Consider the following 57,671-nt stretch of genomic DNA (forward strand, 5'->3'; position numbering starts at 1 on the left):
TAAAAAACATCCCGCTGAGGTTAAGTTTGTTCTTGTTGATCCTAAAAAAGTAGAATTAACGCTTTTTAATAAAATTGAACGACATTATTTAGCAAAACTTCCTGATACAGAAGAAGCTATTATTACAGATAATACTAAAGTAATTAATACTTTAAACTCGTTGTGTATTGAAATGGATAACCGTTACTCTCTATTAAAAGATGCAATGGTTCGTAACATTAAAGAATACAACGAAAAGTTCAAACAACGTAAATTAAATCCTGAAAACGGACACCGATTTTTACCTTATATCGTATTGGTAGTAGACGAGTTCGCCGATTTAATTATGACAGCAGGAAAAGAAGTAGAAACGCCAATTGCTCGTTTAGCTCAGTTAGCGCGTGCTATTGGTATTCACTTAATTATTGCTACGCAACGTCCGTCTGTAAACGTAATTACAGGTATGATTAAAGCCAATTTCCCAGCACGTATTGCCTTTAGAGTAATGTCTAAAATTGATTCAAGAACAATATTAGATGCAGGTGGAGCAGATCAGCTAATTGGACGTGGAGATTTACTTTATACTAATGGTAATGATATGGTAAGGGTACAATGTGCCTTTGTAGATACGCCAGAGGTTGAGAAAATTTGTGAATTCATTGGTTCTCAAAAAGCCTATCCAGATGCTTACTTACTTCCTGAGTATGTAGGGGAGGAAAGTGGCACGACTCTTGATATCGATATAAACGACCGAGATTCTTTATTTAGGGAAGCTGCAGAAGTGATTGTCACAGCACAACAAGGAAGTGCTTCTTTAATTCAAAGAAAATTGAAGTTGGGTTACAATAGAGCTGGAAGAATTATAGATCAATTAGAAGCTGCTGGTATTGTAGGACCTTTTGAAGGAAGTAAAGCACGTTCTGTTTTAATTCCTGATTTAGTAGCATTAGAACATTTTTTAAACAACGAACAAAACAATAAATAAAATGAACAAGTTTTTAAAAGTAGCAGTACTTTTTATTTTCGGAATTTCAACTTTCCAAGCCCAAAATGCTCAAAAAGCAAAAGCACTATTAGATGAAGTTTCTGCAAAGGTGAAAACATATGAGAATATTGTAATCGATTTTAAATATTCATTAAACAATCCAAAGGAAAACATAAATCAAGAAAGTAAAGGAAATGTTACCCTTAAAGGAAATTTATACAATTTAAATTTCATGGGCATTACTAAAATATTTGATGGTAAAAAGATTTATACGATTGTTCCTGAAGATGAAGAAATTACGATTTCTAAATATGATGAAAGCGATAAAGATGCTGTAACGCCGAACAAAATGTTGACATTTTTCGATTCTGGATATAAATACAGTTGGGATATTTTGCAAAATATTAAAGGGAGAAAAATTCAATATGTAAAATTGGTTCCAATTAGTTCAAAAGATCAAAGAAAAGAAATCTTAGTGGGTGTAGATGTGCAAACAAAACATATCTATAATTTAATTGAAACGGGTAAAAATGGTACAAGAACAACTTTAACTGTTAATTCTTTTAAAACAAATCAGCCATTATCAAAAAATCATTTTACCTTTACCGAATCAAAATATCCTAATTATTACATCAATAGGTTAGATTAATTTTCGGAGTGAAAATATTAGATAAATACATTATTAAATCATTCATGATTACATTTGCTTCGGTATTTGTAATCTTGTTTTTATATTCGTTTTACAAGGAATTTGGCTTTTCATTTCAGAACTTGCAGGTAAAGATTTAAACGCATTTACCATTTTTAAGTTCTTATCTTTTTATGCGCCAACAATAGTTCCTTTGGTTTTACCCTTATCAGTATTATTGGCGGCGATTATGACTTTTGGTAGTTTTGCCGAAAATTATGAGTTCGCAGCTATGAAATCTTCAGGTATTTCTTTAAATAGAGCCATGAAGATGTTGAACATTACTATTGTTTTACTGAGTTTGGTGTCTTTCGTTTTTGCCAATAATGTTATCCCAGAATCCCAATATCGTTTTTTAAACCTTAGAAAAGACATTGTTCAGTCAAAGCCTGCTATGGCAATAGCTGAAGGTCAATTTAATAACATTGGTACAATGTCTATTAAAGTTGATAAGAAGTTAGGTGAAAATGGAAATGAACTAGAAGGAGTAATTATTCACTTGAAGAATAATCAAACCGGAATGGGAGCAAATACTGTTATTAAAGCCAAAAAAGGATTATTAAAAAGTGAAGACTCGTCTAATTTGTTACAGCTAGAACTTTTTGATGGGAATTACTATGAAAATGTTGTGCCTAAAGAATATAACGAAAGAAAAAAAGAACCTTTTGCAAAAAGTAGCTTTAAAAAATACATCATTAATGTTGACTTGTCGAAATTAAATAAAATGGGGCAAGACGAAGGCGATATTACTTCGGAAAAAATGCTGAACATTAATGAAATTAAATACGCTGTAGATTCTTTACAAGCAAATTATAATAAAGATGTTGTTTCGTTTTCTGATAACATAGTTCAAAGAGTAGACTATGTAATGCAAAAGAAAGTGAAACAAAACGAAAAGCCTGAGAAAAATGTTGATGATTTATTGTCGCTTTTTACAAAAGAAGATAAAGTTAAAATTTTAGATCAGGCAAAAAATAATACTTCAAGTACCGAGTTTAGTATTCAAAATAGTAAATCTGATTTAGAATCTAAAAAGAAAAACATTAACGCACACTGGATTGTTTTTCATGAAAAGTTCATGATTGCTTATTCATGTTTATTAATGTTTTTTATTGGTGCGCCACTTGGTGCAATTATTAGAAAAGGAGGAATAGGTTTACCTATAGTTTTTGCAGTAATCATTTTTATTGCATATCACTTTTTAAATTTATTTGGTAGAAAATTGGCACAAGAAGATGTTATATCACCGTTCTTAGGAACTTGGATGTCTTCTATATTTTTAACGCCACTAGCTATATTGCTTACTTATAGAGCTACGAATGATATTGGGCTAATGATTAGTTTCGACTGGTTGTTAGATCCATTCAAAAGAATATTTTCAAAATTTGGAACTACAAACAAACAAAATGACACAACACAACATACAGCTTAATACAATTGAAGAGGCGATTGAAGATATTCGCCAAGGGAAAGTAATCATTGTGGTAGATGATGAAGATCGTGAAAATGAAGGAGATTTTTTAGCCGCTGCTGAAAAAGTAACACCAGAGATGATCAACTTTATGGCAACTCACGGAAGAGGACTTATATGTACGCCATTAACTGAATCTAGATGTAAGGAATTAGATTTACATACAATGGTTCGTAATAATACAGATCATATGGAAACTGCATTTACTGTTTCTGTAGATTTAAAAGGGCATGGTGTAACAACTGGAATTTCTGCAGGCGATAGATCTAGAACAATTGAAGCGTTAATAGATGCTGATACAAAACCATACGATTTAGCGCGTCCTGGACATATTTTTCCATTAATTGCGAAGCAAGGTGGTGTTTTAAGAAGAACAGGTCATACAGAAGCTGCAATTGATTTTGCACGTTTAGCAGGTTTTAAACCAGCCGGCGTAATTTGCGAAATTATGAACGAAGATGGAACTATGGCTCGTCTTCCGCAATTAGTTGAAGTAGCAAAGCGTTTCGATTTGAAATTAGTTTCTATTGAAGATTTAGTGGCTTACAGAATGCAGCACGACAGTTTAATTCAAAAGAAAGAAGATTTTGAAGTTTTAACACGTTTTGGCTCATTTAGATTACGCGCCTACCTTCAAACTACAAATAAACAAGTTCATATTGCTTTAACAAAAGGAACTTGGAGTTCAGGTGAAGAAGTTTTAACTAGAATTAATTCAACCCAAATTAGTAATGATATTTTAGGAACGTTAACAAATAACAACGATAAAAAGTTAGATGATATGTTCCGTAAAATTAATGAAGAAGGAAAAGGAGCCATCATTTTTATTAATCAAGAAGTTCAGTCATTAGAATTATTAGACAGATTGAAAGAGCTTAAAGATTTACAAGATAAAGGAGAAGTTAAAGCGCCATCTATTAAAATGGATGCTAAAGATTTTGGAATTGGTGCCCAAATTCTTCATGATTTAGATATAAATAAATTACAATTACTTTCTAATAGTGAAGGTCAAACCAAAAGAGTTGGAATGATTGGTTACGGATTAGAAATCGTAGAATATGTAAACTATTAAAAAAAGGCTCTCAATTTGAGAGCCTTTTTTTATGTTAATTAAAGAACCAAAGTTTTATAGCTAGAATACTTACGGTAACTATTAAAAATCCTTTAATAACAGTATCATCCTTTTTTACGCTCCATCTACTTGCAACCCAAGCTCCAGATGTGTTTCCAATTGTTAATATAAAAGCAACTGGATAATTAATTTTATTTTCCAAAGCAAATACGATTACTGCACCCACTGTATAAAATGCAACTACGAATACTTTTGTAACATTTGATTTAAGTAAAGACAAACCGTTAACGTAAGGAAGAATTACCAGCATTAAAAATCCAATTCCAGCATTAATAAATCCACCGTATATTCCTAGAAAGAAAAATATTACGGTGGTTATATAAAGATGTTTACCTGTTAATCGTTCTTCATTTAATTTAATTCTTTTTGCAGGATTAAGGATTAAAGTAACCAATACCATTAGCATTATTACGGCAAGAACTTTGTTGAAAGTTTCATTAGATATATTAACAGCTAATTTAGCGCCAATAAAAGCTCCTAATAAAGCAGAAATTCCTAAATACAGACTAAATGGGTAAGTGGAAACTCCTTTGCTTTTAAAACCTTTTACAGCAGCTAAAGTTTGAAATAATATGGCAATTCTGTTGGTTCCATTTGCAATTGGTGCTGGTAATCCCATGAATAAAAGTGTGGGTAAAGTAATTAAAGTTCCGCCACCAGCAATAGTATTTAGAAAACCTGCTAGGAATCCAATTGGAATTAACCAAAGCATTTCAAAAGAAATATCCATTTTTGTGTAAAAAATTGGTTGCAAAAGTATTGAAATAAATGAATACTAAAAAAACAATATTTTATTTAAAATGAATCTGCTTGAAATTCAGTTAATTGAAATTTAATTGAAATTTTTTTTGAAAAAACTTTTTGTAGCTTAAAAAAGGTTTATATATTTGCACTCGCAATCAGGAAATGATAGCAACTTATTGGAGAAATGGCAGAGTGGTCGATTGCGGCAGTCTTGAAAACTGTTGACTGTAACAGGTCCGGGGGTTCGAATCCCTCTTTCTCCGCGAGCTGAAAAGCAAACGGTACTAAAACCCGCTAAATTCAATGATTTAGCGGGTTTTTTCTTTTAAGTCTATACCAAATTATTCATTAAATCTCAAAGTTTAGGTGTCTTTCAAGGTGTCACTAAAAAATTAGAATTTCAAGTGACTCCTCGCAACGAAAACACCACTACTACAAGGTGTTCAATAACATATTCAAAAAATGTACATCTTGTGTGTAGTTATTAAATCGAATAAATTTAATACTAACTTTAAGGTCACCAACAATGAACACAGCAGTAGCAATTCTCTTCTACATCAAGAGAGCAAAAGTTAACAATTTAGGAGTTTGTCCAATCTACACCAGAGTAACGGTCAATGCTAAACGATTTGAGTTTAGTACCAACAAATACATTAATCCCGATAAATGGTCCTCAGAAGGTAGCAAAGTAAAAGGCACTAATGAAGAAGCTAGAACAATCAATAGTCATCTTGATTATCTAAAAAATCAAGTTTTAGAAGCAGAGAAGAAACTATTCAAAAAAGACATTAGTATAACTTCAGAGAATTTAAAAAATGAATTATTTGGTTTTTCCGAAACCAAGCGTATGCTCGTTCCCATCTTCCAAGACCATAACAACAAAATAAAAGAATTGGTTGGAAAAGAATACGCTCCAGGAACACTGGAACGCTACACTACTTCATTGAAACATACTATCGAGTTCATGCAATGGAAATACAACGTTTCTGATATCGATATTACAAAGATAGATCATGCCTTTATAACCGATTATGAATTTTGGTTACGAAGCGTAAGAAACTGCGCTAATAATACAGCGGTGAAATACATCAAAAACTTCAATAAAATTATCAAGATATGTTTGGCCAATGATTGGTTGGATAAAAATCCATTTGCAAACTACAAATCCAAAGTCAAAGAAGTAGAACGTGTGTACCTCAACGAAGACGAGATTCAAACTATAATAGAAAAAGACTTTAAAACAGAGCGATTATCTTTAGTTCGCGATATTTTCCTTTTCAGCTGCTTTACAGGTTTAGCCTATATAGATGTCAAAAACTTAACGAAGTCGCATATAAGCTACGGTATTGATGGCGAGCAATGGATTTTTACTCACAGACAAAAAACAGAATCAGCTTCAAAAATCCCAATACTTCCGGTGACACAAATTATTATCGATAAATATGAAAATCATCCACAATGTTTAAATGAAGATAAACTACTCCCTATCCTGTCCAACCAAAAAATGAATGCCTATCTAAAAGAAATAGCCGGTGTTTGTGAAATCGAAAAAGAACTAACCTTTCACATTGCCCGACATACATTTGCAACTACAGTAACGCTTACAAATGGTGTTCCTATTGAAAGCGTAAGTAAAATGCTGGGGCATAAAAATTTGAGAACTACTCAACATTACGCTAAAGTATTGGATAGAAAAGTAAGTGAGGATATGAAAATTTTGAAAGATAAATTTAGTTCTAGTTTTAAGTTGAATAGTAAAGAAGCATAAAAAAAAGTAAAAATTAAAAATTAATTTTACTACTTTTACAGCTGTGAAATTTTTAAACTACATATTATCTCTGTATTTAGTAGTACTTTCATGTTTGCCATGTGCAGATGTGGAAGCAACTAGTTTTACGCACACTTCTAGTAAAATAGACACAAACCACGAAAATCATTCACACGATAAGGAAAATGACGCTTGTTCTCCTTTTTGTGTTTGTAATTGTTGCAGACAAAGTGTTTTATCTTATGTTCCTACAATAGTTTTTAATTTTCATACTCCAACAGTAGAAATTCAAACGCTAAACTCCATTTACAAATCTAATTTGTATTCCAATTTCTTTGGGAGTATTTGGCAACCACCTCAAATAGTATAATGAAGCCCGAGTAATTTCGGGTTAGAAACTTGTGTTTTTACCACAAATTATGGCAAATTTTTAATTTGCTAATTTCTAATTCATTATAATATTTTCAATGTTAGACAAAATCATACAATTCAGTATAAAGAACAAATTCGTTATACTACTTTTTACACTTGTGTTAGTAGCTTGGGGAAGCTATTCAATAAAACAATTACCACTTGACGCATTACCAGATGTTACTAATAATCAAGTGCAAATTATTACAAATGCACCTACTTTAGCCAGTCAAGAAATTGAGCAACTCATTACATATCCATTAGAGCAATCTTTAAAAACAATTCCAAAAGTTATAGAACTGCGAAGTATTTCTCGTTTTGGACTTTCTGTTGTTACTGTTGTTTTTAAAGATGATGTAGATATTTATTGGGCAAGGAATCAAATTTTTCAACGAATAAGTCAAGCCAAAGAAAATATCCCAGCTTATGCAGGTTCTCCAGAAATGGCTCCCATTTCAACTGGTTTAGGAGAAATATTTCAATACGATGTATATGCTAAAAAAGGATATGAAGATAAATACGATGCAATCAAATTAAGAACTATCCAAGATTGGATTATCATTCCACAATTACAAGGGATTGAAGGTGTTGCAGAAGTTGCTACTTGGGGTGGTAAATTAAAACAGTTTGAAATAGCTGTTAAACCAAATACTTTAAAGAGTTTAGATGTAACCATAACTGAAATTTTTGAAGCTTTAGAAAAAAACAACCAGAATACTGGGGGTGCATATATAGAAAAAGATCAAATGACCTACTTTATTCGTGGTGTAGGTATGGCAACCGGAAGTAAGGATTTAGAAAATGTTGTTGTAAAAAACAGAAACGGTGCACCTGTTTTAATTCGTGATGTAGCTTCAGTTAATGAAGGATATGCTATGCGATATGGAGCAGCTACAAAAGATGGTAAAGGTGAAATTGTTTGTGGAATGGCATTAATGCTAAAAGGAGAAAATTCTAAAGCAGTTGTAGAACGAGTGAAAGAAAAAATGGCTCAAATCAACAAAACACTTCCTGAAGGAGTCGTTGCAGAAGCTTTTATCGACCGTGGGAAATTAGTAGATAGTGCCATTGGAACAGTTACTAAAAATTTATTAGAAGGTGCATTAATCGTAATTTTTGTATTGATTTTATTTTTAGGAAATCTTCGTGCAGGACTAATCGTAGCTTCGGTAATTCCTTTGTCAATGCTATTTGCAGTTATTTTGATGAATCATTTTGGTGTTAGTGGAAACTTAATGAGTTTAGGTGCTATCGATTTTGGAATTATTGTCGATGGTGCAGTAATTATTGTGGAAGCCACAATGCATCATTTACAAAAACTCAAGAGACAAAAGAACTTAACCCAATTAGAAATGGATAGTGAAGTATATAAATCTGCTTCCAAAATTCGTAATAGTGCAGCATTTGGAGAAATAATAATTTTAATTGTGTATTTACCAATATTAGCATTAGTTGGAACCGAAGGTAAAATGTTCAAGCCAATGGCAATGACGGTAGGATTTGCAGTAATTGGAGCTTTCGTACTTTCTTTAACTTATGTACCTATGATGAGTGCAATGTTCTTATCTAAAAACACCGAGCATAAAGAAAACTTTAGCGATAAAATGATGGCATGGTTTGAAAAAATATACACTCCATTTTTAGACAAAGCATTACAAATCAAAAAAGTAGTTTTAGGAATTGCTGTCGGATTATTTGTAATGGCATTAGTAGTTTTCCAAAATATGGGAGGTGAATTTATACCTACAATCGAAGAAGGAGATTTAGCTATTAATGCAACGATAATGACAGGAAGTTCATTAACGCAGATGATTGAAACAACTACTAAATACGAAAAAATTCTAAAAGCAAAATTTCCAGAAATTAAAACTATTGTTACAAAAATTGGTAGTGGTGAAATACCAACAGACCCAATGCCTATTGAAAGTGGTGATTTAATTATTGTTTTAAAAGATAAATCAGAATGGACTTCTGCTGATAATTGGGAAGATTTAGCCAATCTAATGAAAGAAGAAATGGAAGTTATTCCTGGTGCTAATATTGAAGTTTCCCAACCCATACAAATGCGTTTTAACGAATTAATGACGGGTAGTAGAAGTGATATTGCTATAAAGATTTTTGGGGATGATTTGGAAATATTAGATGTAAAAGCTAAACAATTAATTTCAAAAGTCAATAAAATTGAAGGTGTGGGTGATTTAAAAGCCGATAAAGTAACAGGTTTACCACAAATTACAATAAAATATGATTATGATAAAATAGCTTTATATGGACTAAATATAACAGACGTAAATAAGATAGTCAGAGCTTCTTTTGCAGGTGAAAGTGCAGGTAAAATTTATGAAGAAAGCAAACGTTTTGATGTTGTAGTTAGAATGAATGCTGAAAATCGTAGTGATATTTCAGATGTATCTAATCTTTTTATACCATTACCAAGCGGCCAACAAGTTCCACTGTATCAAGTAGCTTCTGTAGAATACGAGCAAGGACCAGTTCAGGTTTCTCGTGAAAATGGAAAGCGAAGAATAACCATAGGATTAAATGTACGTGGTCGTGATGTAAAAAGTGTTGTTGAAGAAATTCAACAAAAATTAGAAACAAATTTTGAACTTCCAGCAGGATATTATATAACTTATGGAGGTCAATTTGAAAATTTAGTAGAAGCTAACAAACGACTTTCTGTAGCCTTACCAATTGCATTGGCATTAATCATGGTATTGTTATTCTTCACATTCCATAGTATGAAACTAGCGTTATTAATTTTTACAGCTATTCCATTATCAGCTATAGGTGGTGTTTTTGCTTTATGGATGAGAGGAATGCCATTTAGTATTTCAGCTGGTATTGGTTTTATTGCTTTATTCGGTATTGCAGTACTAAATGGAATTGTACTAATCTCCTTTTTCAACCAATTAAAATTAGAAGGAATTACAGACCCACTTCAAAGAGTTTTAATCGGAACAAAAACCAGACTTAGACCAGTATTAATGACAGCAACAGTTGCTTCATTAGGTTTTTTACCAATGGCCTTATCAACCAGCGGTGGTGCGGAAGTTCAAAAACCATTAGCAACGGTTGTTATTGGTGGCTTATTTTCGGCAACCTTACTAACCTTAATCGTTCTACCTATTCTTTATTTATTAGTTGAGAAAGGTTTTAAAAAAAGAAAAAAAATGTCAAATTCAATCATGACCCTAATCGTATTATTTATTAGTACGTTTTCATTTGCTCAAAACAGCAAACCCATAACTTTAGAACAAGCTATTACAATGGCTAAAACCAATAATATGGATTTAAAAATTGCCGATAAGGAAATTGAAAAACAAACAGTTCTTAAGAAAACAGCTTTTCAAGCAGATCCTTTGCAAATTGAATACATGGGTGGACAATACAATAGTGTAGATTATGATAATAATGTAAGTATTCAGCAATATTTTCCAATTGGTGGAAATACAAAAGCAAACAGACAGCTTCAGGAAGAATTAGCAAAATTGGCTGAAAAACGAAAGGCTTTATCTGAATATGAAATTGAAAAAGCGGTAACTATTGCTTACTATCAATATTTATATGGTATTTCAATCCAAAAGCTAAATGACGAATTGTATGATGTGTATTCAAAATTTCTAAAAAATGCAGAACTTCGTTTTAAAACAGGTGAAAGCGGAAACATAGAAGTAATTAGTGCAAAAGCTAAAGTAAAGGAAATAGAAACCTTAAAAGAACAAATGCTTCTTGATTTAGTAATCTACCAAAAACAGTTACAGTATTTTATACAGACAAATGAAGATATACTTCCAGAGAGTACAACTCCTTTAAAATATATACATGCAGCTGCTTTAAATGAAAATAAGGTAGAAACATTAGTAAGTGATTATTATACCCAACAAGCAACGGTTTTTGAAAAAGAATCAAATGCTTTTAAGAAATCTAGAGCACCAAAATTAGGCTTGGGTTACTTTGGTCAAACATTAAACAAAGAATCTTATTTTCAAGGATTTACTGTTGGTTTGCAAATTCCTTTGTTTAGCGGTGCAAATACAGCTCGTGCTAAAGCTTCTGAAATAAGTATATCGCAATCGCAATTAGAATTTGATAAAACAAAATTAACTTTAAAACTGCAAAAAGAACAATTAGTAAACCAATTTTCTAAACAAGAAAAAGCAATTCAATATTTTGAAAAAGAAGGGTTAAAATATGCAGAACAGATAATCACTACTGCTCAAAAAAGTTATGCCAATGGCGATATGAGTTACTGGTCTTACATCAGTTTCTTAAATCAAGCCATTGATATTAAAAAGCAAAATATCGAAGCAGTAAACGCTTACAATCAAAGTGCTATTCAAATGCAATTTCCATCTTTCAATAACAATTAATACTCACGACAATGATCAATATATCTTTAAAACCAAATTATAAAATAGGTTCAATTTTTAAAATATTTCTTCTTTCTTCTTTCCTTTTGATTCTAAACTCATGTGGAGAAAAGAAAACAGAAGAAGAACATGAAGAAGAAAAATCGGAAACAGAAGTTGCATTAACAACAGCTCAATTCGAAACCGTGGGCATTGAAATGGGTAGTATTGAAATGAAAAACCTCAATACAATCATCAAAGCCAATGGTTACACAACTGTTCCACCTCAAAACCGAGCAGATGTTTCAACCTTAATTGGTGGAGTGGTAAAAGACATCTTTGTATTAGAAGGTACTTATGTAGCAAAAGGAAAAACTTTGGCTACACTTCAAAACCTTCAAGTGGCAGAAATGCAAGAAGATTACAATGCTGCTGTAGCAAATATTGAATATTTACAATTAGAATACAATCGTCAAAAAACTTTGAGTGAAGAAGATGTAAATCCTCGCAAAGTATTTCAAGAAGTAAAAGCTAAATTGGCAACTGAAAGAGCAAGAGCACAAGCAGCCAAAAACAAATTACAAGCATTAAATGTAAGTCTATCAGGGAACTCTTCTATCATTCCTATCATTGCTCCTATAAGTGGTTATGTGGGTAAAATAGGCATTACAAAAGGAGCTTTTGCAGACACAGGAATTACTCTTTTTGAAGTAATTGACAACAAACGAATGCACCTCGATTTGAACGTTTTTGAAAAAGACATGAGTAAAATTTCTATTGGTCAAGAAGTTGATTTCGTACTAACCAATCAATCGAATAAAGTCATTAAAGGAAAAATATTTGGTATTAACAAATCCTTTTCAAACGAAAGTAAATCGGTTGCAGTACATGCCAAGATTAATGAAAATGACACAAAAGATTTAATTTCTGGAATGTATGTGGCAGCTAATATTAACATTACAAATCAAACGGTTCAAGCATTACCTAAAGACGCAATTGTAAGAAACGGAGATAAATATTATATTTATATGCAAGAAGAACATACAGAAGAAACTCCAAAAGCAAAAAAAGAAGCACACGTTCATAAAGAAGGAGAAGCACATAATCATGACGAAGAAGCTACCGAAAAAGAACACGACGAAGTACACTTTAAAGCAATTGAAGTAGTTCCTGGAACAACCGATTTAGGATATACTGAAGTTAAATTAGTAGATGAAATTCAAACAAATGCAAAAATAGTTGTAAAAGGAGCATTCTATTTATTAGCAGCTTCAAAAGGTGGTGGAGAACACGTTCATTAATAATTTATAACAAAAAATAGAGATGAAAGTAAATACCAATATGCCTACAAAATTGAAACCTTTTTATAATGCTGAACTAGAATTAGCAAAAAATAATTTTAAGGAAAATAATTTACAAAAGTCTTGGTTTCATTTAGAAAGAGCACACATAATCGGACAAAAATATCCGTATGAACATACATTTGTCCATTGGAAAATGTTACAGTTTGGATTTAAAATTAAAAATGCCAAAGAAATTTTTGGTCAAATACCAAGATTACTAGTAGGTGGTGTAAAATCATTTGTGGGTCACATTCCTGTCGGAAATACAGGTGGTGCAAATGTTCCACCATTAAGAGCAATGGAAATTCCTGAAGACATTCAAAAAATATTAAACGTAAACACTTAGATTACTATGACAGATAAAAAATCACACCAAATAGAAGACGTTGCAGAATGCTGTAGAATTGAAGAAAAAATCAATAAAGCAGAAGAGGAACATGCAGAAGATGATGGACATGATCATGACCATACTTCTAAAGAAAAATCTACCTTCCAATTATTTTTACCAGCAATAATAAGTTTCGGGTTATTATTGTTGGCTATTGGTTTTGATAATTATTTTACCCAATCTTGGTTTGTGGGTTGGGTTAGAATAGTTTGGTATGTTGCAGCCTATATACCAGTCGGACTCCCAGTTATAAAAGAAGCCATACAAAGTATTCGTAAAAGTGATGTATTCTCTGAATTTTTACTAATGTCTATTGCTACTATAGGGGCTTTTGCTATTGGTGAATATCCTGAAGGTGTAGCGGTAATGCTATTTTATGCCATTGGAGAAATTTTTCAATCATTGGCAGTACAAAGAGCCAAAAGAAATATAAAATCATTATTAGATCAAAGACCTGATGAAGTTACTATTATAAAAAATAATATAGCCAAAACAATAAAAGCCGAAAGTGCTAAAATTGGAGATATAATCCAACTTAAAGCTGGAGAAAAATTAGGACTAGATGGTGAATTAATATCAGATAAAGCTTCCTTCAATACAGCAGCTCTTACGGGAGAAAGTAAACCAGATTCAAAACTAAAAGGAGAAACAGTTTTAGCAGGAATGATTAATTTGAATTCGGTTTCTCAAGTTAAAGTAACAACAGCTTATACAGATAGTAAATTATCAAAAATTCTTGAAATGGTGCAAGAAGCAACATCTAAAAAAGCTCCAACCGAATTATTCATTAGAAAATTTGCTAAAATCTACACACCTATTGTGGTGTTTTTAGCAATTGGAATATGTTTAGTGCCAATGCTTTTTGTAGAAAATTATGTTTTTAACGATTGGTTGTATAGAGCTTTAATTTTCTTGGTAATTTCATGTCCTTGTGCATTAGTTATTAGTATTCCATTAGGATATTTTGGTGGAATTGGAGCAGCTTCTAAAAACGGAATCCTTTTCAAAGGAAGTAATTTTTTAGACGTAATGGCTTCTATTCAAAACGTAGTGATGGACAAAACAGGAACCATGACAGAAGGTGTTTTTAAAGTACAAGAAGTAGTTTTTAAATCGGAATTTGACCAAAAAGAAATACTTCAATTAGTAAACGCTATTGAAAGCCAAAGTACACATCCAGTAGCTACAGCTATTCATGATTTTGTTGGAGAAATAGATAGTAAAATCAGTCTTAAGGAAGTTAAAGAAATAGCTGGACACGGTTTAAAAGCTAGTGCAAATGGTAAAGAACTTTTAGTGGGAAACTTTAAATTAATGGATAAGTTTTCTATTAAATATGATATTGATCCATCAAGTATTGTGTATACACTGATTGCAGTGGCGTATGATAATAAATTTGTCGGTTACTTAACCATTGCAGATAGTATAAAAGAAGATGCACAGCGAACTATCGATAAACTAAAAGTATTAGGAATCAAAACTACTATGTTAAGTGGAGATAAAAATAACGTGGTACAATTTGTGGCTCAAAAATTAGGAATTACAAATGCGTTTGGTGATTTATTACCAGAAGATAAAGTAAATAAAGTCAAAGAAATTATAGCTAAAAACCAAACAGTAGCTTTTGTAGGTGATGGTGTTAATGATGCACCAGTAGTCGCTTTAAGCAATGTGGGTATAGCAATGGGAAGTTTAGGTAGTGATGCAACAATTGAAACGGCTGATGTAGTAATTCAAGACGATAAACCTTCAAAAATTCCAATAGCAATAAACATTGGAAAACAAACCAAGAAAATTGTTTGGCAAAATATCACTTTAGCTTTTACAGTAAAAGCGATAGTTCTAATTCTAGGTGCTGGTGGTTTAGCTACGATGTGGGAAGCGGTTTTTGCCGATGTAGGAGTCGCTTTATTAGCAATATTAAACGCTGTTAGAATACAAAGAATGAAGTTTTGATTGTATTATTAACATTTTCTTTATAAAAATTAATTTATTTTGATTAACTTTGATACGTTTTTTAACAAAAAATGAAAAAGTCATACATCATAATAATATTGCTTTTAGGTATATTTTTTATTCCTAACAGCTCTTTTGCATGTGGTAGTGACAATCAACAATCTTGTGAAAAAGAAGTTTCTACTTCTAATACAAAAGAAAAAAGCTGTTGTGACAACAGCATGGATGATGAAGGATGTAATGGAAGTTGCGGACACTCAAATTGCACAACAACTTCTTCTGTTAGTTTCATTGCTTTTTTCTTTAATGAAATAGAATTTACAAATAATAATTTTGATTTTTCTACAAGTAAAACAAAATTTTACCATACTGTAAACTTACCGTCAGATGGTTATTCTTCTATATGGCTTATACCTAAAATAAGCTAAATTTAAAATTTGACAGCCATACTTATGTCAAATTTATAGCATTTGCTATTTTTTATAACAGACTTTTGAATCTTAAATTATCATGTTTAACATGCTTATTTAATTTATCATAGCTGCTATTCAATTTAAATTTATTTCAAAAAATCATTCAAGAAAAATTCTTTTTGAATACTAAAATCATATAAAATGAAAAAATCATTAGTAAAAATAATGATAGCAATCACAGTATTGTTATCTACCACTATAAATGCACAAACAAAAAACACAAAAACGGAGGAAATTAAAGTTTCAGGGAATTGTGGAATGTGTAAAAAAACGATAGAAAAAGCAGGAAACATCAATGATATTGCTACAGTAGTATGGAACAAAGAAACTAAAATAGCAACAGTAACATACGATGAATCTAAAACAAATAAAGAAGAAATAGCAAAGCGTATAGCTATAGCTGGATATGATTCAGAACTTGCCAAAGCAAAAGATGAGGATTACGACAACCTTCCGGGTTGTTGTCAGTATGACCGCGAGTAATTGTGCTTTAATCAGTTGTAATTAACCTATTCCTCTAGAGCAAAAAAACTTTAGAGGAATATTGAAAACTTGATTGCCAAAATATTTGGTAAATAATATTTCTATGGTTATAAATTTTATATTCAGATGTTAAATAAAATAATTAAATATTTCCTTGAAAATAGATTAGTAACTGTTCTTATTCTGATGGTTCTAATTTTATGGGGTATTTCCACAGCTCCGTTTAACTGGAAAATACCTTTCCTTCCTTCTGATTCAGTTGCGGTTGATGCTATTCCAGATATTGGTGAAAATCAACAAATTGTTTTTACACAATGGCAAGGTAGATCACCACAGGATATTGAAGACCAAATCTCTTATCCTTTGACTACTTATTTATTAGGTATTCCAGGTGTAAAATCCATTAGAAGTAATTCTATTTTTGGTTTTTCAAGTATTTATATAATCTTCGATGATGATATTGAATTCTACTGGTCTAGATCCAGAATACTTGAAAAATTAAATTCATTACCTAATAGTTTATTACCTGAAAATGTAAAACCATCACTTGGACCAGATGCAACAGCATTAGGGCAAGTGTATTGGTACACAGTTGAAGGAAGAGATAAAGATGGAAATCCAACAGGTGGATGGGATTTACAAGAAATTAGAACAGCACAAGATTTCTATATTAAATATGGATTAAATGCTGTGCAAGGAGTTTCAGAAGTAGCATCTATCGGAGGTTTTGTAAAAGAGTACCAAATAGACGTTAATCCTGATGCATTAAAAGCTTACAATATTAGTTTGATGCAAGTAATGACTGCGGTACAAAAATCAAATAAAGATGTTGGTGCAAAAACTATTGAAATTAACCAGGCCGAATATTTAGTTAGAGGTCTTGGATATGTAAAAAAAGTAGAAGACATTGAATTGGCTGTTGTTGCAGTTAAAGATAATGTTCCAATAAGAATAAAAGATATAGGTGTAGTTGCATTAGGACCCTCAACTAGAAGAGGAATTTTAGATAAAGGTGGTGCTGAAGTGGTTGGTGGTGTTGTCATTGCACGATATGGCTCTAATCCATTAGAAGTAATTAATGGTGTAAAATCTAAAATTAGTGAAATTGCATCTGGTTTACCTAAAAAAACATTAGCTAATGGTGTTGTAAGTCAATTAACAATTGTTCCTTTTTATGATCGAACAGATTTAATTCATGAAACAATAGGAACGTTAGAAACAGCACTTTCTCATGAAGTTCTAATCAGTATTATTGTTGTTTTGCTTTTAGTTTTTAATTTAAGAGCCTCTTTAATAATTTCCAGTTTATTACCCGTTGGTGTTTTAATGACTTTTATTGTCATGCGTTATGCTGGTGTAGATGCAAATGTTGTTGCATTATCCGGTATTGCTATTGCTATTGGAGTAATGGTAGATGTTGGAGTCGTCTTTGTCGAAAATATTATTCGACATCTCGAAATGCCACATAATGAAGGGGCAAAAGGGGCAAAACTTATGCAAGTAATTTATGAAGCAACTACTGAAGTTGTTTCTGCTATTACAACTGCTTTAGCAACTACGGTAGTTAGTTTTATTCCTGTTTTTGCAATGGAATCTGCCGAGGGTAAATTGTTTAGACCATTAGCATTTACTAAAACCTTTGCTCTTTTAGGAGCTTTTGTACTTGGAATTGTAGTGCTTCCCTCTTTAGCTAATTATTTATTTGGGATTGATTATGATAAAAAAGAATAAAACGTTTCTGGTCATATGTATTTATTTCAGGAGGTATTTTATTAAGTATTTATTTCAAAATTTGGATTCCATTGGGATTAACTTTTATGGGTATGTATGACTTGTTCAATCACAGAATTCCTCAAAAATTCCAAACCTATACAAAACATTTTAATTTAGCAATAGTATTATTTATTGTTTCTTTTTTCCTTACGGAAGAATGGATGCCATTAGGCCCGCAAATAAGTATTATAGGTAATTATCTATTTGTAATTGTTTTGTTAGGAATAATAATAGGTGCACTCCTATATATTGTAAGTTCCTACGAAAAAGTACTTCGTTGGTGTTTAGAAAATAAGGGCAAATTCATGTTATTACCAATGATAACATTACTATTCGGTTTGTTGGTATGGATAGGTTTTGAAAGTACGTTTGGTTTTGTAGCTAAAGGATTTGATAAATTAGGTTGGAATATTAGAGAAACTAAAGCATGGTCAGTTCCATCTCATACTTTTCCAGGCATTGGTTCCGAGTTTATGCCAACGCTTAACGAAGGTAGTTATTTATTAATGCCTACATCAATGCCTCATGCAGGTGTAGAACAAAACAGAAAAGTGGTTGGTCAATTAGATATGATTTTGAATCATATTCCCGAAGTCGATATGGCTGTTGGTAAATTAGGACGTGTAGAAAGTGCTTTAGACCCTGCTCCTATTTCTATGTATGAAAATATTATCAATTATAAACCAGAATTCATTTTAGATCCTGATGGGCATCGAATGCGATTTAAGACAGACAATAAAGGACGTTTCATTACAAAATCTGGTGATAGTCTTTCACATGATGAGGCTTTAAAACAGGCTATTTCGATTAAAAACCTTATTCCAGATGATGATGGTACTTTCTATAGAAATTGGCGAGATATAATTCAATCACCAGATGATATTTGGAATGAAATTGTAAAAGCATCAAAGATACCTGGTGTTACATCAGCTCCTAAATTACAACCTATCGAAACTCGTTTGGTTATGCTTCAAACAGGAATGAGAGCACCTATGGGAATAAAAGTTTTTGGTCCCGATTTAAAAACTATTGAAGAATTTGGATTAGAATTAGAAGCCATTATTAAAGAAGTTCCTTCTGTAAAAAGCGAAGCTGTTTTTGCTGATAGAATCGTAGGAAAACCTTATTTACATTTAAATATTGATAGAGAAAAAATTGCTCGATTTGGCTTAAATATAGAAGATGTTCAACAAGCTATTGAAACAGCAATTGGAGGAATGAAAATTTCTTCAACTGTTGAAGGAAGAGAACGCTATCCTATAAGAGTTCGCTATCCTAGAGAATTAAGAGATAGCCCTGAAGCATTAGGAAAAATATTAATAGCTACTCCTACTGGCGCACAGATTCCGTTAGGTCAATTAGTTCAGTTTGAATATAAAAAAGGACCTCAAGCCATTAAAAGTGAAGATACTTTTCTGGTTGGTTTTGTCTTATTCGATAAAAATGATGGCTATGCCGAAGTTGATGTAGTAAATGATGCTCAAAAAGCAATTCAAACTAAAATTGATTCAGGCGAATTGGTAGTGCCTCAAGGTGTAAATTATAAATTTTCAGGAAGTTATGAAAATCAAATAAGAGCAATGAAAAGACTTTCAATTGTAATTCCTATTTGTTTAATCGTTATCTTTTTATTACTTTATTTTCAATTCAAGACTGTTATTGCATCGTCAATCCATTTCTCTGGAGTATTTGTTGCATTTGCAGGTGGATTTATAATGCTATGGTTATACGGACAAGATTGGTTCATGAATTTTGCTGTTGCAGATGTAAACATGCGCGATTTATTTCAAATGCATCCCATCAATTTAAGCGTTGCCGTTTGGGTAGGTTTTATTGCATTATTTGGTATCGCTACCGATGATGGAGTAATCATGGGCTCTTATATTCATCAAGTTTTTGAAGAGAAAAATCCTCAAACCATTACTGAAGTTCGAAATGCAGTAGTAGAAGCCGGTAAAATGAGAGTTAGACCTGCTGTTATGACAGCAGCGACAACAATTATTGCTTTGCTTCCTGTTTTAACCTCAACAGGGAAAGGTTCAGATATTATGATCCCAATGGCTATTCCAACTTTTGGAGGAATGACCATTCAAATTATGACCATGTTTGTAGTGCCAGTATTACAAGCGTATTGGAGAGAAACAGTAATTAAAAATAAAGAAAAGAGAAATGCGTAAAATACTAATAATATCAATTCTATTTATGGCATATAATGTTGTAGGGCAATCTATAAACGACTATTATACTATTGCGGCAGAAAATAATCCTGAATTAAAAGCAAAGTATAAAGAGTTTGAAGCAGCCATGCAAAAAATACCACAAGTGAGTTCTTTGCCCGATCCTAATCTTTCAATGGGGTATTTTATTTCACCCGTAGAAACAAGACTTGGCCCTCAAAACATGAGGTTTTCACTAACTCAAATGTTTCCTTGGTTTGGTACTTTAAAAGCTCAAAAAAATGCAGCAACTTTAATGGCAGAAAGTAAATACCAAGCCTTTTTAAATGCTAAAAATCAATTGTATTCTCAAGTTGCTACTGCTTATTATCCTTTGTATGAGCTATTAAAACTAAAAGATATTGAACAAGAAAACATCAAAATTCTAGAATCATACAAAAACATTGCCAATGCGAAATTTGAAAATGGTAAAGGAAGTTTAGTAGATGTCTTGCGTGTGGATATTATGATAAAAGATGCTCAAACTAATTTAGAAATTTTAAATAAAAAAGAACCCGCATTAACATCTTGGTTCAACAGTATTCTAAATAGAAAGTATGATGAAAAAATTGTTGTTTCTAAAAAAATAGAAACAATAGAATTACCCATAGAATATCGTAAAGATTCAATAGCTACTAACCCTATACTACAAGAACTAGAATTAAAAAAGCAAGCTTCGGAAGCTACAATTGAAGTAGCCAGAAAGCAAGGTTTGCCAAAATTAGGTGTTGGTTTAGATTATGTTTTTGTAGGTAACGGAATGAATAATTTTCCAGATTCGGGTAAAGATGTTATTATGCCTATGGTTACAGTTAGTTTGCCCATTTTTAGAAAAAAATACGACGCAGCAGTTACCGAAGCAAAATTAATGCAGGAAAATTATTCTTTTCAAAAAGAAGCTTATGAAAACAAATTGAACGGAACCTATTACAAACTTGTTTTTGAATTGCAAAAAGAAAGAGATTTGTTAAAATTATATGAAGGACAAGTAATAACACTATCCAAAAGTTTAAGTCTATTATTTGCCTACTACAGTAACGCCAATAAAGATTTTGAAGAAGTATTACGTATGCAACAAGAGCTTTTAAAATATCAAAAATTGCAATTGTCAAGTATAAGTACTTTTCATGTAAAATTAGCAGAATTAGATTATTTAACCGCAAAACAATTTTAATCATGAACATAGATAAAAAAACAAAAATACTATTAGCAGTAACTTTATTAGTTGGGCTATTATTAGGAGCTTTGTTATTTGGTGGAAGCTCTGAAGAAAAAGATGAAAATAAAACAGATGCTTCATCAAAAACAGAAACATGGACCTGTTCTATGCATCCACAAATTAGACAGCCAGAACCAGGTGATTGTCCTATATGTGGAATGGATTTAATCCCGTTAGAAGCTGGTAATGAAGATATTGACCCAGACGCAATTAGTATGTCGGAATCAGCCATGATTATTGCAGGAATTTCTACTTATAAAGTAGGAAATACCGATGGTGTTAAAGAAATTTCACTTAATGGAAAAGTTGAAGTTAATGAAAGAACCGTTTATAGCCAATCATCACATATACCTGGTCGAATCGAAAAAATTCAAGTTTCGTTTGTAGGTGAATATGTAAAAAAAGGTCAAGTAGTAGCTTATGTGTATTCTCCAGAGCTAGCTAGTGCACAACAAGAACTTATTGAAGCCTATAGTGTAAAAGAAATTCAGCCACAATTATTTGAATCGGTAAAAATGAAATTGAAAAACTGGAAAGTTTCAGACGCTACCATAAACAGTATTATTTCTTCAGGAAAAACACAAGATAGATTTCCTATTTATGCTGATGTTTCAGGATATATTATTAAGAAAAATGTAGAGCTTGGCGATTATCTTCAAAAAGGGCAAACCTTATATGATGTTGCTGATTTGTCAACCGTTTGGGTACTTTTTGAAATTTACGAATCGGATATGAGTTGGGTTAAAAAAGGAAATAAAATTAACTATACAGTAGCATCTTTTCCAGGAGAAACATTTTCAGGAACAATTGCATTTATTGACCCATTTATAAACCCAATGACACGAATCGCGAAGGCAAGAGTTGAGGTAGCTAATTCTGGATTAAAATTCAAACCAGAAATGTTTGCAACGGGTACTTTAAAAACTAAAGTAGTTGGCAATAAAGCGACATTAAGTGTTCCTAAATCAGCTGTAATGTGGACAGGAAAACGCTCTATTGTTTATATTAAAAATGAAACCGATAAGGGAATAACATTCAAACTACGTGAAGTGACATTAGGACCATTATTAGGAAATGACTACATAATTGAAGAAGGTTTAAAAGTTGGTGAAGAAATAGTAGCAAATGGTACTTTTAATGTAGATGCAGCTGCACAATTAGCAGGAAAACCTAGCATGATGAATCTTGAGGGCGGAAAAGTAAATACAGGCCACAATCATGGGGATTCTTCTATGCCAATGAATGAAGATAAAAAAGCAGCATTAAAAGCAGACAAAACAACGATTAGTGCAGAAGCCAAAAAGAGCTTACAACCATTATATAAAGATTATTTTGAATTTAAAGATGCCTTAACAAAAGACGATTTTAATTCAGCTAAAAAAGCTTTGTTAGCATTTGAAAAATCTTTTAATAAAATAAACATGAGCGTATTTAAAGGAGAATCTCATAAAGTATGGATGAATTATCAAACAGAGTTGAAAAAACAGACACTTCATGCTACACATATTAAAAACATTAAAGAATTAAGAATGACTTTTGAACCTATATCAAATGTTATGATAGCAATGACAAAAGCTTTTAATCCTTTAACTGAGAGTGCATACGTTCAGTTTTGTCCTATGGCTAATAGTGATAAAGGTGCAAATTGGTTAAGTAAAGAGAATAAAGTAGTTAATCCATATTTTGGAGCTTCAATGATAAAATGTGGAGAAGTAAAAGAAACAATTAAATAAATTAATAAATTTTTAAATCATGAAAAAAGTAATCGGAATTTTAGCAGTAGCGTTATTAAGCGTAACAATCTCTTGTAAAGACAACAAACAAGAAGATCAAAAAGAGGAAATGCATAATGAAATGAGTGATAATCATACAAAATATGCATGTCCAATGAAATGTGAAGGAGATAAAATGTATGATAAAGCAGGTTCATGTCCAAAATGTGGAATGGATTTAGAAGCTGTTGAAGCACATGATCATTCAGAGATGAATCATGAAGAAGGACATGACCATGGTAATAGCGAAAGTACAGAAAGTGAAATCACTCAAAACAATTCAAAAAACACTGCTACTTCAGCGATACTTGATGCTTATTTTGAAATCAAAAATGGTTTAGTAGCAGACAGTAAAGAGAAAACAGCAAATGGAGGAAATTCTCTTTTAACAGCTATTTCTAAATTTGATATGTCAAAATTATCAGGTGAAACACATAAAGAGTATATGGAAATTGCAGAAAGTGCAAAAGAACATGCAGAGCATATTGTAAAAAGTCCTATCGATCATCAAAGAGAGCACTTCGAAGCTTTAAGTATAGATATTACAGATATAGTAGCACTTCTTGGAACAGATAAAGTTGTGTATCAAGATTTTTGCCCAATGGCAAATAATAATAAAGGAGCATCTTGGTTAAGTGAAGTGAAAGAAATTAAAAACCCATATTTTGGTTCAAAAATGCTAAAATGTGGAACTATAAAAAAGCAAATTAACTAAATGAAAATTTCTAAAATCATCTTACTGATTTTACTGATTGTGTTTGTGGGAATTCAATTTATTCCCACAAAACGCAATCAAAGTGAAAGTGTACCCAATACTGATTTTATGATAGTTAATAATGTGCCTAATAATATTAAAGCTACATTACAAACTTCTTGTTACGATTGCCACAGTAATAACACGTCCTATCCGTGGTACAATACAGTACAGCCTGTAGCTTGGTTTTTAGAAAATCATATCGAAGAAGGTAAAGCAGAATTAAACTTTAGTGAATGGGATAACTACTCAAACAGAAGAAAAAAAAGTAAATTAAAATCCATTGTTAGTCAAATTAAAGATAACAAGATGCCTTTAAGTTCGTATACATTTATTCATAAAAATACCATTATTTCAAATAATCAAAAAAAAGAAATTATAGCTTGGATTAATGAAATAGACACTAATTGAATGAAATTATAATTATAAAACAAAAACTATGACTAAAATTAAATATATTATTATCTTATTATTATTTACTTTAAATTCAATTTTTGGTCAATCAGAGGAAGGAAATATAGACAATTTACCAGTGCATGAATATACCATTACTTTAAAAGAAGAATTGGTTAGTAAAGCTGGAAAACAGGTAAAAGGAATGACAGTTAACGGTACAATACCTGGGCCAACTTTAGAGTTTACAGAAGGTGAATATGCTGTGATTTACGTTAAAAATGAAATGAGTGTAGAAACTTCTGTACATTGGCACGGGTTGCTATTACCTAATTTTTACGATGGAGTTCCTTATTTAAATACTCCTCCCATAGAAGCAGGTCAGACACAAAAATATGAGTTTCCAATTAAACAATCTGGTACATATTGGTATCATTCGCATACCATGTTACAAGAACAAAGTGGTGTTTATGGATCCATTGTCATTAAACCTAAAACCAAAATTTTAAACTATGATAAAGATTTGGTTTTAGTTTTATCTGATTGGACAAATGAAAAGCCAATGAATGTTTTGAGAAACTTAAAACGAGGTAACGAATGGTATAACATCAAAAAAGGGACTGCTACTCCATTAAATCAAGTAATTGCACGTGGAGGTTTTAGTGCTCAATTAAATTTTTGGAGACAAAGAATGGAAAGTGCTGATATTGCAGATGTTTATTATCCAGCATTTTTAATTAATGGTAAGCAAAGTATTGAATATCCAGAATTTAAACCAGGTGAAAAAGTACGATTGAGAATTATTGACGGTTCAGCCTCAACATCTTTTTGGATGACTTTTGGAGGTGAAACACCACTTTTAGTTGCTGCTGATGGTAATGATGTTGTGCCAGTTAAAAAGAATAAAACATTTATTGCAGTTGCAGAAACCTATGATTTTATTGTAATTATTCCAGAAAGTGGGAAAATTGAATATAAAATCACTGCACAAGATGGTTCTGGAACTGCAACAGCATATTTAGGTAAGGGAACTGTTTTACCAGCAACGGAAATTCCAAAACCAGATAAAATTGGCATGATGAAAAAAATGTCTAAAATGAAAATGAAAATGGGTGCGCATGCCTTAAAATTCCAACCCAACAAGGACGAGCGTTTTGAAATGAAAGACGAGTACGGAATGCACATGGAAGGAATGTCTGGAATGAATATGGATAAAATGGAAGGAATGAAAATGGACAACATGAAATCCAAAGATTCTATGAATATGAATCATTCTAAAATGGACGGAATGAAAATGGAAAATGACGATAAAATGCAAGGAATGGATATGTATGCAGAATATAATTACGATTACTTAAAATCTCCAGAAAAAACAAATTACGATAAAAATGTTCCTGTAAAAGAAGTATTGTTGAATCTTACCGGAAATATGAATAGATACATTTGGAGTTTAAATGGTGTACCTTTATCTGAAGCAGATAAAATCAAAATAAGTAGTAAAGAAGTCACGCGTATCACTTTTAATAATCTTACGATGATGCACCATCCTATGCATTTACATGGTCATTTTTTTAGAGTTATTAATGAAAATGGTGATTATTCTCCCTTAAAACATACCGTTAATGTTCCACCAATGCAAAAGGTGGTCATTGAATTTTATGGAAATAATGGTGATGAGTATGGCGATTGGTTTTTTCATTGTCATATACTTTATCACATGATGGGTGGAATGGCACGAATAGTTTCTTATGATACACCTAGAAATCCAAAAATGAAGGAATACCCAGAACAAAAATTAATTAACGAAACAAATAAATGGTATTCCTGGGGAATGATTAATGCAGCATCCCATACAACTGGATTTAATTTAATGACATCAAATTTAAGAAATCAATTTAATGCTTCACTTGAATATGGTTGGAATAAAAATTTAGAAACTGAATTTACTTATGAACGTTACCTACACGATTATTTAAGAGTTTTTGGAGGTGTTAACATCGAAAATGAAAATGAAAAAAGTTTAGACCAATTTAAAACAACTGCTGTTGCTGGTATAAGGTTTTTAACTCCTTACTTATTTAGTTTGGACGCTAGGATTGACAATGAATTGAGACCTAGATTTTCTTTAGGAAGAAGTATAATGATTTTTCCTAAATTGTCTATTTTCGGATATTATGAATACCAATTAGATTTAGGAATTGTAAATAATCTTCCATCAAATAGAAACTATAGTTCTGAAACAGTATGGAGTGCAGGTGCATCATACATACTATCAAGAAATTTTTCAGCATTTAGTAGTTATGATAATCGATTCGGTGTAGGTGTTGGGCTAATGACTAGGTTTTAAATCTAAGCAATAGTATTAAATAGTAAATTGATTTTTTCATAATAACGTAACTATAAAAACAAAATCAATTTAAAATATAAAAAAAGCAAAATGTTATAATTTACTTCACTTCTAATGCACTAATTTTAAATAATATAAAATAAATAAATCATGGAACACACTACACAACATTCAAAGAAAAATCCCTATCCGAAATTTGCTATTATAATAGCAGTATCTTTTGTAATTATGTATTTAGTAATGTTTTTAAACGTTGCCGAATTCGATCATATTTTCAACAGTATTACTAGAGTTTACATGACAACATTAATGGTGTCTTCAATGGCAATTAGTATGCTATTATTCATGTGGAAAATGTATCCCAATAAAAAACTAAACTACAGTATTATAGTCTTTTCTACAATCACTTTTTTAGGAACTTTATTACTATTAAGAACTCAAACTCCAATAAGTGATATTCAATGGATGAAAGCGATGATTCCACATCATTCCTCAGCCATTATGACTAGTAGTAATGCAAGTTTTAAAGATCCTGAGGTACAAAAATTGGCAAATGACATAATTGAAGCACAAGAAAAAGAAATCAAACAAATGAAAGAAATGATTAACCGTCTAGAAAATAAATAATTCTTCATGAAATTACACATCAAAAATATGGTATGTAAGCGATGTATTTTAGTAGTTAAGTCTGAGTTAGAAAAACTTGGGCTTAACTATCTATCCGTTGAGTTAGGTGAAGTAACCTTTCAAAACGAAATATCTCAAAAAGATAAAATAGGTATATCTAAACATCTTGAAGAACTTGGGTTCGAAATTTTGAACGATACAAATAGCAAAACAATAGAAAAAATTAAAAGTAGTCTCATTGATTTAATTCAAAATAAAAACAACAACACAAAGGATAATTTTTCCAATTATCTGAAAGAAAAACTACATCAAGATTATAGTAAGTTAAGCAACTTATTTTCTCAAATTGAAGGAATTAGTATTGAAAAATATTTTATCAATTTAAAAATCGAAAAAGTAAAAGAATTAATATTTTATGATGAATTATCATTATCTGAAATAGCCTATTCATTAAATTACAGTAGTGTTTCGCATTTAAGTCATCAATTTAAAAAAGTTACAGGTTTTAGCCCCACCTATTTCAAAAAATTAAAAGAAAATAAACGTAAAGAAATAGATCTATTATAAAATTGTACAAATCATATCCATAATTATACAAACAGAAGTAGCTTGAGTTTTCGAAATTTGTACTATTGAAATAACGAAATTATGAAATCGTTAGTAACAAGTAGTGTGTGTAAGCAAATACTATTAATTTAAAAAGCGATTTTATAGGTTACCGGTATAAAATAAAAATCAAACATATGAAACATACATACCACATTGAAGGAATGACTTGCTCTGGTTGTGAAGCCAAAGTTAAAAAAGATTTATCTAATGCTGAAAATGTTACTGAAGTAGAAGTTTTTAAAGAAGATAAAAAAGTATCAATCATCATGTCAAAACATGTTGAAATAGAAGTTTTACAAAATGCTTTAGGAGGAAAAGAGAGTAAATATCAAATTTCTTTACCTATTAATAATTCAAAAGAAGTTGTTCAAAAAAGTTGTTGTTCTACTGGAGAAAAGAACATAAACATCATGAAATAAAACACACCCATCAAGCTGGTAAATATTATTGTCCTATGCATTGTGAGGGTGATAAAATTTATGATAAAGCTGGTGATTGCCCAGTTTGTGGAATGGATTTAGTAAAAGAGCCAGAGGTTATTCAAAGCACAAAATATACTTGTCCCATGCATCCTGAAATCGTTCAAGATAAGCCAGGAAGTTGTCCTATTTGTGGAATGGATTTAGTACCACTGGAACCAACCGAATCGGAAGAAGATAAAACCTATCAAAAGTTATGGTACAAAATGAAAATTGCAACAATCTTTACCTTGCCTATTTTTATCATTACCATGTCTGATATGATTCCTAACAACCCATTGTACCAACTAATGGATTTACAATATTGGAATTGGATTCAATTGGTATTTACAATTCCTGTCGTTTTTTATGCTTGTTGGATGTTTTTTGAAAGAGCGTGGAAATCAATTGTAAATTGGAATTTAAACATGTTCACTTTAATAGGTATTGGAACAGGAGTTGCTTTTGTTTTCAGTAGTATTGGATTATTATTTCCAGCTATTTTTCCAGACCAATTCAAAACTTCCGAAGGCACCGTTCATTTGTATTTTGAAGCTACTGCAGTAGTTTTAACCTTAGTTTTATTAGGTCAACTTTTAGAGGCTAAAGCGCACAGTAGAACTAGTGGAGCTATTAAAGAACTACTAAAATTAGCACCAACAGAAGCAACTTTAGTCCTGGATGGCGAAGAAAAAGTAATTTCAATTCACGACATTAAAAAAGGAGATATACTTAGAGTAAAACCAGGTGAAAAAATTCCAGTTGATGGAATCATTACTGAAGGAAATAGTACCATTGATGAATCAATGATTACGGGAGAACCTATACCCGTTGATAAAAAAATTGAGGATAAAGTAAGTTCTGGAACAATCAACGGTACAAAATCATTTTTGATGATTGCCGAAAAAGTAGGTTCAGAAACTTTATTATCTCAAATTGTGCAAATGGTTTCAGATGCAAGTCGTTCGAGAGCTCCAATTCAAAATTTAGTAGATAAAATTTCAAAATATTTTGTACCAATTGTGGTACTCATAGCTGTTATTACATTTTTTGTTTGGTGGATTATCGGTCCAGAACCCAAGTTAGTGTATGGTTTTATAAATGCTATTGCAGTATTAATAATTGCATGTCCATGTGCTTTAGGTTTAGCAACACCAATGTCAGTAATGGTTGGTGTTGGTAAAGGTGCTAAATCAGGAGTATTAATTAAAAATGCTGAAGCCATTGAGAAAATGGATAAAATTGATGTTTTAATCACAGATAAAACAGGAACTTTAACCGAAGGAAAACCGTCTGTTGAAAAAATCGTAGTAAAAGATGTAGATGAAAACATAGTTTTAGGAAAAATTGCATCACTAAATCAAAATAGTGAACATCCATTAGCAACAGCAGTTGTAAATTTTGCTAGAGCTAAAAACACTCAGTTTTTTAAAGTAGAAAACTTTGATGCTGTAACAGGTAAAGGAGTTGTTGGGTTTATTGACAATATAAAAGTCAGCTTAGGGAATAAAAAACTAATAGAGCTAGAAGGAATTAAAGATTTTTCAAATATTGAACAAGAAGTTATTACAGAACAAAAGTTAGGAAAAACAGTTTCTTATATTGCTATTGATAAAAAAGTAGTAGGTTATATCACAATTACCGATGCAATTAAAAAATCGAGTTTAGAGGCTATTAACGAACTAAAGCGTCAGGGAGTTCAAGTCATAATGTTAACAGGAGATAATGAAAATACGGCAAAAGCAGTAGCTTCTGAACTAAACTTAACCGATTTTAAAGCAAGCTGTTTGCCACAAGATAAATTAGAATACATCAAAGAGCTACAAGCCAAAGGTAAAATAGTAGCAATGGCAGGTGATGGTATAAACGATGCACCAGCATTAGCACAATCCGACATTGGAATAGCAATGGGAACAGGAACAGATGTGGCCATTGAAAGTGCTAAAATTACTTTAGTAAAAGGGGATTTAAAAGGAATAGTGAAAGCTAAAAATTTAAGTCACGCAGTAATGAAAAACATCAAGCAAAATCTGTTTTTTGCTTTTATCTATAATGTTTTAGGAGTTCCAATAGCAGCAGGTGTTTTATTTCCTGTTTTTGGGATATTACTTTCTCCAATGATTGCAGCTTTAGCTATGAGTTTTAGCTCTGTATCAGTAATTGCTAATGCATTACGATTAAGAACTATGAAAATTTAAAAGCACATGTTATCTATATAAATAACTAAAAAAACAACCATCTTTAACAATATTTTTAACACAATGAAGTTTTATACAAACTAACCCATATTGTATTAAAATGAATGAGTATTGTCTGAATTTTTTAGTGAATTTGAAAAGGAATATCAAAACATTAAAACTACAAATTCAGACAGTATTGTCATTGCACATAAAGTCACTGAATTAATCGAAAGGAGAAGTAAGGAACTATTCAAATGGCTAAAAAAACATAAATTTAGTTCTCCAGAAGAAGAAATATATTTTTTTAAAGATTTGAAACCTATATTTATATCCAAGCTTATCTATTACAAAACAGTTTTAAGTATAGAAACAAACTTACCAACATCAAAAAAGAATAAGATTAAATTTTATGAAGAAGCTTTAAATTTAATACAAGAAAACACCAATAAGAATAGAAAGTTCTATGAATACTATAGAGCAAGAGCTTCACATAAAGACAATATATATTTCTTGAGAAATTGTGATGCTAATATTTTAAAAAGAGATTGTTCTTTGATCAATTACGATGTAAAATTATGTACTACGCATGATTACAACATGGCTGTAATGATTGCCAACGATATATTAACCACTTATCTAGAAAATAAAATAGAACAATTAGAAAATAATTGCTCAACTGTTCACCCATCCGTACAACAAACAGTTAATTGGACTGGTACTAAAATTGATTTAGTCGAACTCATTTATGCCTTACACCATTCCAAAAAAATTAACAACGGCAGCACTGATATAAAGGAATTAGCTTTATTCTTTGGTAAAATTTTCAATCAAGATATTGAAGAAAATATTTATCGTTTTTACATTGACATCAAAAACAGAAAAACAGGTCGTCCCAAGTTCATCAATCAACTTGCAGAAGTTTTAGAAAAGCATATATTAGAAGATGAAAATGAAAATAAGTAACTTCTTTCTTAAATAAATTTATTTCAAAAACACACAACTTGTGTTGAGGTTGTGAATCAGCTTACAAATCCATGATTTTGACTTACTATACTAAATTGAATTTTATGCTTTAGATTTATTCAATTCAATAAAGTTAGAAAACAAAGCACTTTGTAGTCTTTTAATAAAAAAATCGTACACAACTTGTGTTTAGGTTGTGAAATAAAATCAATCAAACTTCACAAATTTGTACCATAACAATTTAAAACATCAGTTATGGCAGTACAAGTTATCACAATCGAAGACTTAAACGAATTTCGTAATCTTCTTCTAAATGATTTAAAAGAAATCATTCAATCCAAACCGCAACAAACAAAACAGTGGCTCAAATCCAAAGAAGTCAGAAAGCTGTTAAACATTTCTCCAGGTACTTTACAAAACCTTCGCATCAACGGAACACTAACGTATACTAAAGTTGGTGGCATCATGTATTACGACAATTCAGACATCGAAAAACTCCTAAACGGAAATAAAGTAAATGCAGCTCCAACCCTATTCAAGTAAACCGTCATTGCGAGGCACGAAGCAATCTTTTCTACTCACTCTTCACTAATTACTAATCACTAGTAAAATGAACTACATAAAACACCTAACCGGCTTTTTCGAAAAAGTAGCAATAGACAAATCACTCAATCCAACGCACGTGAGTTTATATATAGCTTTATTCCAATTTTGGAATTGCAATCGCTTTAAAAATCCAATCAGTATTTCTCGTGATGAGGTAATGCGAATAAGTAAAATAAGTTCTAAAGCAACGTATCATAAATGCCTTAAAAATTTACACAGTTTAGGATATATCAATTACGAACCATCCTATAATCCATTCAAAGGAAGTCATGTGTATTTATTCAATTTTTCAGACGACTTAAAACCCATTCAAAAAACGAAAGAAAACCAAAAAATGAACCACTTAATAAACCTGTTTCTGAACAAGCTCTAAACAAGTCTTGTACTCGTGATGAAACAAGTAGTGAACAAGCACTAGTACCTTCTATAAACTATATAAACAATACAAACAATTTAAACATTGAAAACGTTTCAAACTTGAACGAGCAAGCAAAAAATTTTCAAGAAAGTAATAATGATTTTGTCATTTCGACGATAGGAGAAATCACATCCCAAGAAAAAAAGTTGCGCGAAAAAAAGAAAGGTTTCATTCAACCAAACTTGCAAGAAGTCAAATCCTACTTCCAGGAACACAACTTTCCAGAAATAGAAGCACAAAAGTTTTTCAATTACTTCTCAAGCAACGGATGGTTAGTGGGTGGAAAAACACCAATGGTCGATTGGCAAGCAGCAGCACAAAATTGGATGATTAACGCACCAAAATTCATTTCAAATGCAGAACAACCTAACAGAGCAAAACAACTCAACACAACAACCGACAAAGACTATTCAGAACCTTTGTAATATAAAATGACATAGGATTTGGAAGCGAGTGTCAAATATTCGAAGAGTTCGTAAAAAGAAAAGCTGTCTGAACGAAGTGAGTTCTTTTCTTTTAGAATTCAAGAATTAATTTGACCGCTGAAAATCCAAGTCTTGTCCTATTGTATCTTTTGTGTCAAGACAAAAGAAAATGATAAAATGTAAAATAGTTATGAATACGACATTAAGTTATCCAGAAATCATTGCTTGGCTAGAAAAAAAAGGAGTAGAGTTATATGGTAAGAAGTTCAAAATCTTAGAAACAGACCATGAAATAATATACAAATTAATCGCATATTTCTTAAAAGATGAACAAGCTTGTTATCAATTCAATATCGATTTAGAAAAAGGCATCCTATTAACCGGACCAATCGGCTGCGGAAAAACATCATTGATGAACTTAATGAAATTCTTAACAGCAACAGAACACAAGTTTTTTGTAAAACCTTGCCGAGATATAAGCTTCGAATTTATCCAGGACGGCTACCAAATAATCCACAAATATAGTAATGGAAAACTCTACCAATCAGAACCAAGAAGCTATTGTTTCGACGATTTAGGAACGGAAAACAATCTAAAATATTTCGGAAACGAATGCAATGTAATGGCAGAAATTCTATTAAGCAGATACGATCTATTCATTTCAAAAAAACTATTCACTCACATCACCACAAACTTATCAGCCACAGAAATTGAAAAACATTACGGCAATCGAGTTCGTTCACGATTGAGAGAATTATGCAATTTAATAGCATTCGACAATGTCGCTAAAGACAAACGTAAATAAATTGCATAATCACGAACACCAAAAAAACAATAACAAAGCGTGAGTAAATGGTAAACTTAATAGCTTATGATAAATCAATACTAGATAAACGCTAACGTCAGTTCGAGTGATTTTGTTTACAAAATTGTATCGAGAACCTTTCAAATAACTGAATAACCAAATGAACCATATAACCAACTTCTGGAACCACTTCCAACAAAACAACTTCGTTTTCCTATTTCTAAACGAAATCTCAAAAGACGAACTAAAAACCCATTTCGACAAACTAATCAAAATACTTCATCAATACAACAAAGACCTAGACCTCATCATTAAGAACAAGACTAATGCAGCAGAGTTAATCATCACAGCAAATGGAAATCCATACCTATTCAAAGAAGTAGAATTACTCGTTCATCATGCACCAGTTATAGAGCGTTGGAAAATAACCGCATTCCTCCAACCAGAAACCAATCTAATCAAATACGAAAACGGCACCGACAAACCACTAGAATATTACGGCATCACTTTACGAATAAGTGAAATGTATTTCATCCCACTTGAAAACCCAAACAAACCAACCGATTTAGGAATAAAAGTGCTACTCAAAAACTACATCGTCCACAAAGATAACCTTAGACTTCGTGAAGCCGTTTACGTTCATATTGAGCATCTAATCGGAGAAAAAGCTTTCGCTAATGATATTGCGTTTATTGAAATTGGACAATTAGAAGGATATTATGAAAATCAAATTGAGTTATACAATTTAAAATCCTATATCGACATTGAAATAAACAATTAACTTTTGACAATACATTTTATTTACTGCCAAAGCTTAACAAATATTCTATTTGCAAGGATTTCGAATTTTCCTAGTAACCATAAATGAAATAAAATGTATTTTACTCATAAACAAACTGATAACTTGGTTAATAAATCAAATTGTATCAATTCAAACCATTAGGAATTATTTTATAATTTGCTAATTCTTAAATTTATTAAACAATGATTAAAGTCTATTTAGATTGGAATATTATGTCAGGAATGAAAAACAATCATTTTCCTGAGCTAAATAGCATAATAACAAATAAAGAAAAATTTCTGTTACTATACTCTACTTCCCACATTGGTGATATTTTTGCAAGTATAAAAAATCATAGTGAAGAAGAGCAAAGAATAATTAGAGAGGATTTAGATTATATTACTTTTTTAACTGATGATTTGTGTTTAGTAAATAATTCTAAAGAAGTTACATTAAGCAAATATGAACCAGGTGAATTACTTGATGACAGAATTAGAGAAGCACCAATGTTTCAAAATTTCAGCATTGATAGTTTGTTTAGTTCCGTTGAAGAAAATGATCCAATGTTTGGATTAGTAAATTCTATGAAAAATATGATTTCTTAAATACCATTAAACCTTGCATTTAAAGAAGCTTTTGAAAACCCTGAAAGTGCAGCAATGCTGAACAAAATGTTTCCAGGATTAAAAGAAGACCAAACAATGAATGGTTTCTTTAAAAGTTTTGGTCAAATGTTTCACAATATGAATGAAACAGAAGACTACAAAGATTTAAGAAATATGGTTCAACAAATTGGAGTAAACAGCGGTCACTTCAACGAAAATAAAAATCCTTTTGATATTATTGAAAATGCTTACAAGAAATTTGGAATAGAACATTTTGATGTTAATCAATATTTTGATAAAACTAAAAATGCTCCAGAATGGTTTAACGACATTACCAATGAATATGTTATGTTAGATATGCATGGTTTCAAAGCTGACAAAGTAAAGGTAACTGACAAGGAAAAAAATACTTTTAAGAATACAACCGAAGATGCTTCTCATTCAGCATTTGCATCAAGATGCGAATTTTACATTACTAATGATGATAAAAATTATCACAAAGCAAAAGCAGTATTTCAAAAATTAGGTATTTATACTATTGTTTTAAAACCGAGTGAATTCATTCAATACTATAACTTATTTCTTAATGTAAAAAGTTTTGATGACCACTTTATAAGTATAAATGAAGAATTGAAAAGAATAGAAAATTTTCAAGAACAAAAATATGAAAGTGGAGAAAGTTTTGGCTGGGTAAATTATACTGATCAGTATTTTTTTAATTTCTTCAATAAAATTCTAATCCCAAATTCAGAAGTCAATTATGCTTTATTTATATTAGGTAAAGAAAATCCGTCAAGGAGTTATATTATTAGTCACCGGGAAATTGAAGCAATGTTAAAATTGTTTGCCGATAAATTAGGTTCCGATATAAATGGGAAATCATATTTTGAACTAGGTGAAATAAATAGTAATGAAAATTGGCCAGGGAGAACTTGGGAAACCAATATTGGTCAGATTACAATTAAAAGATTAAATGGATGGTTTCAAATGTATTTTTACCCAATTGAGAAAAATTAAATCGAAATTTCAAAATGGAGCACACAATAAAACTATTCTTAAAATTAGGTAGCGAGAAAAACATTTTTGATTTATTCGAAAATGGAACAATCTATATGAATACAATTGAATATTTTCGCAAAGTTGAAGATGAAGAGTTGAGAGGCGATAGATACGAAGGAGTTTCAAGAGTAATTAATTCTTTGCCGGGCACTTTCAAAATACCAGGAATTGACAGAGAATTTAATTATGTTAAAGTTCATTTAAGAGAAAGTCATAAAGAAGTATTAGGTAATATTTATTCGTTATATGCAATATCTTCAAAAGGATTTCCAAATCCATTAGATTTTGAGTTTGATAAAAGAAATTTGCGTTTTGGGACACATGGAGTAATGATTAAAGATTTACCTCTTTTTTTTAATAAAATAGAAAATGAACTCAAAAAGAACAATTTAAAATTCAGTCATGGTTTTGTAGATTACTATGATAAAGAAGAAGTTTCTAGAGAAATAACATTATTTGAAAAACCTCTTGAATTTGAATACCAAAAAGAATTCCGTTTTTACATAGAAAATGACGAAATTAAACCAATAAAAATTCAAATAGGTAGCATGAAAAATTATGCTGAAATATTCAAAATTGAAGACATCTTAGAATTGAAGTTAGAAATAAAAAAATAGTTTTTAGGTAACAAATAGTATTCTTACATTTGAAAAAATAAACTAAATAGTATATTAAATAATCATAAAATACACTTAAAAGTGTATTTTTGTTTGCAAACTAATAATAAAGTGAATATATTTGCTCTAGAAATATGGGATGATGAAGCTGCCAAATGCACTTTTTACACCGTAAAATATGATGAAGCCGAGACAAATGAAACGGATTTATTCTTTGAAAAATATGATGCAATAGCAGAATATAAAGAAGCAAATCAAGAATTGTTGTCTTTTGTATTGCTATCAATTGGTAATGATCACGGAGCAATAGATGAATTATTCAATAGAGATGAAAACGAAGTTAAGGGATTACCTGTCCAAGGTAAAAGAACAATCGAAAATATTACTTACCACTTTCCGGAATTTCCATTAAGATTATACGCCTTAAAAATCACAAACAACATAGTTATACTTTTCAATGGAGGTATCAAAGATGGTCCAACAAATCAAAAAAGTTCATTGCATTTAGAATGGAGAGCAGCATGTGAATTCGCAAAACGAATTAATGAAGCTTTACAAGATGGAACAATTATTGTTAATGAAAAAATAGAAAACTTACTAATTATGATGGTTCAGATGAAATCATCCTCTAAAAATCCAAAACAATGAGAAGCAAAGTAGCACAAAGAATTTTAGCAGAAACACCGGAAGAAACAAAAATCTTCGCAAGATTGTATGCTGATATCGTGGTTCGAGTAAATCAATTGTTAAAAGCAAAAGGATTTAGCCAAAAAGATTTAGCAGATAAACTTGAAAAAAGACCTTCTGAAGTTAATAAATGGTTGGTAGGAGAACATAATTTTACATTACGTTCTTTAGCTAAACTTGAAGCAGAACTTGGGGAGTCAATTATTAATGTTCCACAAAGAAAACCAATGGGAACATCTGGATATGTAACCGTTTACAGAAATAATGCTATAAATACTGATGTAGCATATACTAATTCGTGGAAAAAATCTAAATCTAACAATAAAACAGCATTAGCCAATGTCAGCTAATTTATTACAACCTGAAAAAATTGAAATTGTTGATTTTAAAATCATTAAAGGGCAAATTCATAGCCCATTTGATTTTGAAGAAGAAAAAGTTCAAGGACACAATTTCAATGTAAATTTTGAATTAGGTTTTAATATTCCTGATAAATTAATAAAAGCTGATTTTTCAGTAAATGTTGAAACTAAAAGTGAAAAAGAAAATGAAGGTGATGAAGAAGCTATAGGCTCATTTAGTTTTGTTTATGTTTATTATATAGATAATATTGAAGAATTAACAAAGCTAGAAGAAGACAATACAGTAACAATAAGTCCTGCATTAGGAAATGCTTTAGCTGCAATTACATATTCAACTTCAAGAGGAATATTAATGACTCGTTTTCAAGGTACAGCTTTAAGTAATTTTATATTACCTATTATTAATCCAAATAAGTTAATAGAATAATATTTTGTTTTTCAAAGAGTATATTTTGTCCCATTTATAGTAAATATTTGGGGCATTTTTTTTAACCAAATAATTCGAAAATGTAAAATTTCGAAAAGTGGGTAGAAAAGTGGGTAGAAATCCTAACGGAAAGTAGAGTTGATATTCTAAAAATTATTCATAAAAACAGTAAAATCACCATTCGTGAGCTATCAGAGAACATTGGCTTAAGCCTTTCTGCTATTGACAAAAACTTACTTTTCTTAAAAGATTTAGGCATACTAAAAAGAATGAAAGGTGCTAATGGTGGATACTGGGTTATTCATTTTAAATTACCATAAGTGGGTAGAAAAGGTTAAAATAAATAAATTAAAATCTCTTTCCAATTGCCACTCCTTCCCAACGCTCCTAAAAAAATTACTGTCATGGTTTTTGTCCCAACGCACATCAAGCACTTTGTCTGTTGGCTAAAACGTTTTGTTTAAAAAGAAAAATCCAATAAGCCATCAGTCAAAGAGCTTGCCCAACGCTCAAAACAAAAACACGTTCGCTACGCAACTCATGCCAGTAATTTTTTCTCCCAAGCTTAGTTACATAATGTGGCATTATAATCCCTTCGGGCAAGGGACAAGCCATTATAATAACATTATGTAAAAAAGCCGCTCGTCCAACGCTCTTGCCAGTGGCTCCAGGACAACATTTTTTGCAGCTTCCATCGCATCACCCAGCTACAAAAAACACAGTCCTTCGCCACTGCCTTTAACAACGTTCTCTATTTCATAGGAATATTTTCTGTTATTATCGATTTTAAGAACGTTCACCGTAACTGTTTTTATTAGCTTTATGGTTAAATAGGAAGTATTTGCATTGCTTTTGTAAGTAATAAAATGGCTTTGAAATTCAGTTAATTTGCCTATGGTAAAAGCCTTTTTATTACCCACAAAACCAAAATTTCCAGTAAGAGTATCATTTTTTATTTGCCAGTAAATAAACAGTTATTGCTCCAACGGAAAAGCTGATGCTATAACATTTTTTTTAAGATAATCTTATGCAAACTGAATACTGCGACTGCCAACTGTATCTCAGGTATCAGCTTTTCCACTAAAGCAATCAGAAACATCACAGTAAGCAAATAAAAAATAATACCCTTACTTGCGCTACTGCCACATCGCACTCGGTATTTTAATGCATTGTTTTTTGAAGATGCTTCCCGTTTTCATAAGACACTTTTCTTTTAACTGAACACTGCGACTATCAACTGATTTCTAGGCATCCTCAAAAATCAAATCCAAGAAAGAGTATCAAATTCTTTGACCGAATAAATAGCTTTATTATTTTCTGATTAGGTTAATTAATCCATCCAAAGAATTTGATACCCTTTCCAAAGACGTCTATCTTTCAAATCAACACTCATTTCATTAGCTACAATCCGATTAAACAAGAACATTCCGATTGGATATTTCAAAAAAATAAAGTAAAAAAGGAAGCAAAAATAAGTTTTAGGTATTCAAAAAAGCAAGTTCAAGCCCTTCGGGTTTCCGAAAAAATCTCCACCCAAAAAGTTTCAAAACACATTTCTATTCTGCTTAACCATTTCCGATTTCAATCACGTATCGGGTAGTATTTTTTCTGAAAAACTTGCTTTTTTGAAACCTTTCACTTGGACGAATGGCTTTCTTTTTTTCTTTTTTTCTTTTGAAAAATTTTAATGGGCGAAGCGTAGCGAGGCACATATGCATTTCAATAGGAAATCTGCGAAAAACTGAAAATCTAATCAATTTTAAAGTCTAATGTTATGCAGAATTTTATCATTAAAACCCACCAAAAAGACACGATTTACTCGAAACCTCATTTATTCATACTTAACAAAGGAATGAACAGCGGAAAGCCGAAAAAAGAGTCATTTACGAACTGTTTTGTAATCATATTTGATTTAGAACAGGATTGTGAAAATCTTTATTTTGTTGCTTATAGTTTATGGAAAACTAACTTTTGGCATCAACATTTGGTTGGTTCCGTAATTCCATTTTTACGTCTTAACGATTTTAAAAAGGAGTTTTTTATAAAGTCTAAAGTTATGATGGATGAACACGAAACTCACATTAAACACGTTGCAGCTCTCAAACTTTTGGAGCAAAAAGAAAATCAATTTCACGATAACATCAACCTTATCAATGATATGCGAAGAGTTATTTTATATCGTTATTGTAATACTAAATAACCCAGCAGTGCTGGGTTATTTTCTTGTGGACAGTCAGGGATCGAACCTGAGAAGTTAAGTGCAATATGTTCGTTCTTAGCTTTAAATCGATTAGACTTTTTTACTTTTGGTCTGTCCGCGTTAACTCCAATCCACCTTTTCAAAAAAATTCCAATGTCATTCATATCTTCTAGATTTTTAATATAGTTATAAACTGTTATTCCACCCAGTGTAAACTGGAAAAATGTTGCTGGAGGACATCTAAAAAGAGTAACCGATAAAAAACTAAGGATTACTAGTATTCATAAATTAGTTAATTCAAATATAATTAATAAATAAAAAAAGTCAAGTCTTTTTAGACCTGACTTTCGTTTTGTTTAACCCAAAGGTCACCACAACAAGGGCTAAACTTATTTTTTGTGCTTCTTATTCAGGCTTTTAAGTACTAACGAAATAGTAAAACTGACTACAGCTCCAATAGTGGCTAAGATAACCGTTTTTGCAATATCTTCAGATTGAATATTGGGTGCAATACTTAAAAATGTACCTCCTGCAGTACCTATTAGCGTGTGATTATTCGCTGTCATTTGGAATTGTCAACTGACTTGCAGCTGTCAAAACACTTCCAGCAACCGCAACATAACCGCCAATGGTTGTAACAACAACTGGCAAAGCTACTGGAGCTGCTAAAATAGTTCCACCAACTGCCGCTAATACCAAACCAATAGTACGAAGCACTTTAAAAAACTTAGGTGTGGGAGCCGAAACTCTATTAACTATATTTTTCATAATTATAATTTAAGATTGAACAATTAACGTAACACTTTCATGATTATCCAAAGCTTTGTAAACAATGCTTTTAAGCTTCTCAAAAGCTTTTCTAGACAACAACCCTAATCCTGGTCCAGAAAGTTTAGTAACCGGAGCAATACAGCCTTGTAATTCCTTTTGCGCATTATTAGCAGGATGAAAAAGAATAAACTTTCTATTCGGAACATCCACTAATTCCAAATGCCATTTGTATTTTGAGCTATATCGCTTTCTAATAAAATATTTCCCTTCCGGAATACAGGAAACTCTTGTTTCGTTCATCTTCCAAGGCAATTCTATGGTATTGCATATCAATTTGCCTTCACATTCGAGTTTTCCATTAGTTCCTTCAGGGAAATAAGTTCTAGTTAACCAAATAACCATTACACGCCACCATCAACTTTAACAATCGATAACGGGTTGAAAGCACCATTTTTCAAAGGGTACATTTGTCCATTAATCTCTTGGTAAAACTCAATACCTAAAGCCAAAACTAAAGGGTGAGTAGAGTTAGCCGTAACGGCATTACTCAAGTTGATTACAGCTGTAGCTGTTCCATCCCAAGGCAAAATTGCCGTTTCGGTAGTTTCTACCACATAGGTTTCGTTCGTAAAATCGATTTCAGCTCCTCCAGAAATCACTTTAAAGTGAGTTGTTCCACTTGGAGCAGCAATCATATTCGCAGGTACAAACGATGGAATAGAAACATCCAATGTTCCCGCAGCTCTATCAATTGCTGAGGTAAATGGAGCAAATAAAGAAGTACCTAATTTTCCACGAATATTAAATTCGAAACCTAGTACCAATTCAATTTCTCCATCAATTACATTTCGTAATCCTCTTTCACTCACAGCATCAGCTTGAATTACTTTTACCATTGTTTGAGTCAAACGACTCACCATTCTACCATCAGCAGAATTCAAAAGCAATGGTCTTAAAGCGGTGCGCAAAATCTTTCCGGCTTTTCCAGCTCTACCAAATTCAGAACCGTTTTCACGTGTTCTCTGAAACGCAGGATCACTCGCAATTCTGCTTGCGTCAATTCCACCTTTCTCACGAGCTAAATGACCATCTTGCGTTTTGTAAAAGGTAATATCCCCGATAGTACCTTTCAATTTAATTATGCCTTTCTGTCTAGCCATAACTTCAAAATTTCGTTAAACATTCTTTTAAAATCTCCTTCATTCTTTCAATCAGTTGCAACCACATTTCGAATGATTAATACAAAGTTTACAAAGCATTTCTGCAAAGAAAAAGTCATAAGTGTACCATATGTCCAAAATCGACACAAGTGTCTTAAATGAGCATAAAGGCACAATTAATGAGTATGAAAAATTATAATTAAATTGCAGAAGATTTTCTGCTCGTCAGAAGTATAGCATCGCTATATCAAAGCTATAGATAAAGTATGAAATTGAAAAATCAGAGGGTGTGCATCTATCCAAAGGACATACAACGTATAACAGGCAAGAGTTATCGTCAAAGTACTAGATTGTTGCAAAAGATAAAAAAAGACCTCAATAAGCTCGAAAATGAGTTTCTAACGATTGATGAGTTCTGTACATATAGTGGCATAAAATATGAACAAGTAACTCACTTGATTTTTGGTTAAAATTGAAAAATACTTCTGACAAATTTTAATCAAAAAAGCACTACTAAGCTTTAAAATAACTAGTTCAATTTTTAGTCTTGATACTTTAATATTCAAATAATTATGCTTATATTTGAGTACTTTGAATTTAGAATAATAGTAGCCTTATAAAAGAGGAGTCAGTCGAGGAGTCACTTAAACAACATACTTTGTAAAGTGTTGATTTTATTGGTGAATTTTGTAGTAGACAAATCCCTCTTTCTCCGCTGAATAGCTTATCAAAAGTTATCAAAACCTCGAAAATCTTAGGAATTTCGAGGTTTTTTGTTTTTACTACCTTTCAAAATATTCATTCTTTTTCAAAAATCAAGAGACCCCATCGAGACCCTAATAAAAACCTGATTTTTGGGTCTCGCTAAATTGAAAAATTAATTGCAGCGATTTTCAACCAATCCACTATTGGTAAGCTGTTCAATAACCTTTTCAATTTTCAAACATCTTGATTTGTGGCAAACTTTAAAGTAAATTAATTAATAACTTAAAGGTTACCAAAAATGAATTCAAAAGTCACACTGCATTTCTATGCGAAATCAACCAAAGCCAATGGTAATGGATTATTACCAATTTATGTGCGATTAACAATCGATGGAAAGCGATTTGAGTACAGTACTAAAAAATTTATTGAGCCATCGAAATGGTCAACTGAATTAAGCAAAATGAAGGGTAATTCAGAAGAAGCTCGTTCAATAAATAACTTACTTGATTTTACACGAAATCGAATAAACGAAATCCAATTCGAATTATTAAAAGATGGCGTATCATTAAACATCGATGAATTTAAAAATCGTTTACTCGGTATCAAACAACGCGAACGACTACTAATCCCAATCTTCACAGAACACAATCGTAAAATTAAAGAACTGGTAGGAAGCGAGTACGCTCCTGGGACATTGGAACGTTACGAAACATCTTTAAAACACACAAAAGACTTTCTTCAATGGAAATTCAGAGTTTCTGATATTGATATTGAGAAAATAGATCATGCTTTTATTACAGAGTATGAATTTTATCTTCGTACAGAAAGAAAGTGTGCTAACAATACAGCTGTAAAGTATATTAAAAACTTCCACAAGATTATAAACATTTGCTTGGCCAATGGATGGCTGACAAAGGACCCATTTGCAAATTACAAAGCAAAAGTCAAAGAAGTAATTCGTGAATTCCTTACAGAACAAGAAATTCAAAGTTTGATGGAAAAAGAATTCGTTTCAGAACGATTGGAGTTAGTTCGTGACATATTTGTTTTCAGTTGCTTTACTGGATTAGCATATATAGACGTGAAACAACTAACACCGGATAATATTGTTTTAGGAATTGATGGTGATAAATGGATAAATAAAAACCGCCAGAAAACCGATACAAATTCAAAAATTCCTTTATTACCAACCGCCCAATTTATCATGGATAAATATTCTGATTATCCTGTTAATAAAAATAAAGGTACCATACTTCCAATATTGTCAAACCAAAAAATGAATGCCTATCTTAAAGAAATTGCAACTGTTTGCGGAATCAACAAAGAACTAACATTCCATATAGCGCGACACACTTTTGCAACAACTGTAACATTGAGTAATGGAGTTCCAATTGAAACCGTAAGTAAAATGTTAGGACATACCAATCTAAAAACAACGCAGCATTATGCTAAGATTTTAGACAAGAAAATCAGTGAGGATATGCAGGTCTTAAAGGCTAAATTTAATACTAATTTGCAAACTCAAAGTAAATCAATGAATTACTAAAATATTATAAATATTGTAATATTTTTAAGATTTTATTTACATTTAATTTAATAGATTTTAGTTTATTTTGGCAAACTAAAATCTATTTTTTTTATGATAACAGCTATAAAAAACAACTCCCTATTAGATTTTGAAAACGAATTATGTTTAATCCTTAACACCTATTCTAATGAAATAGAAAAAGCAAAAAAGATTATTATTTTCATTGAAGATGTTCTCAAGCAGTTAACCGACTGGCTAAAAAATCATGTCTTCGAAAGCATTCAAGAAGAAATCAAATTCTTTAAAGAAATCAAACCCAATATAGTAGCCAAACTGATTTTCTATAAAGAAATACTTTTACTCTTTGCAACTCTTCCCCTAGACAAAAACAAGAAAATAAAACACTTTGAAAAAAAAATTGATGCAATAAATCAATTCCACAGAAGGAACAGAGAATTCATCAAATACATTAAAAGTCAATCTACTCATTTTGATGAATTATATTTTACAAGGAAAAAGTATAAAGACCTGTTCTTAAATGATTGTTCAGTTATAATTCATGATGCTAAACTATGCACATCACATGACTATTTGTTAGCAGAAGTAATTGCATTTGAATTATTAGCATTACACATCGAAAACCGAATTGATAATTTAAACCAATCGTGTGCAATCACCAACAATCAATTCCATTCCAATCTACACTGGACAGCAAAAAAAATCGATTTAATCGAACTCATTTATGCGTTACACGAATCTAAAGTGTTCGATAATGGTCAATCCGATATCAAAGAAATTACCCACGTTTTTGAAAAAGCATTTCAAATCGATTTAGGAGACAACATTACCAGAAGCTTTATCGATATCAAAAACCGCAAAACAGATCAAACCCGATTTTTAAATCAGTTGCAAGATGCACTGGAAACCAAAATCGAAAATGATTTAAATTAAAAACAACGAATTCCACTCAAAAAGTATAAAAATCGTTCCCAAGTTGGTACCAACTTGGGAACTTTTCTTTTTCAAATGCAATTGTTTTGTACCAAATAACTTCAAAACATAGCATTATGAACTTCAATCACAAAACCCTGTTCCCAGAAACGGACAACATTGAATTACTTAACCACCAAATGGTAACGAAACGAGATTTGCTAAATTTTGGAAATCTACTACTACGAGAAATCAAAAATTCCACAACAAAATCAAAAACATTTGAAGCTTTACCAAAACCTTGGCTCAAATCAGCCGAAGTCCGTGAAATCCTAAAAATCTCTCCAGGAACCTTACAAAACCTCCGCATCAATGGGACACTAAAATACAAACGCATCGGCGGAATCAATTACTACAACTACGAGGACATCGTAAAAATGCTAGAAAAGTAACATGGAAGATACCACTAACACCTGCAACGGCACTTGCGAAGTATGCACCTGTAAATCGAAAATTGATTTTGTCATTTAAAGCTTGCCGAGAAATCTCCTGCATAGCAGGATTAATCTTGAACAAGGTTAAAGCTGAACTAGTCACTAATTACTATTCACTAATCACTCAATTATGAACTACATCAAACACCTAACCGGCTTCTTCGAAAAAGTAAGCGTCGATTACGACCTCAACCCAACCCACATAAGCCTCTACATGGCCATATTCCAACTTTGGAACCAAAATCGCTTTCAAAATCCAATTAGCATTTCTCGAGACGAACTTATGCGCATTAGCAAAATTGCATCAACCGCAACCTACCACAAATGCATGAAAGATATAACCGAAAGAGGATACGTGATTTACAAACCATCTTTTAACCCATTCAAAGGGTCCATTTTGGAAGTCTGCAACTTGGATTTTTACTCCAAACCAGTGCCAAAAAAAGAACTAAAAAAGCGTGCAACCAAGTCAAAAAATGACCAAGTTATTAAACAGGTTAATGAACAGGTTACTAAACAAGCTCTAAACAAGCATCAAACAAGCTCTAAACATGTACCTTATATAAACAATATAAACAATACAAACATTATAAACATAGCTAAGCAAGAAAATTTAAAAAATGAAAAAAAATTAATTTTTACAAATTCAATTTTTGATGAGGTTCAAGAATCGGATTTAAAAGTTGAACTCAAAGAAGAAAAAAAGTTGCGCGAAAAAAAGAAGAAAGTTGAAATTGAGAAAACAAAACCCACTCTCGAAGAAACCCAAATCTACTTCCTTGAAAAAAACTTTCCCGAAGTCGAAGCACAACGCTTTTTCAACTACTTCGAAAGCAACGGCTGGTTAGTCGGTGGCAGAACCAAAATGAAAGATTGGAAAGCTGCAGCAAGAAATTGGATGCTCAACGCTAGGAAGTTTGATAATAGAACTAATGCTTCAGTTCAAACAGAACTCAAAACAATCAATTTAAATCCAAAACACCTCCACGTAACAAATCAAAAAAACTATGGAGAAGCACTTTAACACCATCAAAGACACTTTCGTTATTCAAAACGGAATCAAAATCTACAACTTCAATTGGTGCTTAAACTACATCGAACACCAGGGCAAGCTCATCTACGGTCGCTCTTTCAAAATTGAAGTGGTTGACCATCAAACCATTCTCAAATTGGTAATTTATGCCATTCGAGACGAAAAAAAGGCTTTAGAGTTCAATTTAGACCTCAACAAAGGTATTTTGTTATCGGGACCAATTGGATGCGGGAAAACGTCAATTATGGCATTAATCCGACCATTTTTTTACCACAAACACGACTACAAAATTAAGACGTGTAGAGAAATATCTTTTGAGTTTGCAAAAAATGGCTTCGAATCACTTCAAAATTACACCCAAAAAGAGCACACACAATCACGTTTAACCGGCTACTGTTTCGACGACTTAGGAGCAGAACAAAACATCAAACATTACGGCAACGACCTCAACGTCATGGCAGAAATAATCATTTCACGCTACGAAGATTTTGTTCAAAATCAATCTATCACCCATATCACCACAAACCTCTCCGCCAGCGAAATCGAAGCCCTCTACGGCAACCGCCTCCGCTCCCGAATGAGGTCAATGTTCAACCTAATCACCTTCAACAATGAATCCAGGGATAAAAGATAAATTCCCCATCAATCATGGCAATGATTGTGTCATTCCGAGTGAAACTAGGAATCTCCTGTAAAGCAGGCTTTCCCTTTTAAGCGCAGCTTAAACAGCTAAACGTCCTAACCAAAGTAAAACGCCTAAAAACAAAACCTATGTTCCTATGTGGTAAAACCTAAACTACGCAGTAATCCAAGCCTTTTAAGCGCAGCTTAAAACCACAACCTTAAACTTGAAACAAAATGAACAAAGAATTAAACCCTCGCCAAATGAAAACCATCCAAAACTTCTGGACCTGGTTCCAAGATAATGAAAAAACTATTTACTACGCAGTAAAACTGGGTATTAATACCGACGAAGTAATCAAATATTTTGATCAAAATTTAGATTATGTTTCAAAAAGAATCGAGTGCTTTTTCTTGGAAAATTCTTCAGAAGCTCAAAAACATCAAATTATTTTTTCGGCTTATGGATACAAAAAACTATTTCCGAAACTTGTTGCTTTAGGAGATACCGCACCTAGATTGGAGCATTTTTCAGTTCAAACTTTTATAAAACCACTGACACCTGAGAATTACAATCAAATACCAGAAGTTTTCAATAAGATCATACAACAATCTTTAATAAAATTAGATGATTACAATATATCCAGTAAAAAAGTAAAAATAACATTGTACTTACCAGAAAATTTTGAATTTGAAAATGAATATCAATTATTTGTTTCAGCTGAATTAGCAATTATGTTTACACTAGGGGAAGTTAATTATAAAAAGCATATAGCTGATTTTGAAGTAAAACAAACTAGCAAAAACTCTAACGGTCTTCTTCAATTATTAGAGCTACCTGAATTCATAGAGTATCTCTCCAAGATTAATTACAGTAAAAAATTGAAAATATTTTTTGAATAATTGAAAATTTTAAAACATTATAAATCATTGATTAACAAGGTTTAATGCTGTATTTTTTTAATAATGTAATTTTCTTATTTAAGTTTTTTTAAAAAAAATAAAAATTGATGGGTTACCTTTTTAAATGTTTCATATAAACAAGTATAAAACAAATTATCAATAACATTTTAAAAACTTATTATCATGAAAAATTTATTCTTTTTAATCGTATTTTTTTTAACAACAGCTTTTTCATTTGCACAATCTCAAGTTTGGGTTAACGGCTATTACAGAAGTAATGGAACCTATGTTCAAGGACACTACAGAACAGAGAAAAATCACACAGTAAATGATAATTGGACAACAAGAGGAAATGTAAATCCCCATACAGGTAAAGCAGGAACATTGCCTAGAAGTACTTCGTATCCAAATACATATTACAAGCCTGTAAGTTCTCCTTACACAACTCCAACTTATTCAACTCCTGTTAGATCAAGTTATTCAACACCTAGTTATTCTTCTTCGACTTATGTGATGCCTGCAAGTTATCCATCAACTTACTCAACACCTTCTTATAGTTCACAAACTATCTATACGGGTCCTAGAGGTGGAACCTACTACATCAATAGCAATGGAAATAAAACGTATGTGAGATAATTAATTAAAAATAAAAAAGACATGCAAGAAAGTATAACTTCCGATAAAATTACATTAACCCAATATGGTTTTCAATCAGCAACAAATTCACAATCAAATCCTGAAAGCATCGATGGCTATTTAAACAAAGTATATGACAAGTTTTTAGAAGACCAAAAGTTAGACGAAACAGGTGTTAAAAATAGAATTTCAAGATTGAGAGAAGAAGTAATATTGGAAAAAAGCAGAAAAAATGATCTTCAAGCCGAAATCACTACTTACAACGCAAACAAAATTGATAAAGAAAACGAAATTCAAGAACTTGAATTAGAAAGAATTGATATTAAAAATGGTGAAGGTGAATTAGGTGATACAACTTCCTTTATCATTGGAGCTTTCATAACAATTCTACTTACACTTTACTTGTTTGTCTTTTATTCTTCTTCCGGTTATTCTTCTTTTTATGGAATAAAGCAAGGAAGTTTAGGTTTCATAAATGCAAATGTTTTTTCAGATGCTTTGAATCGAGGTGGTGGGGTTTTTGCTTTGATAATACTTTTTCCAGTGATTTTTTTAGGATTAGGGTTTTTAATTCACAATGCATTAGAAGAAAATAAAGGATTGGTTAAAGAAGGAAAATCACAAAAATATAATTTGATTTCGGTATTGCTATTCATAACATTTATTGCCGATGCTTTTATTGGTTATAAAATTGCCGAAGGAGTTCACAACAATGAGTTTAATGCTGGTCGAACGAATGAACTGTGGAATTTCAATATGATTTTTTCGGATATTAATTTTTACTTGGTGTTGATATTAGGGTTTGTAGTTTATGTTATTTGGGGATTCTTATTAAACTATGTGTTAAGTCATTCCTATTTAAAAACAGAAAATGAAAAAACCAAAATAATGCTAGGAAACATTAACAACAGAATTCAGGAAAAGAGAAACGAATTGAACATTATTCTATCAAAAATTGCTAAGGCTGAAAGTGATATTTTATCATGCAATGCGAAAATTGAAGACAAAGAAAAAAACATAAGTGGTTATGAAACTGGAGACATCCCAATTAACATTTCAACTTTAAAAGCAGCAATCGGAGAATTTATGGGAGGTTGGCAATATTTTACTAATGGAAATTTCAATTCGGATGAAGCTTTAAAATTAAATAATGAAGCAATTAGAGTACAAACAAATTGGATGAAATCAAAAATTGAAAATCTAAACGCGTAATCAATCAAGTTATGGAAACAAGAAGAGTGAATAAAGTTAAAAGTAAAAAACCCATTTACATTTTAATCGCAGTAATAGTATTTTTTATTCTTTTCATAAGTCTAATTTCAATGCCGTCAAAATTGAATACTGCTATCGATGAAATTCAAGTTAGTGCAAATATGAATGAAGTAAAATCAATTTTTGACAAATATAAATTCGATTTGTTAGAAACAGACGAAAACGGAAATAAAAGTATTGCCATTGAATTTCAAGATGAGGTACGTAAAAAGTTGAATACTTTCAATTTAAATGAAGAAGAAATCAAACAATGTTTAGAGTGGTTACCAACAGCAAAAACTAGCATAAATGTTATTGTGGTTCCAGACTTGTCAAGAAGAATTTTAGATCAAATTAATAATCCTAATCAAGTGACTAACGACAAAATAATTCTTTCAAACATTTGGAAGTCATTTGTAGAAGTTTCAATGCTAAAACAGGATTCAAAAGACAAATTGATAATTGATGTAACAGATGTAGAACAAGCTAAGGGACAATTTAATGCAATAGCAAATAATCTTCAATTTGATTTGTCAAGTCATAAAGGAAAAAGTAATCGATTGTATTTTACAGTCGATAAAACAGACCAATTTAATATGGGGATAGAGAAAATGTACAATTCAGCAATTCAAAAACCACTGGGCGCAGATTATGTTTTTTATTTCAAGAGATATTTAGAAAGCAGAATTAAAAAGAATACGCTATTTGATAACTACGTAAACAAAATTGTTATTATTACAGATGGATATTTAGAAGCAGAAGATAGAGCGTCTGATACAAAATTGACACCTCAGTTATACAAATCTTTAATCATCGGTAATACAAACGAAATGATTTCAATGTTAGGCTTAAACATTCCAAAAGTAAACGTAGATTTATCCAATACCGAAATATTAATTTGCGAAGTAAACGAACGAAAAACAGGAAAAGGTAAAGATTTTGAAATTTTAAAAGCCTACTGGACAGATTGGTTACAAAGAATGAATGCCAGAAAAATCCAATTTTCACATCGCGAACAAGCAACAGATATAACAGTAAATACAATTAACCAATTCATAAAACAATGAAAATAGCAGCAATTCTTTTTTTTACAATTTTAGCCCATAATTGGTCTTTATGTCAAACGCAAATTCCAAAAATATTTCAAGCAAAAGTTGTCGGAATTAAAGATGGAGATACGTTCAAAGTATTGTATAAAAATTCCGAAATAACAATTCGTTTAAATCACATTGATTGTCCTGAAAAAAACCAACCTTATGGAAAAAATGCTAAGTGGAAAGCATCTGATCTTTGTTTTGGTAAAATGGTAAAAATAGTGAGTAATGGTAAAAAAGACCGATACAAAAGATGGATTGCAGAAGTGTATTGTAATAACATAAATATCAACAAAGAGTTAATTAAAAATGGATTAGCTTGGCACTTTAAAAAATACTCTTCAGATAATGACTATGCAAAATTGGAAATTCAAGCTAGAAAATTAAAAGTAGGTTTGTGGCAACAAAGTAATCCGATTGCACCTTGGAATTGGAGGAAAAAATAAACAGATGTTGAGAATTGTGACTTTTTACATAAAAAATCCTAAATTGTAGCCGTTTATAAGTTTTATTAAACCAACTATAATGGCAAAAATTCTCAATTTATCTCAAAATTCAGATCAAGAGTTACTTAAAAAAATTAAAGAAAATAGCGATAATTTAGTTTACGTTTATAAAAATTGTAAATCTAACAGCATTCGTTTTATGAAAAAAATGACTTCTAAAATGAATGAATACGAACTAGAAGACGTATTTCAAGATGCTATTTTAGTGTTATACGAGAAAATAACCAAAGGAAATTTTGAATTAACTTGTTCTTTTCAAACGTATCTAAATTCTGTTTGTAGATTTCAATTACTCAACACCTTTAATAAAAGTGAAATTACAGTAGATTTTATTGAAAATAATGAGGATGACAATGACAATTCAGAGTTGTCTTACCTAAATATTACAGATAGTTTAGATGTTATTGATAATACGAATGAACCTTATTTTCAAGCAATTGAAAAAGCATTGTTAAAAATAAAAGAAGCTGGAGGGCATTGTTATGAGCTTTTAACGTTGTTTTGGTATCATAAAAAAGTATGAACGAATTAACAGAAGTTTTTGGGTATTCAAATGAAGCAAATACTAAAGTACAAAAGTCAAAATGTCAAAAAAGATTAGAAAAATTAGCGTTCAATGAGTTGAATAACTAAACATGAAGAAATCAGAACAAATAATAAAATCATTAGTGCTTCCAGTTTTGGAAAAGGACAATAACTTCAATCAATTAAATTTGAATGATGATTTCTGGAAAGCATTTACCTCATCGATATTACTTTACGAAAATGATGCTAAACCTATTTTCAAAGTGGTTTATGAATTGCAACTAAATGATCCAGAAAGAGTAATTAAAAAACTCACATCAGTTCATGCTAGTTTAATTAAAGAGCTTGCCGAACTTCATGTTTTAGAGGGTAGCGACGAAGCTATTGATATTTTATTAGCGAATAATAGTAAATTGTTTATTGAACAGGTTAACTATTTTAAAACCGTTAAAGGTGTAATAACAAAATTAGAACGTGAACGCATTAGAGAGGAATTACCCAAAGCTTATGAAAAAGTAACATTTGAAATTCCTGAAAATGATTTAGAAGCTGCAATTAAAAAGACCGAAAGAGAAAACCTAAAAAAAAATTCAAACAATGGGATGAAGAATTAGAAACAGAAAATTCTGTCCATACTTCAGCTTACTCAAAAGAAAAGAATTTTAAACAAAAGAACACTAAAGTAATTTATCTTTCTTGGATTAAATATGCTGGAGTGGCAGCTATTTTTTTGATTGCGTTTATGATTTGGCAACCAACTAAGCAATCAAATGACAAGCTTTTTGCAGAGTATACATCAGATGAGTTAATAGTTCAGTCTATTGATTATCAAAAAATAAAAGTTTCTTCTGAGTCAGCAGGTTATGTTAGAGGAGGTGGAATTTTATTAGAAAATTTGAATAAGTTTGAAACAGATCTAGCTTTAGAAGCTATCCAATTATTTAAAAATAATAACTTTGAAAAATCAAAACATATTTTAGCGAGTTTAGAACCAAGAGATAAAAACGATCAATTGGTGATGTTTTTAGCAATAACACAATTGAAAACAAATGAGCTTAACCCTGCTGTTTCCAATTTTGAATATCTTAGTAAATCATCAAATTTTGAATATCCAAGTGAAGTTAAGTTTTATTTAGCCTTGTGCTATTTAAAACAAAACAAAAAAAGCAAAGCAAAATTATTATTCAATGAGTTAATCCAGAGTGATGATAAATATTCTAAAGTATCACAAGAAATTGTAAGTAACATAAGATGGTTTTAAAGCTTGAAAATATTAAAAAGAAGTTGAATAGTTTTATATTCTTTTTAATATTAATTTTAGTACTATACCTATTAGCAAATTTTATTTACTTGATTTGGTATATAGCTAATCCTGAAGGATTCTGGGGTTTTAGTTATTTTTGGGAATTACTTATGGTTGCGGTATTTGCAATTATTCTCATCTTTTTCGTTTCGTTATTATTTACAATAGTTGTTAGTACTTTTTATAAAATTATAATAGGGAAAAGCAATTTTAAAGAGTTATTCAAATTATTAGGGATAGTTTTAGCAGTTGTTCTATTCTCAGGTTTTAATTATTTCTATGCACGAGGATTTTCACTTTATCTTTCTAAAAAGTTATCAGATAAATACAGTTATTTACAAAAAACAGAAGAATTCTTAAAAGAAGGTAATTTGGTTAAGGCTTTCGATTATGCAAAAACTTCCTATGAAAAAGAGGTTAATCGAAACGAGCCGTCAAATTATCTTTTTATGGCCAAATTATATAGTCAAACAGATTTCGATAAAAAACAAAGACTTTTAAATAAATACGCAGTATTAATAAATTACGCTTATTGTTTAAATATTGATCCAAAGTTTAATAATATTTCTGAATCAAAATATAATGAAGCTTTAGAATTAACAAAATCAAACTTATTAGATTCAGAAAGAAAGAATCTAGCAATTTTTCCAACTCTTTCACTGGCAGAGATTAATTTGTCAAGAGGAAATTATTTAAAAGCCGAAAAATATTATAATGAGTTATATAGTTTAAATAAAAGTCTAGAAAATGAAGATATTTTTTATTTCATAAATTGTAATCTACTTTTTGCTGATTACGCTTTAAGAATTGGTGACATCAATCAAGCAATGAAGTTACAATCAGAAAATTTAAAGTATTATGAAAATTCTAAATTGAGTAAAACTTCTACTAATTATCTTAACTTATTACTGCTTACAGCAACTAGCGAATTATATTTTCAAAACTATGAAAAAGTTTCCGAGTTATTATTAAAAGCTATTCCATTAGCTGAAGATAGAAAAGGAAAAGCGATTTATAGTGATTTTTTAATAGTAAAAGCAAATTATTGTTTAGCATCAGGCTTGAACAGCCGTGGTAATGAATTAATTTTAGAGAAAAATTGGTGGTCAAAATTAAAAGAATCTTTTTCAGAGAAGGCAGATGTAAACACTGACTTATTAAAGGAAGCAGAAAAATGCTTGGTAGAATTAGTGCAAAAATCCAAAGAAAACGCAGGCGAAAATAGTTTTGAATATGCAAAAAACTTAAATCGGTTAGGAAATTATTATTCTAGTATCGGAAAAAATGATCTTGCTTATAAAGTTTTAAACCAGGCACTATCTATTTTAAAGCCAAACAAAGAAAAAAACAAAGAGTTGTATTACAATTTATTGTTGAGTTCTGTTTTTGTTAGTTTTGATAAACAAAATACTAAATCAGCACTTAATGAAATAGAGTTATATTATTTCAATAATTTACTCGATAATTTTCTTTTTCTTTCCGAAGATGAAAAAGTTTTTTTTTCACTTAATATGGAAAAGAAATTTGAAATTATCAATAGTATTTATTTATCGAATATAGAAGAAAATTCAGGTGAAAAACTCTATGATAATGTTTTGGCTTTAAAGAATGTAGCATTATATTCAAATCAAAATATTAGAAACTACCTAAATAATATAAATCCAATTCTTAGAAAAAAATATCAGAAACTATTATTTGAAAAAGAGCAGTTACTTTATAATAATTCAAAAGAAACGGAATTACTTTTAAACAAAAAACAAAGAGATTTAATAGTTGAAATTAATAGCCAAGAACAATTTAAAATTTTAAATCCTAAGTCAATTTCATGGAAGAATATCAGAGATTATTTAAGAGATGATGAAGTAGCAATTGAAATAATTAATGTTCCAGAAAATATAAAAGGTAAAAATGACCGAAGGTATTATGCTTTAATTATTAATAAATTATGTAAAAGTCCGAAAATAGTCTCATTATTTAAAGAAAGTGAGTTGCTAAAAGTTTTAGATAAAAATGGACAAACTAAAGAAAGAATTGAAAAGCTGTATCAAAATGAAAGTGTTGAATTATACCAATTGGTTTGGAAAAAAATTGAGGATGAGACGTTAAATAAAAAAAATGTTTTTTTATCAGTAAGTGGCACATTGCATACAATTTCGTTTCCTGCGTTATTGAATAGTAAAAACGTAAATTTAACATATTTAGGTAGTACAAAAGACTTATTGAAAAACGAAAATCAAATCTCAAACAAAAATAAAATTTCCATTTTTGGAGATATTGAATATGGTAAGCTTAACGAAACAAATACCTCAAAACTAAGATATACGAATTTAAATTTTCAGATGTTGCCATATTCTAAAAAAGAAGTAAATCAAATAAAAGAAAAATTTGAAAAGAAGAATTTAAAAGAAATTTTGATGTTTACTAAAAATACAGCAACTGAAAGTAATTTTAGGAATATTAATAGTACCAAAACAGATATTATTCATGTTGCCACACATGGTTTTTACAATAAATATGGTAGAAATCTTGATAACTTAAATGATAATACAATAGAAAACGATTTATTAAAGACAGGATTAGTATTTGCTAATGCAAATAAACATTTAATTGACAAAAAAAATGATGGGATAATAAGTTCTTTTGAAATAGCTCAGATGGATTTATCAGGTGTTGATTTAGTAGTTTTATCTGCTTGTGAAACTGGATTAGGCGATATAAAAGGAAGTGAAGGTGTTTTTGGTCTTCAAAGAGCATTTAAATTGGCAGGTGTAAAATCAATGATCGTAAGTTTATGGCAAGTTCCAGATAAATCAACCTCAGAATTAATGGTACATTTTTATGAGTTTTATTTAGATGGTTTTTCAAAAAAGGAGGCTCTAAAAAAGGCTCAAAATATAATAAAAGAAAAATACAAGTCACCATTTTATTGGGCAGGTTTTGTACTACTAGAATAATTTTTTTTTACCAATAGGGTTACCTTTTTATCTTTTTCATATAAACTATAAAACAATTAAAATATAGAAATTATGAGAATCGATCAAAACAACCCTATTCAGATTACAGTTTATGTTTTATCTCTATTTTTTTTAATTCACAACTTAAAGTATGTAATTATTCCATTAATAGTTATAGTTGGATTATTTGGCTTTTATGTTGAATCAACATCAAAAAATAAAACCAATTAAAGGTTTAATTAAGAATGATTCAAATAAAAATTTTAAAGAATAATCTAAAACTTAAAAAAGATGGAATGGTCAAACGAAAGAAATTTAATTACTTCATTTTTCACCAACCTTGAAGATTACAATCGATTTTGTCAAAAATTGAGAGGTTTGGTAATTGCCAATAATGAAGGAACAGTCTTTGCTGAATTAGAAAAGAAAGAAGGATATTTTTTATACACACTAACTTGGCTTGAAGATCAAAAGTATATTGGAGATTATGTAAAAGTTTTTGAACCAACAGAGGAAAATATTAAAGTTTTTAATGATGGTTGTAGAATTTTAGCCGAAAGGTTAGAAATTTATATTACAACTAACGATGAAGCTAAAGTACCTATGTATCCTACTGCTTTCGGAGAGTTAACACACGTACTTAAATAAATTTGCATATCTCAAAAATTTTCTTTAATTATGTATCCAGCATCCAGATAGCCTTAGGGCTAGCCAACCGATCAACTCACGACACGGTGGCCTAGTATGCGGAACAGTCGTTCAAAAGTGTTGAGAAACCACA

The 57,671-nt window shown here is 30.9% G+C and carries 53 protein-coding genes, 1 tRNA gene, 3 pseudogenes and 1 riboswitch (1 of these 58 only partly in view); of the genes and pseudogenes, 52 read left to right on the top strand and 5 right to left on the bottom strand.

Going from position 1 to position 57,671, the window contains the following annotated elements:
• The 4 genes from GCU34_RS00285 to ribB all read left to right on the top strand — a co-directional run.
• Positions 1 to 964, top strand: the 3' portion of a protein-coding gene (locus tag GCU34_RS00285) for a DNA translocase FtsK (protein WP_072780948.1). Its footprint begins 1,565 nt before the window's first position; only the last 964 of its 2,529 coding nucleotides appear in the window; its start codon lies beyond the left edge, outside the window; it ends in the stop codon at positions 962 to 964.
• Between the two features lies 1 nt (position 965).
• On the top strand, positions 966 to 1,613 hold the full coding sequence (locus GCU34_RS00290) for a LolA family protein (protein ID WP_072780945.1): 648 nt from the start codon (positions 966 to 968) through the stop codon (positions 1,611 to 1,613).
• A gap of 112 nt (positions 1,614 to 1,725) precedes the next feature.
• Complete coding sequence (locus GCU34_RS00295) at positions 1,726 to 3,084, top strand: LptF/LptG family permease (protein ID WP_262884270.1); 1,359 nt, start codon at positions 1,726 to 1,728, stop codon at positions 3,082 to 3,084.
• Positions 3,059 to 4,195 (top strand): 3,4-dihydroxy-2-butanone-4-phosphate synthase, encoded by a 1,137-nt coding sequence (gene ribB / locus GCU34_RS00300; RefSeq protein ID WP_072780939.1) that lies wholly within the window; start codon positions 3,059 to 3,061, stop codon positions 4,193 to 4,195. Before GCU34_RS00295 ends, ribB begins: the two co-directional genes overlap by 26 nt.
• Positions 4,196 to 4,229: 34 nt before the next feature.
• Here ribB and GCU34_RS00305 read toward each other — a convergent pair whose 3' ends face one another.
• Positions 4,230 to 4,985 (bottom strand): sulfite exporter TauE/SafE family protein, encoded by a 756-nt coding sequence (locus GCU34_RS00305; RefSeq protein ID WP_072780936.1) that lies wholly within the window; start codon positions 4,983 to 4,985, stop codon positions 4,230 to 4,232.
• Between the two features lie 192 nt (positions 4,986 to 5,177).
• On the opposite strand from GCU34_RS00305, the gene GCU34_RS00310 reads away from it, so the two are divergent.
• The 32 genes and pseudogenes from GCU34_RS00310 (at position 5,178) to GCU34_RS00460 (ending at position 40,476) form a co-directional block, all read left to right on the top strand.
• Positions 5,178 to 5,262 (top strand) — tRNA-Ser (locus GCU34_RS00310).
• Between the two features lie 263 nt (positions 5,263 to 5,525).
• Positions 5,526 to 6,767, top strand: coding sequence for a site-specific integrase (locus GCU34_RS00315; RefSeq protein ID WP_072780933.1), 1,242 nt, complete (start codon positions 5,526 to 5,528; stop codon positions 6,765 to 6,767).
• 43 nt (positions 6,768 to 6,810) lie between these two features.
• Positions 6,811 to 7,137, top strand: coding sequence for a DUF6660 family protein (locus GCU34_RS00320; protein ID WP_227658696.1), 327 nt, complete (start codon positions 6,811 to 6,813; stop codon positions 7,135 to 7,137).
• Positions 7,138 to 7,234: 97 nt separating this feature from the next.
• Positions 7,235 to 11,551, top strand: a complete 4,317-nt coding sequence (locus GCU34_RS00325) for a CusA/CzcA family heavy metal efflux RND transporter (protein WP_072780926.1) — start codon at positions 7,235 to 7,237, stop codon at positions 11,549 to 11,551.
• Between the two features lie 11 nt (positions 11,552 to 11,562).
• The gene (locus tag GCU34_RS00330; RefSeq protein WP_072780924.1) at positions 11,563 to 12,831 is read left to right on the top strand and encodes an efflux RND transporter periplasmic adaptor subunit; all 1,269 of its coding nucleotides are present in this window, start codon (positions 11,563 to 11,565) and stop codon (positions 12,829 to 12,831) included.
• A gap of 22 nt (positions 12,832 to 12,853) precedes the next feature.
• Positions 12,854 to 13,219, top strand: coding sequence for a DUF3703 domain-containing protein (locus GCU34_RS00335; protein ID WP_072780921.1), 366 nt, complete (start codon positions 12,854 to 12,856; stop codon positions 13,217 to 13,219).
• Between the two features lie 6 nt (positions 13,220 to 13,225).
• Entirely contained in the window at positions 13,226 to 15,217 is a 1,992-nt protein-coding gene (locus GCU34_RS00340) for a heavy metal translocating P-type ATPase (RefSeq protein ID WP_072780918.1), read from the top strand.
• Positions 15,218 to 15,288: 71 nt separating this feature from the next.
• The gene (locus tag GCU34_RS00345; protein WP_072780916.1) at positions 15,289 to 15,645 is read left to right on the top strand and encodes a hypothetical protein; all 357 of its coding nucleotides are present in this window, start codon (positions 15,289 to 15,291) and stop codon (positions 15,643 to 15,645) included.
• A 186-nt stretch (positions 15,646 to 15,831) separates the two neighbouring features.
• Positions 15,832 to 16,173 carry a heavy-metal-associated domain-containing protein gene (locus GCU34_RS00350; RefSeq protein WP_072780912.1) on the top strand — a complete coding sequence of 114 codons (342 nt, stop codon included), beginning with the start codon at positions 15,832 to 15,834 and terminating at the stop codon, positions 16,171 to 16,173.
• Positions 16,174 to 16,299: 126 nt separating this feature from the next.
• Positions 16,300 to 20,123, top strand: a pseudogene (locus tag GCU34_RS00355) (efflux RND transporter permease subunit).
• The gene (locus GCU34_RS00360; RefSeq protein ID WP_072780907.1) at positions 20,116 to 21,336 is read left to right on the top strand and encodes a TolC family protein; all 1,221 of its coding nucleotides are present in this window, start codon (positions 20,116 to 20,118) and stop codon (positions 21,334 to 21,336) included. The pseudogene GCU34_RS00355 and the gene GCU34_RS00360 overlap by 8 nt, the downstream one beginning before the upstream one ends.
• Before the next feature lie 2 nt (positions 21,337 to 21,338).
• Entirely contained in the window at positions 21,339 to 23,114 is a 1,776-nt protein-coding gene (locus GCU34_RS00365; protein WP_072780904.1) for an efflux RND transporter periplasmic adaptor subunit, read from the top strand.
• Positions 23,115 to 23,133: 19 nt separating this feature from the next.
• Positions 23,134 to 23,868: a DUF3347 domain-containing protein gene (locus GCU34_RS00370; RefSeq protein WP_227658697.1), complete on the top strand. Its 735-nt coding sequence runs from the start codon at positions 23,134 to 23,136 to the stop codon at positions 23,866 to 23,868.
• On the top strand, positions 23,869 to 24,318 hold the full coding sequence (locus GCU34_RS00375) for a heme-binding domain-containing protein (RefSeq protein ID WP_072780901.1): 450 nt from the start codon (positions 23,869 to 23,871) through the stop codon (positions 24,316 to 24,318). It begins immediately after the preceding gene.
• A gap of 28 nt (positions 24,319 to 24,346) precedes the next feature.
• On the top strand, positions 24,347 to 26,647 hold the full coding sequence (locus GCU34_RS00380) for a multicopper oxidase domain-containing protein (RefSeq protein ID WP_072780898.1): 2,301 nt from the start codon (positions 24,347 to 24,349) through the stop codon (positions 26,645 to 26,647).
• A gap of 150 nt (positions 26,648 to 26,797) precedes the next feature.
• The gene (locus tag GCU34_RS00385; RefSeq protein WP_072780895.1) at positions 26,798 to 27,274 is read left to right on the top strand and encodes a DUF305 domain-containing protein; all 477 of its coding nucleotides are present in this window, start codon (positions 26,798 to 26,800) and stop codon (positions 27,272 to 27,274) included.
• Positions 27,275 to 27,280: 6 nt separating this feature from the next.
• Complete coding sequence (locus tag GCU34_RS00390; protein WP_072780892.1) at positions 27,281 to 27,841, top strand: helix-turn-helix domain-containing protein; 561 nt, start codon at positions 27,281 to 27,283, stop codon at positions 27,839 to 27,841.
• A 176-nt stretch (positions 27,842 to 28,017) separates the two neighbouring features.
• Positions 28,018 to 30,539, top strand: a pseudogene (locus GCU34_RS00400) (heavy metal translocating P-type ATPase).
• Positions 30,540 to 30,650: 111 nt separating this feature from the next.
• Positions 30,651 to 31,484 (top strand): RteC domain-containing protein, encoded by an 834-nt coding sequence (locus GCU34_RS00405; protein ID WP_072780886.1) that lies wholly within the window; start codon positions 30,651 to 30,653, stop codon positions 31,482 to 31,484.
• A gap of 255 nt (positions 31,485 to 31,739) precedes the next feature.
• Positions 31,740 to 32,027 carry a helix-turn-helix domain-containing protein gene (locus GCU34_RS00410; RefSeq protein WP_072780883.1) on the top strand — a complete coding sequence of 96 codons (288 nt, stop codon included), beginning with the start codon at positions 31,740 to 31,742 and terminating at the stop codon, positions 32,025 to 32,027.
• A 67-nt stretch (positions 32,028 to 32,094) separates the two neighbouring features.
• A complete protein-coding gene (locus GCU34_RS13715) occupies positions 32,095 to 32,463 on the top strand; it encodes a hypothetical protein (protein ID WP_227658698.1) in 369 nt (122 codons plus the stop codon).
• A 104-nt stretch (positions 32,464 to 32,567) separates the two neighbouring features.
• Positions 32,568 to 32,933: a hypothetical protein gene (locus GCU34_RS13720; protein WP_227658699.1), complete on the top strand. Its 366-nt coding sequence runs from the start codon at positions 32,568 to 32,570 to the stop codon at positions 32,931 to 32,933.
• A 190-nt stretch (positions 32,934 to 33,123) separates the two neighbouring features.
• Positions 33,124 to 33,738 (top strand): P-loop NTPase family protein, encoded by a 615-nt coding sequence (locus GCU34_RS00420; protein WP_072783353.1) that lies wholly within the window; start codon positions 33,124 to 33,126, stop codon positions 33,736 to 33,738.
• A 160-nt stretch (positions 33,739 to 33,898) separates the two neighbouring features.
• Positions 33,899 to 34,519 carry a hypothetical protein gene (locus tag GCU34_RS00425; RefSeq protein WP_072780877.1) on the top strand — a complete coding sequence of 207 codons (621 nt, stop codon included), beginning with the start codon at positions 33,899 to 33,901 and terminating at the stop codon, positions 34,517 to 34,519.
• 203 nt (positions 34,520 to 34,722) lie between these two features.
• The gene (locus tag GCU34_RS13530) at positions 34,723 to 35,124 is read left to right on the top strand and encodes a hypothetical protein (RefSeq protein WP_072780863.1); all 402 of its coding nucleotides are present in this window, start codon (positions 34,723 to 34,725) and stop codon (positions 35,122 to 35,124) included.
• 66 nt (positions 35,125 to 35,190) lie between these two features.
• Positions 35,191 to 36,141 (top strand): hypothetical protein, encoded by a 951-nt coding sequence (locus GCU34_RS00430; protein WP_072780860.1) that lies wholly within the window; start codon positions 35,191 to 35,193, stop codon positions 36,139 to 36,141.
• Positions 36,142 to 36,155: 14 nt separating this feature from the next.
• On the top strand, positions 36,156 to 36,800 hold the full coding sequence (locus tag GCU34_RS00435) for a hypothetical protein (protein WP_152378316.1): 645 nt from the start codon (positions 36,156 to 36,158) through the stop codon (positions 36,798 to 36,800).
• A 111-nt stretch (positions 36,801 to 36,911) separates the two neighbouring features.
• A complete protein-coding gene (locus GCU34_RS00440; protein WP_152378317.1) occupies positions 36,912 to 37,448 on the top strand; it encodes a hypothetical protein in 537 nt (178 codons plus the stop codon).
• Entirely contained in the window at positions 37,445 to 37,837 is a 393-nt protein-coding gene (locus GCU34_RS00445; protein WP_072780852.1) for a helix-turn-helix domain-containing protein, read from the top strand. The genes GCU34_RS00440 and GCU34_RS00445 overlap by 4 nt, the downstream gene beginning before the upstream one ends.
• Positions 37,827 to 38,276 carry a hypothetical protein gene (locus GCU34_RS00450; RefSeq protein WP_072780850.1) on the top strand — a complete coding sequence of 150 codons (450 nt, stop codon included), beginning with the start codon at positions 37,827 to 37,829 and terminating at the stop codon, positions 38,274 to 38,276. Before GCU34_RS00445 ends, GCU34_RS00450 begins: the two co-directional genes overlap by 11 nt.
• A 101-nt stretch (positions 38,277 to 38,377) precedes the next feature.
• A pseudogene (locus GCU34_RS14350) lies at positions 38,378 to 38,596 on the top strand (winged helix-turn-helix domain-containing protein); the annotation flags it as partial.
• Between the two features lie 1,454 nt (positions 38,597 to 40,050).
• Positions 40,051 to 40,476, top strand: a complete 426-nt coding sequence (locus tag GCU34_RS00460) for a DUF6943 family protein (protein WP_072780847.1) — start codon at positions 40,051 to 40,053, stop codon at positions 40,474 to 40,476.
• On the opposite strand, the gene GCU34_RS00465 is transcribed toward GCU34_RS00460, so the two are convergent.
• The 4 genes from GCU34_RS00465 to GCU34_RS00480 form a co-directional block, all read right to left on the bottom strand.
• Entirely contained in the window at positions 40,458 to 40,640 is a 183-nt protein-coding gene (locus tag GCU34_RS00465; protein ID WP_072780844.1) for a hypothetical protein, read from the bottom strand. The two genes, GCU34_RS00460 and GCU34_RS00465, sit on opposite strands and share 19 nt — an antisense overlap.
• Before the next feature lie 388 nt (positions 40,641 to 41,028).
• Positions 41,029 to 41,244, bottom strand: a complete 216-nt coding sequence (locus GCU34_RS00470) for a hypothetical protein (protein ID WP_072780841.1) — start codon at positions 41,242 to 41,244, stop codon at positions 41,029 to 41,031.
• Between the two features lie 9 nt (positions 41,245 to 41,253).
• A complete protein-coding gene (locus tag GCU34_RS00475; protein WP_072780838.1) occupies positions 41,254 to 41,649 on the bottom strand; it encodes a DUF5675 family protein in 396 nt (131 codons plus the stop codon).
• Positions 41,649 to 42,407 (bottom strand): hypothetical protein, encoded by a 759-nt coding sequence (locus GCU34_RS00480; protein ID WP_072780835.1) that lies wholly within the window; start codon positions 42,405 to 42,407, stop codon positions 41,649 to 41,651. Before GCU34_RS00480 ends, GCU34_RS00475 begins: the two co-directional genes overlap by 1 nt.
• Before the next feature lie 1,003 nt (positions 42,408 to 43,410).
• Here GCU34_RS00480 and GCU34_RS00490 point away from each other — a divergent pair.
• From GCU34_RS00490 to GCU34_RS00560, 16 genes are all read left to right on the top strand, one after another.
• A complete protein-coding gene (locus GCU34_RS00490) occupies positions 43,411 to 44,658 on the top strand; it encodes a site-specific integrase (protein ID WP_072780829.1) in 1,248 nt (415 codons plus the stop codon).
• Between the two features lie 93 nt (positions 44,659 to 44,751).
• Positions 44,752 to 45,591, top strand: a complete 840-nt coding sequence (locus GCU34_RS00495) for an RteC domain-containing protein (protein ID WP_072780827.1) — start codon at positions 44,752 to 44,754, stop codon at positions 45,589 to 45,591.
• 116 nt (positions 45,592 to 45,707) lie between these two features.
• Complete coding sequence (locus GCU34_RS00500) at positions 45,708 to 46,022, top strand: helix-turn-helix domain-containing protein (RefSeq protein WP_072780824.1); 315 nt, start codon at positions 45,708 to 45,710, stop codon at positions 46,020 to 46,022.
• Positions 46,023 to 46,194: 172 nt separating this feature from the next.
• Complete coding sequence (locus tag GCU34_RS00505; protein ID WP_072780821.1) at positions 46,195 to 47,088, top strand: hypothetical protein; 894 nt, start codon at positions 46,195 to 46,197, stop codon at positions 47,086 to 47,088.
• A complete protein-coding gene (locus GCU34_RS00510; RefSeq protein ID WP_072780818.1) occupies positions 47,072 to 47,731 on the top strand; it encodes a P-loop NTPase family protein in 660 nt (219 codons plus the stop codon). The genes GCU34_RS00505 and GCU34_RS00510 overlap by 17 nt, the downstream gene beginning before the upstream one ends.
• 224 nt (positions 47,732 to 47,955) lie before the next feature.
• Positions 47,956 to 48,621 carry a hypothetical protein gene (locus GCU34_RS00515; protein WP_072780816.1) on the top strand — a complete coding sequence of 222 codons (666 nt, stop codon included), beginning with the start codon at positions 47,956 to 47,958 and terminating at the stop codon, positions 48,619 to 48,621.
• Between the two features lie 183 nt (positions 48,622 to 48,804).
• Positions 48,805 to 49,257: a hypothetical protein gene (locus GCU34_RS00520; RefSeq protein WP_072780813.1), complete on the top strand. Its 453-nt coding sequence runs from the start codon at positions 48,805 to 48,807 to the stop codon at positions 49,255 to 49,257.
• 21 nt (positions 49,258 to 49,278) lie between these two features.
• Entirely contained in the window at positions 49,279 to 50,469 is a 1,191-nt protein-coding gene (locus tag GCU34_RS00525) for a hypothetical protein (protein ID WP_072780811.1), read from the top strand.
• Between the two features lie 122 nt (positions 50,470 to 50,591).
• The gene (locus tag GCU34_RS00530) at positions 50,592 to 51,575 is read left to right on the top strand and encodes a hypothetical protein (RefSeq protein ID WP_152378318.1); all 984 of its coding nucleotides are present in this window, start codon (positions 50,592 to 50,594) and stop codon (positions 51,573 to 51,575) included.
• The gene (locus GCU34_RS00535) at positions 51,572 to 52,048 is read left to right on the top strand and encodes a thermonuclease family protein (RefSeq protein ID WP_072780805.1); all 477 of its coding nucleotides are present in this window, start codon (positions 51,572 to 51,574) and stop codon (positions 52,046 to 52,048) included. Before GCU34_RS00530 ends, GCU34_RS00535 begins: the two co-directional genes overlap by 4 nt.
• 79 nt (positions 52,049 to 52,127) lie before the next feature.
• Positions 52,128 to 52,631 carry a sigma-70 RNA polymerase sigma factor region 4 domain-containing protein gene (locus GCU34_RS00540; protein WP_227658700.1) on the top strand — a complete coding sequence of 168 codons (504 nt, stop codon included), beginning with the start codon at positions 52,128 to 52,130 and terminating at the stop codon, positions 52,629 to 52,631.
• A 112-nt stretch (positions 52,632 to 52,743) separates the two neighbouring features.
• The gene (locus GCU34_RS00545) at positions 52,744 to 53,247 is read left to right on the top strand and encodes a hypothetical protein (protein ID WP_152378319.1); all 504 of its coding nucleotides are present in this window, start codon (positions 52,744 to 52,746) and stop codon (positions 53,245 to 53,247) included.
• Positions 53,248 to 53,348: 101 nt separating this feature from the next.
• The gene (locus GCU34_RS00550) at positions 53,349 to 53,894 is read left to right on the top strand and encodes a tetratricopeptide repeat protein (protein ID WP_152378320.1); all 546 of its coding nucleotides are present in this window, start codon (positions 53,349 to 53,351) and stop codon (positions 53,892 to 53,894) included.
• Between the two features lie 89 nt (positions 53,895 to 53,983).
• Positions 53,984 to 56,890, top strand: coding sequence for a CHAT domain-containing protein (locus GCU34_RS00555; protein WP_178138325.1), 2,907 nt, complete (start codon positions 53,984 to 53,986; stop codon positions 56,888 to 56,890).
• A gap of 72 nt (positions 56,891 to 56,962) precedes the next feature.
• A complete protein-coding gene (locus GCU34_RS13535; RefSeq protein ID WP_178138324.1) occupies positions 56,963 to 57,121 on the top strand; it encodes a hypothetical protein in 159 nt (52 codons plus the stop codon).
• Between the two features lie 60 nt (positions 57,122 to 57,181).
• The gene (locus GCU34_RS00560) at positions 57,182 to 57,538 is read left to right on the top strand and encodes a hypothetical protein (RefSeq protein ID WP_072780793.1); all 357 of its coding nucleotides are present in this window, start codon (positions 57,182 to 57,184) and stop codon (positions 57,536 to 57,538) included.
• A 34-nt stretch (positions 57,539 to 57,572) separates the two neighbouring features.
• Positions 57,573 to 57,667, top strand: a riboswitch (SAM-I-IV-variant riboswitch).
• Positions 57,668 to 57,671 lie beyond the last annotated feature (4 nt).

It is taken from the genome of Flavobacterium haoranii (assembly GCF_009363055.1).
Classification (GTDB): Bacteria; Bacteroidota; Bacteroidia; order Flavobacteriales; family Flavobacteriaceae; genus Flavobacterium; species Flavobacterium haoranii.

Coding starts and splice junctions, on each gene's coding strand:
- GCU34_RS00290 (WP_072780945.1), top strand. CDS start 966: ATGAACAAGTTTTTAAAAGTAGCAGTACTTTTTATTTTCGGAATTTCA.
- ribB (WP_072780939.1), top strand. CDS start 3,059: ATGACACAACACAACATACAGCTTAATACAATTGAAGAGGCGATTGAA.
- GCU34_RS00305 (WP_072780936.1), bottom strand. CDS start 4,985: ATGGATATTTCTTTTGAAATGCTTTGGTTAATTCCAATTGGATTCCTA.
- GCU34_RS00315 (WP_072780933.1), top strand. CDS start 5,526: ATGAACACAGCAGTAGCAATTCTCTTCTACATCAAGAGAGCAAAAGTT.
- GCU34_RS00325 (WP_072780926.1), top strand. CDS start 7,235: ATGTTAGACAAAATCATACAATTCAGTATAAAGAACAAATTCGTTATA.
- GCU34_RS00330 (WP_072780924.1), top strand. CDS start 11,563: ATGATCAATATATCTTTAAAACCAAATTATAAAATAGGTTCAATTTTT.
- GCU34_RS00335 (WP_072780921.1), top strand. CDS start 12,854: ATGAAAGTAAATACCAATATGCCTACAAAATTGAAACCTTTTTATAAT.
- GCU34_RS00340 (WP_072780918.1), top strand. CDS start 13,226: ATGACAGATAAAAAATCACACCAAATAGAAGACGTTGCAGAATGCTGT.
- GCU34_RS00345 (WP_072780916.1), top strand. CDS start 15,289: ATGAAAAAGTCATACATCATAATAATATTGCTTTTAGGTATATTTTTT.
- GCU34_RS00350 (WP_072780912.1), top strand. CDS start 15,832: ATGAAAAAATCATTAGTAAAAATAATGATAGCAATCACAGTATTGTTA.
- GCU34_RS00360 (WP_072780907.1), top strand. CDS start 20,116: ATGCGTAAAATACTAATAATATCAATTCTATTTATGGCATATAATGTT.
- GCU34_RS00365 (WP_072780904.1), top strand. CDS start 21,339: ATGAACATAGATAAAAAAACAAAAATACTATTAGCAGTAACTTTATTA.
- GCU34_RS00370 (WP_227658697.1), top strand. CDS start 23,134: ATGAAAAAAGTAATCGGAATTTTAGCAGTAGCGTTATTAAGCGTAACA.
- GCU34_RS00375 (WP_072780901.1), top strand. CDS start 23,869: ATGAAAATTTCTAAAATCATCTTACTGATTTTACTGATTGTGTTTGTG.
- GCU34_RS00380 (WP_072780898.1), top strand. CDS start 24,347: ATGACTAAAATTAAATATATTATTATCTTATTATTATTTACTTTAAAT.
- GCU34_RS00385 (WP_072780895.1), top strand. CDS start 26,798: ATGGAACACACTACACAACATTCAAAGAAAAATCCCTATCCGAAATTT.
- GCU34_RS00390 (WP_072780892.1), top strand. CDS start 27,281: ATGAAATTACACATCAAAAATATGGTATGTAAGCGATGTATTTTAGTA.
- GCU34_RS00410 (WP_072780883.1), top strand. CDS start 31,740: ATGGCAGTACAAGTTATCACAATCGAAGACTTAAACGAATTTCGTAAT.
- GCU34_RS13715 (WP_227658698.1), top strand. CDS start 32,095: ATGAACTACATAAAACACCTAACCGGCTTTTTCGAAAAAGTAGCAATA.
- GCU34_RS00420 (WP_072783353.1), top strand. CDS start 33,124: ATGAATACGACATTAAGTTATCCAGAAATCATTGCTTGGCTAGAAAAA.
- GCU34_RS00425 (WP_072780877.1), top strand. CDS start 33,899: ATGAACCATATAACCAACTTCTGGAACCACTTCCAACAAAACAACTTC.
- GCU34_RS13530 (WP_072780863.1), top strand. CDS start 34,723: ATGATTAAAGTCTATTTAGATTGGAATATTATGTCAGGAATGAAAAAC.
- GCU34_RS00430 (WP_072780860.1), top strand. CDS start 35,191: ATGTTTCCAGGATTAAAAGAAGACCAAACAATGAATGGTTTCTTTAAA.
- GCU34_RS00435 (WP_152378316.1), top strand. CDS start 36,156: ATGGAGCACACAATAAAACTATTCTTAAAATTAGGTAGCGAGAAAAAC.
- GCU34_RS00445 (WP_072780852.1), top strand. CDS start 37,445: ATGAGAAGCAAAGTAGCACAAAGAATTTTAGCAGAAACACCGGAAGAA.
- GCU34_RS00450 (WP_072780850.1), top strand. CDS start 37,827: ATGTCAGCTAATTTATTACAACCTGAAAAAATTGAAATTGTTGATTTT.
- GCU34_RS00460 (WP_072780847.1), top strand. CDS start 40,051: ATGCAGAATTTTATCATTAAAACCCACCAAAAAGACACGATTTACTCG.
- GCU34_RS00465 (WP_072780844.1), bottom strand. CDS start 40,640: ATGAATGACATTGGAATTTTTTTGAAAAGGTGGATTGGAGTTAACGCG.
- GCU34_RS00470 (WP_072780841.1), bottom strand. CDS start 41,244: ATGAAAAATATAGTTAATAGAGTTTCGGCTCCCACACCTAAGTTTTTT.
- GCU34_RS00475 (WP_072780838.1), bottom strand. CDS start 41,649: ATGGTTATTTGGTTAACTAGAACTTATTTCCCTGAAGGAACTAATGGA.
- GCU34_RS00480 (WP_072780835.1), bottom strand. CDS start 42,407: ATGGCTAGACAGAAAGGCATAATTAAATTGAAAGGTACTATCGGGGAT.
- GCU34_RS00490 (WP_072780829.1), top strand. CDS start 43,411: ATGAATTCAAAAGTCACACTGCATTTCTATGCGAAATCAACCAAAGCC.
- GCU34_RS00495 (WP_072780827.1), top strand. CDS start 44,752: ATGATAACAGCTATAAAAAACAACTCCCTATTAGATTTTGAAAACGAA.
- GCU34_RS00500 (WP_072780824.1), top strand. CDS start 45,708: ATGAACTTCAATCACAAAACCCTGTTCCCAGAAACGGACAACATTGAA.
- GCU34_RS00505 (WP_072780821.1), top strand. CDS start 46,195: ATGAACTACATCAAACACCTAACCGGCTTCTTCGAAAAAGTAAGCGTC.
- GCU34_RS00510 (WP_072780818.1), top strand. CDS start 47,072: ATGGAGAAGCACTTTAACACCATCAAAGACACTTTCGTTATTCAAAAC.
- GCU34_RS00515 (WP_072780816.1), top strand. CDS start 47,956: ATGAACAAAGAATTAAACCCTCGCCAAATGAAAACCATCCAAAACTTC.
- GCU34_RS00520 (WP_072780813.1), top strand. CDS start 48,805: ATGAAAAATTTATTCTTTTTAATCGTATTTTTTTTAACAACAGCTTTT.
- GCU34_RS00525 (WP_072780811.1), top strand. CDS start 49,279: ATGCAAGAAAGTATAACTTCCGATAAAATTACATTAACCCAATATGGT.
- GCU34_RS00535 (WP_072780805.1), top strand. CDS start 51,572: ATGAAAATAGCAGCAATTCTTTTTTTTACAATTTTAGCCCATAATTGG.
- GCU34_RS00540 (WP_227658700.1), top strand. CDS start 52,128: ATGGCAAAAATTCTCAATTTATCTCAAAATTCAGATCAAGAGTTACTT.
- GCU34_RS00545 (WP_152378319.1), top strand. CDS start 52,744: ATGAAGAAATCAGAACAAATAATAAAATCATTAGTGCTTCCAGTTTTG.
- GCU34_RS13535 (WP_178138324.1), top strand. CDS start 56,963: ATGAGAATCGATCAAAACAACCCTATTCAGATTACAGTTTATGTTTTA.
- GCU34_RS00560 (WP_072780793.1), top strand. CDS start 57,182: ATGGAATGGTCAAACGAAAGAAATTTAATTACTTCATTTTTCACCAAC.